Source organism: Vreelandella malpeensis (genome assembly GCF_020622355.1).
In the GTDB taxonomy this organism is placed as follows: Bacteria; Pseudomonadota; Gammaproteobacteria; order Pseudomonadales; family Halomonadaceae; genus Vreelandella; species Vreelandella malpeensis.
The window spans coordinates 112,965-170,635 of record NZ_WHVL01000001.1 but is presented as its reverse complement, the minus strand read 5'-3'; the positions used below and the strand labels follow the sequence as shown (position 1 = coordinate 170,635).

At 64.6% G+C, this 57,671-nt stretch carries 46 protein-coding genes (2 of these 46 cut by a window edge); 26 read left to right on the top strand and 20 right to left on the bottom strand.

What is annotated here, in order from left to right; all coding sequences use genetic code 11:
- Positions 1-459, bottom strand: the start of a protein-coding gene (gene gltA, locus GEV37_RS00760) for a citrate synthase (protein ID WP_227388262.1). 831 nt of this gene lie to the left of the window's left edge; the window shows 459 of its 1,290 coding nt (coding positions 1-459); it begins with the start codon at positions 457-459; its stop codon lies off the left edge, out of view.
- Positions 460-947: 488 nt separating this feature from the next.
- Here gltA and sdhC point away from each other — a divergent pair, with 488 nt between their 5' ends.
- The 10 genes from sdhC to GEV37_RS00710 all read left to right on the top strand — a co-directional run bounded on the left by sdhC (position 948) and on the right by GEV37_RS00710 (position 13,585).
- The gene (gene sdhC / locus GEV37_RS00755) at positions 948-1,325 is read left to right on the top strand and encodes a succinate dehydrogenase, cytochrome b556 subunit (RefSeq protein WP_227388261.1); all 378 of its coding nucleotides are present in this window, start codon (positions 948-950) and stop codon (positions 1,323-1,325) included.
- Positions 1,319-1,666 carry a succinate dehydrogenase, hydrophobic membrane anchor protein gene (sdhD, locus tag GEV37_RS00750; RefSeq protein WP_227388260.1) on the top strand — a complete coding sequence of 116 codons (348 nt, stop codon included), beginning with the start codon at positions 1,319-1,321 and terminating at the stop codon, positions 1,664-1,666. The genes sdhC and sdhD overlap by 7 nt, the downstream gene beginning before the upstream one ends.
- Before the next feature lie 3 nt (positions 1,667-1,669).
- On the top strand, positions 1,670-3,442 hold the full coding sequence (gene sdhA, locus GEV37_RS00745) for a succinate dehydrogenase flavoprotein subunit (RefSeq protein ID WP_227388259.1): 1,773 nt from the start codon (positions 1,670-1,672) through the stop codon (positions 3,440-3,442).
- Positions 3,443-3,492: 50 nt separating this feature from the next.
- On the top strand, positions 3,493-4,203 hold the full coding sequence (locus GEV37_RS00740; protein ID WP_227388258.1) for a succinate dehydrogenase iron-sulfur subunit: 711 nt from the start codon (positions 3,493-3,495) through the stop codon (positions 4,201-4,203).
- A 327-nt stretch (positions 4,204-4,530) separates the two neighbouring features.
- A complete protein-coding gene (locus tag GEV37_RS00735; protein ID WP_227388257.1) occupies positions 4,531-7,365 on the top strand; it encodes a 2-oxoglutarate dehydrogenase E1 component in 2,835 nt (944 codons plus the stop codon).
- Positions 7,366-7,403: 38 nt separating this feature from the next.
- Positions 7,404-8,963, top strand: a complete 1,560-nt coding sequence (gene odhB, locus GEV37_RS00730) for a 2-oxoglutarate dehydrogenase complex dihydrolipoyllysine-residue succinyltransferase (protein ID WP_227388256.1) — start codon at positions 7,404-7,406, stop codon at positions 8,961-8,963.
- A gap of 122 nt (positions 8,964-9,085) precedes the next feature.
- On the top strand, positions 9,086-10,525 hold the full coding sequence (gene lpdA, locus GEV37_RS00725) for a dihydrolipoyl dehydrogenase (RefSeq protein WP_227388255.1): 1,440 nt from the start codon (positions 9,086-9,088) through the stop codon (positions 10,523-10,525).
- 142 nt (positions 10,526-10,667) lie between these two features.
- A complete protein-coding gene (gene sucC / locus GEV37_RS00720; RefSeq protein WP_227388254.1) occupies positions 10,668-11,834 on the top strand; it encodes an ADP-forming succinate--CoA ligase subunit beta in 1,167 nt (388 codons plus the stop codon).
- A complete protein-coding gene (gene sucD, locus GEV37_RS00715; protein ID WP_227388253.1) occupies positions 11,834-12,706 on the top strand; it encodes a succinate--CoA ligase subunit alpha in 873 nt (290 codons plus the stop codon). The genes sucC and sucD overlap by 1 nt, the downstream gene beginning before the upstream one ends.
- A 132-nt stretch (positions 12,707-12,838) precedes the next feature.
- The gene (locus GEV37_RS00710) at positions 12,839-13,585 is read left to right on the top strand and encodes an ABC transporter substrate-binding protein (protein ID WP_227388252.1); all 747 of its coding nucleotides are present in this window, start codon (positions 12,839-12,841) and stop codon (positions 13,583-13,585) included.
- Here the strand turns inward: GEV37_RS00710 and GEV37_RS00705 are convergent.
- From GEV37_RS00705 to GEV37_RS00695, 3 genes are all read right to left on the bottom strand, one after another.
- Positions 13,523-14,551 (bottom strand): glucosaminyl phosphatidylglycerol flippase, encoded by a 1,029-nt coding sequence (locus GEV37_RS00705; protein ID WP_227388251.1) that lies wholly within the window; start codon positions 14,549-14,551, stop codon positions 13,523-13,525. The two genes, GEV37_RS00710 and GEV37_RS00705, sit on opposite strands and share 63 nt — an antisense overlap.
- On the bottom strand, positions 14,523-15,644 hold the full coding sequence (locus tag GEV37_RS00700) for an N-acetylglucosaminyl phosphatidylglycerol synthase (protein ID WP_227388250.1): 1,122 nt from the start codon (positions 15,642-15,644) through the stop codon (positions 14,523-14,525). The genes GEV37_RS00705 and GEV37_RS00700 overlap by 29 nt, the downstream gene beginning before the upstream one ends.
- A gap of 129 nt (positions 15,645-15,773) precedes the next feature.
- Entirely contained in the window at positions 15,774-17,711 is a 1,938-nt protein-coding gene (locus tag GEV37_RS00695) for an exoribonuclease II (RefSeq protein ID WP_227389187.1), read from the bottom strand.
- Positions 17,712-17,891: 180 nt separating this feature from the next.
- On the opposite strand from GEV37_RS00695, the gene GEV37_RS00690 reads away from it, so the two are divergent.
- Positions 17,892-18,689, top strand: a complete 798-nt coding sequence (locus GEV37_RS00690; RefSeq protein ID WP_227388249.1) for an HAD family hydrolase — start codon at positions 17,892-17,894, stop codon at positions 18,687-18,689.
- 29 nt (positions 18,690-18,718) lie between these two features.
- Here GEV37_RS00690 and GEV37_RS00685 read toward each other — a convergent pair whose 3' ends face one another.
- Genes GEV37_RS00685 through GEV37_RS00675 form a run of 3 tightly spaced genes read right to left on the bottom strand, consistent with a single transcriptional unit; the run spans position 18,719 to position 22,060 of the window.
- Positions 18,719-19,750: a YcjF family protein gene (locus GEV37_RS00685; RefSeq protein ID WP_227388248.1), complete on the bottom strand. Its 1,032-nt coding sequence runs from the start codon at positions 19,748-19,750 to the stop codon at positions 18,719-18,721.
- Positions 19,747-21,135 carry a YcjX family GTP-binding protein gene (locus GEV37_RS00680; protein ID WP_227388247.1) on the bottom strand — a complete coding sequence of 463 codons (1,389 nt, stop codon included), beginning with the start codon at positions 21,133-21,135 and terminating at the stop codon, positions 19,747-19,749. The genes GEV37_RS00685 and GEV37_RS00680 overlap by 4 nt, the downstream gene beginning before the upstream one ends.
- A gap of 55 nt (positions 21,136-21,190) precedes the next feature.
- Positions 21,191-22,060: a D-hexose-6-phosphate mutarotase gene (locus GEV37_RS00675; protein WP_227388246.1), complete on the bottom strand. Its 870-nt coding sequence runs from the start codon at positions 22,058-22,060 to the stop codon at positions 21,191-21,193.
- A 151-nt stretch (positions 22,061-22,211) separates the two neighbouring features.
- Here GEV37_RS00675 and GEV37_RS00670 point away from each other — a divergent pair, with 151 nt between their 5' ends.
- From GEV37_RS00670 to GEV37_RS00655, 4 genes are all read left to right on the top strand, one after another.
- Positions 22,212-22,454 (top strand): GlsB/YeaQ/YmgE family stress response membrane protein, encoded by a 243-nt coding sequence (locus GEV37_RS00670; protein ID WP_227388245.1) that lies wholly within the window; start codon positions 22,212-22,214, stop codon positions 22,452-22,454.
- A gap of 188 nt (positions 22,455-22,642) precedes the next feature.
- Positions 22,643-25,099, top strand: a complete 2,457-nt coding sequence (locus tag GEV37_RS00665; RefSeq protein WP_227388244.1) for a DUF1266 domain-containing protein — start codon at positions 22,643-22,645, stop codon at positions 25,097-25,099.
- Positions 25,100-25,188: 89 nt separating this feature from the next.
- A complete protein-coding gene (locus tag GEV37_RS00660; RefSeq protein WP_227388243.1) occupies positions 25,189-25,815 on the top strand; it encodes a C40 family peptidase in 627 nt (208 codons plus the stop codon).
- 70 nt (positions 25,816-25,885) lie between these two features.
- A complete protein-coding gene (locus GEV37_RS00655) occupies positions 25,886-27,070 on the top strand; it encodes an MFS transporter (RefSeq protein ID WP_227388242.1) in 1,185 nt (394 codons plus the stop codon).
- 57 nt (positions 27,071-27,127) lie between these two features.
- On the opposite strand, the gene GEV37_RS00650 is transcribed toward GEV37_RS00655, so the two are convergent.
- On the bottom strand, positions 27,128-27,610 hold the full coding sequence (locus tag GEV37_RS00650) for an FKBP-type peptidyl-prolyl cis-trans isomerase (RefSeq protein ID WP_227388241.1): 483 nt from the start codon (positions 27,608-27,610) through the stop codon (positions 27,128-27,130).
- 186 nt (positions 27,611-27,796) lie between these two features.
- Between GEV37_RS00650 and GEV37_RS00645 the strand changes: the two genes are divergently transcribed.
- Positions 27,797-28,075: a hypothetical protein gene (locus tag GEV37_RS00645; RefSeq protein WP_227388240.1), complete on the top strand. Its 279-nt coding sequence runs from the start codon at positions 27,797-27,799 to the stop codon at positions 28,073-28,075.
- An 80-nt stretch (positions 28,076-28,155) separates the two neighbouring features.
- Here GEV37_RS00645 and GEV37_RS00640 read toward each other — a convergent pair whose 3' ends face one another.
- The 8 genes from GEV37_RS00640 to GEV37_RS00605 all read right to left on the bottom strand — a co-directional run bounded on the left by GEV37_RS00640 (position 28,156) and on the right by GEV37_RS00605 (position 36,350).
- Entirely contained in the window at positions 28,156-28,623 is a 468-nt protein-coding gene (locus GEV37_RS00640; RefSeq protein WP_227388239.1) for an outer membrane lipoprotein, read from the bottom strand.
- Positions 28,624-28,921: 298 nt separating this feature from the next.
- The gene (locus tag GEV37_RS00635; protein ID WP_227388238.1) at positions 28,922-30,517 is read right to left on the bottom strand and encodes an isocitrate lyase; all 1,596 of its coding nucleotides are present in this window, start codon (positions 30,515-30,517) and stop codon (positions 28,922-28,924) included.
- A gap of 269 nt (positions 30,518-30,786) precedes the next feature.
- Complete coding sequence (locus tag GEV37_RS00630; protein ID WP_227388237.1) at positions 30,787-31,962, bottom strand: cupin domain-containing protein; 1,176 nt, start codon at positions 31,960-31,962, stop codon at positions 30,787-30,789.
- 39 nt (positions 31,963-32,001) lie between these two features.
- Positions 32,002-33,387 (bottom strand): adenylosuccinate lyase, encoded by a 1,386-nt coding sequence (gene purB, locus GEV37_RS00625; protein ID WP_227388236.1) that lies wholly within the window; start codon positions 33,385-33,387, stop codon positions 32,002-32,004.
- Positions 33,388-33,437: 50 nt separating this feature from the next.
- Positions 33,438-34,076 carry a high frequency lysogenization protein HflD gene (hflD, locus tag GEV37_RS00620; RefSeq protein WP_227388235.1) on the bottom strand — a complete coding sequence of 213 codons (639 nt, stop codon included), beginning with the start codon at positions 34,074-34,076 and terminating at the stop codon, positions 33,438-33,440.
- Entirely contained in the window at positions 34,073-35,215 is a 1,143-nt protein-coding gene (gene mnmA, locus GEV37_RS00615; RefSeq protein WP_227388234.1) for a tRNA 2-thiouridine(34) synthase MnmA, read from the bottom strand. Before mnmA ends, hflD begins: the two co-directional genes overlap by 4 nt.
- 101 nt (positions 35,216-35,316) lie before the next feature.
- Complete coding sequence (locus GEV37_RS00610; protein ID WP_227388233.1) at positions 35,317-35,754, bottom strand: NUDIX hydrolase; 438 nt, start codon at positions 35,752-35,754, stop codon at positions 35,317-35,319.
- Entirely contained in the window at positions 35,751-36,350 is a 600-nt protein-coding gene (locus GEV37_RS00605; RefSeq protein WP_227388232.1) for a pseudouridine synthase, read from the bottom strand. The genes GEV37_RS00610 and GEV37_RS00605 overlap by 4 nt, the downstream gene beginning before the upstream one ends.
- A gap of 228 nt (positions 36,351-36,578) precedes the next feature.
- Between GEV37_RS00605 and GEV37_RS00600 the strand changes: the two genes are divergently transcribed.
- The 3 genes from GEV37_RS00600 to clpA all read left to right on the top strand — a co-directional run bounded on the left by GEV37_RS00600 (position 36,579) and on the right by clpA (position 41,836).
- Positions 36,579-38,813 (top strand): NADP-dependent isocitrate dehydrogenase, encoded by a 2,235-nt coding sequence (locus GEV37_RS00600; protein ID WP_227388231.1) that lies wholly within the window; start codon positions 36,579-36,581, stop codon positions 38,811-38,813.
- Between the two features lie 188 nt (positions 38,814-39,001).
- A complete protein-coding gene (clpS, locus tag GEV37_RS00595) occupies positions 39,002-39,370 on the top strand; it encodes an ATP-dependent Clp protease adapter ClpS (protein ID WP_386110860.1) in 369 nt (122 codons plus the stop codon).
- Between the two features lie 189 nt (positions 39,371-39,559).
- Entirely contained in the window at positions 39,560-41,836 is a 2,277-nt protein-coding gene (gene clpA, locus GEV37_RS00590; RefSeq protein ID WP_227388230.1) for an ATP-dependent Clp protease ATP-binding subunit ClpA, read from the top strand.
- 110 nt (positions 41,837-41,946) lie between these two features.
- Here the strand turns inward: clpA and infA are convergent, their stop codons facing one another.
- From infA to aat, 3 genes are all read right to left on the bottom strand, one after another.
- Positions 41,947-42,165, bottom strand: coding sequence for a translation initiation factor IF-1 (infA, locus tag GEV37_RS00585; RefSeq protein WP_007111068.1), 219 nt, complete (start codon positions 42,163-42,165; stop codon positions 41,947-41,949).
- Between the two features lie 138 nt (positions 42,166-42,303).
- On the bottom strand, positions 42,304-43,038 hold the full coding sequence (locus tag GEV37_RS00580; RefSeq protein WP_227388229.1) for an arginyltransferase: 735 nt from the start codon (positions 43,036-43,038) through the stop codon (positions 42,304-42,306).
- Between the two features lie 22 nt (positions 43,039-43,060).
- Positions 43,061-43,807 carry a leucyl/phenylalanyl-tRNA--protein transferase gene (aat, locus tag GEV37_RS00575; protein WP_227388228.1) on the bottom strand — a complete coding sequence of 249 codons (747 nt, stop codon included), beginning with the start codon at positions 43,805-43,807 and terminating at the stop codon, positions 43,061-43,063.
- Positions 43,808-43,970: 163 nt separating this feature from the next.
- Here aat and GEV37_RS00570 point away from each other — a divergent pair, with 163 nt between their 5' ends.
- The gene (locus GEV37_RS00570; protein ID WP_227388227.1) at positions 43,971-47,141 is read left to right on the top strand and encodes a DNA translocase FtsK; all 3,171 of its coding nucleotides are present in this window, start codon (positions 43,971-43,973) and stop codon (positions 47,139-47,141) included.
- A 158-nt stretch (positions 47,142-47,299) separates the two neighbouring features.
- On the top strand, positions 47,300-47,953 hold the full coding sequence (gene lolA / locus GEV37_RS00565) for an outer membrane lipoprotein periplasmic chaperone LolA (protein ID WP_227388226.1): 654 nt from the start codon (positions 47,300-47,302) through the stop codon (positions 47,951-47,953).
- A gap of 40 nt (positions 47,954-47,993) precedes the next feature.
- On the opposite strand, the gene GEV37_RS00560 is transcribed toward lolA, so the two are convergent.
- Positions 47,994-49,325 (bottom strand): replication-associated recombination protein A, encoded by a 1,332-nt coding sequence (locus tag GEV37_RS00560; RefSeq protein WP_227388225.1) that lies wholly within the window; start codon positions 49,323-49,325, stop codon positions 47,994-47,996.
- Positions 49,326-49,580: 255 nt separating this feature from the next.
- On the opposite strand from GEV37_RS00560, the gene GEV37_RS00555 reads away from it, so the two are divergent.
- The 5 genes from GEV37_RS00555 to GEV37_RS00535 form a co-directional block, all read left to right on the top strand.
- Positions 49,581-50,126: a hemerythrin domain-containing protein gene (locus tag GEV37_RS00555; protein WP_227388224.1), complete on the top strand. Its 546-nt coding sequence runs from the start codon at positions 49,581-49,583 to the stop codon at positions 50,124-50,126.
- Positions 50,127-50,220: 94 nt separating this feature from the next.
- Entirely contained in the window at positions 50,221-51,006 is a 786-nt protein-coding gene (gene murI / locus GEV37_RS00550) for a glutamate racemase (protein ID WP_227388223.1), read from the top strand.
- A 55-nt stretch (positions 51,007-51,061) separates the two neighbouring features.
- Entirely contained in the window at positions 51,062-52,171 is a 1,110-nt protein-coding gene (trmA, locus tag GEV37_RS00545) for a tRNA (uridine(54)-C5)-methyltransferase TrmA (RefSeq protein ID WP_227388222.1), read from the top strand.
- A 146-nt stretch (positions 52,172-52,317) separates the two neighbouring features.
- On the top strand, positions 52,318-57,138 hold the full coding sequence (locus tag GEV37_RS00540) for an NAD-glutamate dehydrogenase (RefSeq protein ID WP_227388221.1): 4,821 nt from the start codon (positions 52,318-52,320) through the stop codon (positions 57,136-57,138).
- Positions 57,139-57,275: 137 nt separating this feature from the next.
- Positions 57,276-57,671: the start of a quinone-dependent dihydroorotate dehydrogenase gene (locus GEV37_RS00535; RefSeq protein WP_227388220.1), read on the top strand. 618 nt of this gene lie beyond the right edge of the window; only the first 396 of its 1,014 coding nucleotides appear in the window; its start codon is at positions 57,276-57,278; its stop codon lies beyond the right edge, outside the window.

The following is a 57,671-nucleotide window of genomic DNA, read 5'->3' as shown; positions in this document are numbered from 1 at the left end:
GATGTCCATGTGGTCATGGTAGAAGGCCGCAAGGCCGCCCACTACGCCGCACAGGATCGACATCGGGTGCGCGTCGCGGCGGAAGCCCTTGAAGAAGTTGTTGATCTGGTCGTGAACCATGGTGTGGTTGCGAATGCGCGTCTCGAAGTCCGCGTATTGCTCGTCGGAAGGCAGTTCGCCGAACAGCAGGGTATAGCAGAGCTCGACGAAGTTGGACTCCTTGGCCAACTGATCGATGGGGTAACCACGGTGAAGCAGCATGCCCTGGCCGCCATCGATGTAGGTGATGGCGGACTGGCAGGAAGAGGTGGCCATGAAGCCGGGGTCGTAGGTGAACAGGCCCTCTGCACCGAGGCCTCGTACATCGATAACGTCTGGGCCTAATGTGCCGGAATACATGGGTAGTTCGATCGGCTTGTCCAGACCGTCTACCGTCAATGTCGCTTTCCTGTCAGCCATGAAGGCCTCCTTTCGAATTCGGTTTGGGACGTAAAGTCGTTGTTTCGCATACCGCGCCGGCGAAAAGGCTCGCCTACTATAGAAGCGTGCGACTTTTTGTCAATTAGCCTTAATGTCAACTATATTTGTACAAATTTATTCTGGGTTGGTATTTTTGTCTAATTTTTAGATGAGCCGAACGGGTGCCTTGAAGACGTACTAGACTGTAGCTGTTAACAGGCTTACTAAACCGGTCGGCTCGTTGACACTATAAACATGCTGCAACGCAAAATCGACTCCGCCTATCGGGCATTTTCATTGTCTTAGTGGAGTTAGGCTTGCGTTTGGTTTGTAAGCGGAAGCGAAGGTTCTTATAATCCCCGGCGCGCGACCGGCAGATAGGTGGTCGTGTCCGACTTGGCAACGGCCGAGCCCCTTCCAGCAACCACCGCCCGCTCGGGGTAAGCCTGAACCTTTGCAGAGTGGGCCAAGAGAGTGTGTATAACGCCGTGAATAGCAAACGACCCGTAAACCTAGACCTTTCGACCATTCATTTTCCCCTGCCGGCGCTGACGTCGATCACGCACCGCATCACCGGTGTCATCCTGTTCGTCGGCCTGATCTTCGCCTTCTGGGCACTGGGGAAATCCCTCTCCTCACCGGCCGGTTTCGATGCCGTGCGCGATGCGCTGGCGAACAACCTGCTCGCCAAGTTCGTCGCTTGGGGCCTTCTGTCCGCGCTGGCTTTCCACTTCGTGGCCGGCATCAAGCACCTGCTGATGGATGCCGATATTGGTGTAACGCTGGAAGGTAGCGTGCAAAAGGCGCAGATCACCGTGGTGGTGAGCGCGGTTCTGATCATTCTGGCAGGAGTCTGGGTATGGTAACCAACATCACAAGTTTCGGTCGCAGCGGCCTGTCCGACTGGTTGATGCAGCGCGTCTCGGCCGTGATCCTGGCGCTCTACACGCTGTTCATCGTGGGCTACCTGCTGTTCAATCCCGGGCTCGACTACTATACCTGGAGCGGGCTCTTCAGCCAGATCTGGATGCGCATTTTCTCGCTTCTGGCGTTCATCTCGCTGGCGGCGCACGCCTGGATCGGCCTGTGGACCGTCACCACCGACTACCTCAAGTCCACCCGTCTGCGTGTCGCGGCCCAGGCGCTCATCATTCTGGCCATCTTTGTCTACCTGGTCTGGGGCATCCAAATTCTGTGGGGAGCTTAATCCATGTCTAACCTTCGTAGCCTGACGTTTGACGCCATCATTATCGGTGGCGGTGGCTCTGGCCTGCGTGCCGCTCTGGAACTCGCCAAGTCCGGCAAGAAGACCGCGGTACTGTCCAAGGTGTTCCCGACACGCTCTCACACCGTTTCCGCTCAGGGTGGCATCACCTGCGCGATTGCCTCCGCCGACCCGAACGACGATTGGCGCTGGCACATGTACGACACCGTCAAGGGCGGCGACTACATCGCCGACCAGGACGCCGCCGAGTACATGTGTTCCGAAGGCCCGAAAGCGGTATTCGAACTCGAGCACATGGGGTTGCCGTTCTCGCGTTTCGACAACGGCCGCATCTACCAGCGCCCCTTCGGCGGCCAGTCCAAGAACTTCGGTGAAGGTGGTCAGGCCGCGCGTACCTGCGCCGCCGCCGACCGTACCGGCCATGCGCTCCTGCACACTCTTTACCAGAACAACCTCAAGAACAACACCACGTTCTTGAACGAGTGGTACGCGGTAGACCTGGTCAAGAACGCCGAAGGCGACGTGGTCGGCTGTATCGCCATGTGCATCGAGACTGGCGAAGTGGTTCACGTCAAGTCCAAGGCGACGGTGCTGGCCACCGGCGGTGCGGGTCGTATTTACGCCTCGACCACCAACGCCCTGATCAACACCGGCGACGGCATCGGCATGGCGCTGCGCGCCGGCTTCCCGATGCAGGACATGGAGATGTGGCAGTTCCACCCGACCGGTATCTACGGTGCCGGCACGCTGGTCACCGAAGGTTGCCGCGGCGAGGGTGGCTACCTGGTCAACAAGGATGGCGAGCGCTTCATGGAGCGTTACGCTCCGAATGCGAAGGATCTGGCCGGCCGCGACGTGGTCGCGCGCTCCATGGTCATGGAGATCCTCGAAGGCCGCGGCTGCGGCGACAAGGGCGACCACGTCTTCCTGAAACTCGACCACCTGGGCGAGGAAGTACTGGGCAAGCGTCTGCCGGGTATCGTCGAGCTCTCCAAGACCTTCGCCCACGTCGACCCGGCCAAGGACCCGATTCCGGTCGTGCCGACCTGCCACTACATGATGGGCGGTATCCCGACCAACGTTCACGGCCAGGCCATCATGCAGAACGAGGCCGGTGAAGATCAGATCATCAACGGTCTGTTCGCCTGCGGCGAAGCGGCCTGCGTTTCGGTTCACGGCGCCAACCGCCTGGGTGGCAACTCGCTTCTCGATCTCGTGGTCTTCGGCCGCGCGGCGGGCATGTTCATCGAAGGCGCGCTCAACGAAGGTATCGAGTACCTGGACGCCTCCGAGTCCGATATCGAGGCCGCGATGAAGCGCATCACCCGCTGGAACGAGTCCGAGGGTGGCGAAAGCATCCCCGCGCTCAAGGCGGAGCTTCAGGACATCATGCAGAACTCCTTCGGCGTATTCCGCGAAGAGGAGAACATGCAGGAGGGTGTGAAGAATCTGGCGGCCCTGCGCGAGCGTATCGCCAACGCCCACCTGCCGGACAAGTCCAACGCGTTCAACACCGCGCGTGTCGAAGCGCTCGAGCTCGACAACCTGATGGAAGTGGCGGAAGCAACGGCGATTGCTGCCCTCGAGCGTAAAGAGAGCCGTGGTGCGCACTCGCGCTACGACTACCCCGACCGTGATGACGTCAACTGGTTGAAGCACTCGCTCTACTTCCCGCTCACCAAGGAGCTGAAGCAGCGCGACGTCAACTTCAAGCCGAAAACCGTTGATACGTTCGAGCCGAAGGTTCGTACCTACTAATCTTCGCCGGGGCCGGTAAGCGTCGGCCCCTGCACCGAGAGGGAGTCACAATGTCCAATCTTCAGGTATCCATATACCGCTACAACCCGGAAACCGACTCCGCGCCGTACATGCAGGAGTTTCAGGTCGATACCAAAGGTCGCGATCTGATGGTGCTGGACGTTCTGCACCTGATGAAGGAGCAGGACAGCGGTCTGGCGTTTCGTCGCAGCTGCCGTGAAGGCGTGTGCGGCTCCGACGGCATGAACATGAACGGCAGGAACGGCCTGGCGTGCATCACGCCGCTGTCTGACGTGGTCAAGGGCGGCAAGCTGACTCTGCGCCCGCTGCCGGGTCTTCCGGTCATCCGTGACCTGGTCGTCGACATGGCGATCTTCTACAAGCAGTACGAGCGCATCGAGCCGTACCTGCAAAACGATACGCCGGCGCCGGCCATCGAACGTTTGCAGTCGCCGGAAGACCGCGACAAGCTCGACGGTCTGTACGAGTGCATCCTGTGCGCGTGCTGTTCTACCTCTTGCCCGTCGTTCTGGTGGAACCCGGACAAGTTCGTGGGCCCGGCGGGTCTGCTTCAGTCCTACCGCTTCCTGGCGGACTCACGCGACAACGCTACCCGCGAGCGTCTGACCGACCTCGAGGATCCGTTCTCCGTGTTCCGCTGCCGCGGCATCATGAACTGCGTGGCGGTGTGTCCGAAGGGCCTTAACCCGACCCGCGCGATCGGCAAGATTCGCGAGATGCTGCTCGCCGACGCCACCTGATTCATGAAAGGGTGAGAAAAAAGCAAGCGAAGTGCAGGTTGTCGTACAAAGCTACTTAAATCCCGACGCTTCGCTTGTTATCATAGGGTTTGTCATGTGGTGCGACGTCGCGTCGCAGTATCGACCAGCCACGTTTAAAAGCCGGTGCCCATGTACCGGCTTTTGAGCATGAACTGACAGCGAAGCGCTAGATACGAGCCATATGAAGGTTCCCGGCCCCGGCCGGTGCCGCCGGCTAACGTTTCGCCCCGCCGGCAGGGCACAAGCGATGTCGCCGCACCGTGCAGCGATACCGATACCACCCCATCAGTGTAGGGTGACCGAGAGATGCAACAAGGCATAATGGAATTGATGTGGCGTTCCTCTCACGTGAGTGGCGGCAATGTCCACTACGTGGAAGCGCTTTACGAGCAGTACCTCGACGATCCCGATTCTGTCTCCGACGAATGGCGCCGATATTTCGACGAGCTGCCACGTTCCGACGGCAGTGCCTCCCAGGATGTCCCCTTAAGCCCCGTTCGTGATCAGTTCTACCAGCTAGGACGCGAAAGCCGTCCCGGTCAGGTCGCCGCTGCTTCTGATAGCGGTGAGAACAAGAAGCAGGTCAAGGTTCTGCAGCTGATCAACGCCTATCGCTTCCGGGGACATCAGAAGGCGGACATCGACCCGCTCGGGCTGCGCAATCCCACCCCGGTGCCGGATCTTGATCTGTCCTTTCACCAGCTTTCCAAAGCGGATCTCGATACCGAATTCCAGACCGGCTCCTTCTTTCTGGGCATCGACAAGGCGCCGCTGCGTGACATCGTCGACGCGCTCGAGCAGACCTACTGCCGTTCGATCGGCTGCGAGATCATGCACATCGTCGACACCGAAGAGAAGCGCTGGCTGCAGCGCCGCTTCGAATCGGTAAGAAGTGCGCCCAAGTTCAGCGACGACGTGCGCAAGCACGTGCTGGAGCGTCTGACCGCGGCGGAAGGCCTCGAGAACTATCTGGCGTCCAAGTACCCCGGCACCAAGCGTTTCGGCCTCGAAGGCGGCGAGAGCTTCGTGCCGATGATGGACGAGCTGATCCAGCGCGCCGGCGGCTACGGCACCAAGGAAGTCGTGATCGGCATGGCCCACCGGGGTCGTCTGAACCTGCTGGTCAACATCCTCGGCAAGAACCCGGCGGAGCTGATCGACGAGTTCGACGGCAAGAAGGTCATCGAGCGCGGCTCCGGCGACGTCAAGTATCACCAGGGCTTCAGCTCGAACGTCATGTCACCGGGTGGCGAAGTGCACCTGGCCATGTCCTTCAACCCCTCGCATCTCGAGATCGTGGCACCGGTGGTCGAAGGCTCGGTACGCGCCCGCCAGGATCGTCGCCAGGACGTCGACGGCAGCAAGGTGCTGCCGATCAACGTGCATGGCGATGCGGCCTTTGCAGGCCAGGGCGTGGTCATGGAGACGTTCCAGATGTCCCAGACCCGTGCCTACAAGACCGGCGGCACGGTTCACATCGTGATCAACAACCAGGTGGGTTTCACTACCTCGAACCCGCTGGATGCGCGCTCCACCGAGTACTGTACCGACATCGCCAAGATGGTCCAGGCACCGATCTTCCACGTCAACGGTGACGATCCGGACGCGGTGATCCATGCCACTCAGGTGGCGCTCGACTATCGCCAGCAGTTCAAGAAGGACGTGGTCATCGATCTGGTCTGCTACCGTCGTCGCGGCCACAATGAGGCGGACGAGCCCTCCGGCACCCAGCCGCTGATGTACGCCAAGATCAAGGACCATGCCTCGTCGCGCACCGTCTACGCCAAGCGCCTGGTCGAGCAGGGCGTGCTCTCCGAAGACGACGCCAAGGCGATGATCGAGACCTACCGCGATGATCTCGTGGCGGGCAATCACGTTGCCAATGCGCTGGTTCAGGAACCCAACAAGTCGCTGTTCGTCGACTGGGCACCGTACCTGGGCCACGAGTGGTCCGGCGATGCCGACACCACCGTCGACATGAAGCGCCTGCAGCAGCTCGCCGCCCGGATGTGTGACATCCCGGACGGGGTCGACGTGCAGCGCCAGGTCGCCAAGATCTACGAGGACCGGCGCAAGATGCAGGCCGGGGGCATGGGCCTGAACTGGGGCTTCGCTGAAACCCTGGCCTACGCCACGCTGCTCGATCAGGGCCACCCGGTCCGCATCACCGGCCAGGATGTGGGCCGCGGCACCTTCTCGCACCGTCACGCCGTCATCCACAACCAGAAGGATGGCAGCACCTACGTGCCGCTGCAGAACATGGCCGACGGCCAGCCGTGCTTCACCATCCACGACTCCTTCCTCTCGGAAGAAGCCGTGTTGGCCTTCGAGTACGGCTACTCGACCACTGCACCCAATGACCTGGTCATCTGGGAAGCGCAGTTCGGCGACTTCTTCAACGGTGCCCAGGTGGTGGTGGATCAGTTCATCTCCTCCGGCGAGACCAAGTGGGGTCGGCTGTGCGGCCTGACCATGCTGCTGCCCCACGGCTACGAAGGCCAGGGGCCCGAGCACTCCTCGGCGCGCCTCGAGCGTTTCCTGCAGATGTGCGCCGAGCACAACATGCAGGTGTGCGTGCCCACCACGCCCGCGCAGATCTTCCATCTGCTGCGTCGCCAGGTGATCCGCCCGCTGAGAAAGCCGCTGATCGTGATGTCGCCCAAGTCGCTTCTGCGCCACAAGGACGCCACCTCGAGCCTCGAGGATCTGGCGGAGGGCAAGTTCCACATGGTGCTGCCGGACCAGGCGGATCTGCCGGCGGAACAGGTCACCCGGGTCATCATGTGCGCCGGCAAGGTCTACTACGATCTGGCCAACTGGCGCGTGGAAAACGAGCGTACCGATACGGTCATCGTTCGCCTTGAGCAGCTTTACCCCTTCCCGAAGGAAGAGCTTCTGGAAGTGCTTCAGGCGTATGCCAACGTGGAAGACATCGTATGGTGCCAGGAAGAGCCGCAGAACCAGGGTGCCTGGTACTCCAGCCAGCACCACATGCGGATCGTGGCCGATATGCTCAAGGACGGCCTGGGCCGTGACTTGAAATTCGCCGGACGTCCGGCCTCTGCGGCTCCCGCGGCAGGTTACATGTCCGTCCACACCGAACAGCAGCGCCAGCTGGTGGAAGACGCTTTCAATCTATAAGCGCCCACCGGGTTTAAAGAACCTATAAGGGAAATGACATGGCTACTGAGATCAAAGCGCCGACCTTTCCGGAATCCGTTGCCGAAGGCACGGTAGCCGCGTGGCACAAGAAGCCGGGTGACAGCGTCGAGCGTGACGAGCTGATCGTCGAGATCGAGACCGACAAGGTGGTGCTCGAGGTCCTCGCTCCAGAAGCGGGCACGCTTTCCGACGTGATGGCCGAAGAGGGCGATACCGTCGAATCCGAACAGGTACTGGGCAAGCTCGGCGCCGCTGGCGATGCCAAGTCCGGCGATGGCGAGAAGGCCGAGAAGCGCGAAAAGGAAGAGGGTGCCGCCAAGGCGTCTGCCTCTGAAGGCGGCAAGGCGTCCGGTGGCAAGCAGCACGACGTGAAGGCGCCGAGCTTCCCCGAGTCGATCCAGGAAGGCACCGTGGCCACCTGGCACAAGAAAGTGGGCGAAGCGGTCAAGCGTGACGAAGTGCTGGCCGACATCGAGACCGACAAGGTCGTGCTCGAAGTCGTCGCCCCCGCCGACGGAGCACTGGCCGAGATCAAGGCCGAAGAGGGCAGCCAGGTCGAGTCCGAAGCGGTTCTGGCCGTGTTCACCGAAGGTGCCGGCGGCGACAGCGGCGCGGGCGAAAGCCAGAGCGCGAGCGCCTCTGAAGGCAGCGACGATGACGGCGCCGACGAGAAAGTGGGTGACAAGATCGTCGCCCCGGCGGCGCGCAAGATGATCGCTGAGCACGATCTGGACGTGTCCAGGATCGAAGGCACCGGCAAGGGCGGTCGCGTCCTGAAAGAGGACGTGCAGAAGGCCGTGAAGGATGGCAGCGCCAAGAAAGCCGCCAAATCCTCGGCGCCGGCCAAGAAAGCTGCCGCGCCGGTGGCCGAAGGGGATCGCGCCGAGAAGCGCGTGCCGATGACGCGCCTGCGCAAGACCATCGCCAAGCGTCTGGTCGAAGCCCAGCAGACCGCCGCCATGCTCACCACCTACAACGAGGTGGACATGGGCGCGGTAATGAACCTGCGCGCGCAGTACAAGGAGACCTTCCAGAAGGCCCACGACACCAAGCTCGGCTTCATGGGCTTCTTCGTCAAGGCGGCGTCTGAAGCGCTCAAGCGCTTCCCGGACGTCAACGCCTCCATCGACGGTGACGAGATCGTCTACCACGGCTTCCAGGACATCGGCGTTGCCGTGTCCACCGACCGCGGCCTGGTCGTGCCGGTACTGCGTGACACCGACGCCATGAAGATCGCCGACGTCGAGAAGGGCATCGTCGATTTCGGCAGGCGTGCCCGTGACGGCAAGCTCGGCATCGACGAGATGCAGGGCGGCACCTTCACCATCACCAACGGCGGTATCTTCGGCTCGCTGCTCTCCACGCCGATCATCAACCCGCCGCAAACGGCCATCCTGGGCATGCACAAGATCCAGGAGCGCCCGATGGCGGTCAACGGCAAGGTCGAGATCCGCCCGATGATGTACCTGGCGCTCTCCTATGACCACCGCATGATCGATGGCAAGGACGCGGTCCAGTTCCTGGTCACCATCAAGAACCTGCTGGAAGACCCGGCACGCCTGCTGCTGGACGTGTAACGCCATGTGCGCCGGGCGAGCCCCGGCGCACTCACATGCTCTCCCAGACGTTTCATGTTATCGCCCAAGGCCTCTTGCTCTGTTTCAATCACCGCAAGGGTCACTCAGCGAAAGGAGCCAACATGGCTGACAAGTTTGATGTAATCGTTATCGGCGCCGGCCCCGGCGGCTACGTCGCCGCCATCCGCGCAGCCCAGCTCGGCAAGAAAGTGGCCTGCGTCGAGAAGTGGATCGGCAAGGAAGGCAACGTGGTTCACGGCGGCACCTGCCTGAACGTGGGCTGCATCCCTTCCAAGGCGCTGCTCGAAGCCTCGCACAAGTACATCGAAGCCAAGCACGATTTCGATGACCTGGGCATCCAGGCCGGCGACGTCTCCATGGACGTCACCAAGATGATGGCCCGCAAGGACAAGATCGTCAAAAACCTGACCGGCGGCATCTCTGGCCTGTTCAAGGCCAACGGCGTCACCGCCATCGAAGGTACCGGCAAGGTCGTGGCCAACAACCAGGTGGAAGTGACCGATCTCGACGGCAACGCCACCACCTATGACGCGGACAACATCGTCATCGCCGCCGGCTCCGTGCCGGTCGAGATTCCGCCGACGCCGCTGACCGACGACCTGATCGTCGACTCCACCGGCGCGCTCGAATTCAAGGATGCGCCGAAGCGTCTGGGCGTGATCGGCGCCGGCGTCATCGGTCTCGAGCTCGGCAGCGTCTGGAACCGCCTGGGCTCGGAAGTCACGGTCCTCGAGGCGATGGACAGCTTCCTGCCGATGGTCGATACCACCGTCGCCAAGGAGACCCAGAAACTGCTCAAGAAGCAGGGCCTGGATATCCGCCTGGGCGCCCGTGTGACTGGCTCCGAGGTCAAGGACAACGAAGTCGTCGTCAAGTACACCGACGGTGACGGCGAGCAGGAGATCACCTTCGACAAGCTGATCGTCTGCGTCGGCCGTCGTCCCTACACCAAGGGCGTGATCAGTGACGGCGTGAGCATCGAGCTCGACGAGCGCGGCTTCATCTTCGTCGACGACCAGTGCCGCACCAACGTGCCCGGCATCTACGCCATCGGCGACTGCGTGCGCGGTCAGATGCTGGCGCACAAGGCCTCGGAAGAGGGCATCATGGTCGCGGACATCATCGCCGGCCACAAGGCCGAGATGAACTACGACGCCATTCCGTGTGTCATTTACACCGCGCCGGAAGTGGCCTGGGTCGGCATGACCGAGCAGGACGCCAAGGCGAAGGGCATCGAAGTCAAGACCGGTACCTTTCCGTTCGCGGCGAGCGGCCGCGCGATGGCCAACAACGCCACCGAAGGCAGCGCCAAAATCATCGCCGATGCCGAAACCGATCGTATCCTCGGCGTTCACATCGTCGGCCAGCACGCCGGCGAGCTGATCGCTCAGGGCGTGATCGCCATGGAATTCGGCTCCAGCGCCGAAGACCTGGCCCTGACCTGCTACGCGCACCCGACCATGTCCGAGGCGGTCCACGAAGCGGCGCTCGCCGTGGAAGGCCACGCCATCCACATGGCCAACCGCAAGAAGCGCAAGTAATTCAAGCAACAACCAGGCGCCACCTCGCGGTGGCGCACCACTTTCGGCGCGGCCCACATGATGGCCGCGCCGATCGCACGGGGACGCCGAGTGCCACGCACTCAGTGTCGTTCGAGTCACATGCAACCAATGGCATGAATCGATGAACCTTCACGAGTATCAAGGCAAGCAGCTGTTTGCCGATTATGGTCTGCCGGTGTCCAAGGGCTTTGCCGTGGACACACCGGAAGAAGCGGTAGAAGCGTGCAAGAAGATCGGCGGCGACATGTGGGTAGTCAAAGCCCAGGTGCACGCGGGCGGCCGCGGTAAAGCGGGCGGCGTGAAGCTGATCAAGGACCCGGCAGAAGCGAAAGCCTTCGCCGAGCAGTGGCTGGGCAAGAACCTGGTCACCTACCAGACCGACGAGAAAGGCCAGCCGGTCGCCAAGATCCTGGTCGAGAACTGCACCGATATCGCCGAAGAGCTGTATCTGGGCGCCGTGGTTGATCGTACCACCCGTCGCGTGGTCTTCATGGCCTCCACCGAAGGCGGTGTCGAGATCGAAACCGTCGCCGAAGAGACGCCTGAGAAGATCCTCAAGGCCGAGATCGACCCGCTGGTCGGCGCACAGCCCTACCAAGCGCGTGAGCTTGCCTTCCAGCTGGGCCTGAAGGGCGACCAGATCAAGCAGTTCACCAAGATCTTCCTGGGTCTTTCCAAGCTGTTCCACGACAAGGATCTGGCGCTTCTGGAAATCAACCCGCTGGTCATCACCAACGAAGGCAACCTGCACTGCCTCGACGCCAAGCTGGGTCTCGACAGCAACGCGCTGTACCGTCACCCGGACCTGCAGGCGATGCGCGATCCGAGCCAGGAAGATCAGCGTGAAGCCGACGCCGCCAAGTGGGAACTCAACTACGTGGCGCTCGACGGCAACATCGGTTGCATGGTCAACGGCGCAGGTCTGGCCATGGGCACCATGGACATCGTTAACCTGTCCGGCGGCAAGCCGGCCAACTTCCTCGACGTAGGCGGCGGTGCGACCAAGGAGCGCGTGGCAGAAGCGTTCAAGATCATCCTGTCCGACGACAACGTCAAGGCCGTGCTGGTCAACATCTTCGGCGGCATCGTGCGCTGCGACATGATCGCCGAAGGTATCATCGGTGCCGTCGAGCAGGTCGGTGTCAACGTGCCGGTCGTTGTCCGTCTGGAAGGTAACAACGCCGAGCTGGGCGCCGAGAAACTGGCCTCCAGCGGTCTGAACATCATCGCTGCCACCAGCCTGAGCGACGCCGCTCAGCAGGTCGTCAAAGCAGCGGAGGGCAAGTAATGAGCATCCTGATCGACAAGAACACCAAGGTCATCTGCCAAGGGTTCACCGGTGGCCAGGGCACGTTCCACTCCGAACAGGCGATTGCCTACGGTACGCAAATGGTCGGCGGTGTCACGCCGGGCAAGGGCGGCCAGACGCATCTGGGCCTGCCGGTCTTCAACACCGTGGCTGAAGCGGTCAAGGAAACCGGCGCCGAAGCCAGCGTGATCTACGTTCCGGCTGCTTTCTGCAAGGACTCGATCCTCGAAGCCGCCAACGCCGGCATCAAGCTGATCGTGTGCATCACCGAAGGCATCGCGACGCTGGACATGCTCGACGCGAAAGTGAAGTGCGACGAGCTGGGCGTGCGCCTGATCGGCCCGAACTGCCCCGGCGTGATCACCCCGGGCGAGTGCAAGATCGGCATCATGCCGGGTCATATCCACCAGCCGGGCCGCGTCGGTATCGTGTCCCGTTCCGGTACCCTGACCTACGAAGCCGTCAAGCAGACCACCGACCACGGCTTCGGCCAGTCCACCTGCGTCGGCATCGGCGGCGACCCGATCCCGGGCTCCAACTTCATCGACATCCTCGAGATGTTCGAGAAGGATCCGAAGACCGAAGCGATCGTCATGATCGGCGAGATCGGTGGCACCGCCGAGGAAGAAGCCGCGGCCTACATCAAGGAGCACGTCTCCAAGCCGGTGGTGTCCTACATCGCGGGCGTCACCGCGCCTCCCGGCAAGCGCATGGGCCACGCCGGTGCGATCATCTCCGGTGGTAAAGGCACCGCAGACGAGAAGTTCGCCGCCCTCGAGAGCGCCGGCGTCAAGACCGTGCGTTCACTGGCGGAGATCGGCGACGCGCTGAAAGAAGCGACCGGCTGGTAAGTCACAACTTGTCCCAGCCTGCGTAAAAAAACGCTTTAGAGCGTTATGCCAGTCAGCTCGCGCTGACTGGCTTTTTTGTGTCTATTCGTTTTAGCCAACAGGATCAACGCTCAAGACCACCGAGGATCATACATGAGCCAATACGATGACGTACGCGCGGCACTGGCACCCACCGGCGTACTGCGGGTGACGATCAATGTCGGTAACCCGACGCTGGCGAATTTGCCGGCCGGCGCCACGCGTCCAAAAGGTGTCTCTGTCGATATCGCCACCATGCTGGCCGAGCGCCTGGGGCTCGAGCTCGAGCTGGTCGTGTTCGACGCGGCGGGCAAGGCCGTGACCGCCGTGACGGCGAACGAGGCCGACATGGGCTTTTTCGCCCAGGACCCGACGCGCGGCGAGGGTATCGCGTTCACGGCGCCTTACATGTTGATAGAAGGCGGGTATCTGGTTCGCGATGACTCGCCGATCCAGACCCTCGATGAGGTCGACCGGCCCGAGCATCGTATCGCGGTGGGCAAGGGCAGCGCTTATGATCTGTTCTTGAGCCGTACCATCGAGCGGGCGACGCTTCAGCGCTCGCCGACATCGCCGACGGTAGTGGCCTATTTCATGGAGCACGAGCTCGAGGTCGCCGCCGGCGTCAAGCAGCAGCTCGAAGCCGGGCTCGAGGAATTTCCCGGCCTGCGGATGCTGCCGGGGCACTTCATGACCATCAAGCAGGCGATGGGCGTGCCGCAGGACCGCCCGGCGGCGGCGAGGGCGTTTCTCGACGACTTTATCGTGGAGCTCAAGCAGGCGGGGACGCTCGAGACGCTATTCGACGCCCACGGGATCGAAGGCGTGACGATTGCGCCACTGCGTGAAGACGAGCCATAGCAAGACCGGGGCGCCGGCCAGCAGGTAAAGGTGATAACTCACCAGCCGCCAGATGAGTACTGCCGCGACCACGCGCTCTTGGGTCATGAGCGGCAGTAGCAGCGTACCGACGCCGAGTTCGGCCGCGCCCGCGCCGCCGGGCAGAATGCTCAGCTGGCTCGCTGCCAGCGCCAGCATCTGGACCAGAAAGCTCCAGAACCAATCGATTTGTCCACCCACGCCGAGCACCGCCAGGTAGAGAAGGCTGTAGCGCAAGAGCCAGTGAAGCGCCGTGAGCGCCAAGATGGCGCCGAGCATCGGTCGAGGCAGGCGCAGCGTGACGCCAAGCGCATGACGGCAGCGCAACAGCCGCCGCGCCAGCCAGCGCCGCCGGGCCGGGGCGCGCCTTGTCAGGCCGGGTAAGCGCAAGAGCCTGGGCAGGCAGGCGATGGCGAGCGCCGCCACGGTCAGGGCGAGCCCCAATCCCACCAGGGCCGCCTGGATCACGCCCTGGTAAGGCCAGCCGGGGTCGCCGGCCAGCGAGACGCCGACGGCCACGGCGAGCATGACGAGAAAGAACAGCGAATCGCACCCCTGGTCGATCAGAAACAGTGCCGCTCCCTTGGCGGGCGGTACGCCGCGTCGGTTGAGCAGCGCCAGCAGCGCCACCGGGCCGCCGCTGCCGCCGGGGGTGGCGCACAGCGCGAACTTGGCGGCGAGTTCGATGCCCAGGGCGCTCGTCTGGCTGAGGCGAACGCGCTTGCCCAGCATCAGGCGAAGGCGCAGCGCGTTGATGTTCCAGCAAAGCGCCGCCGTGACGAGCATCAGCGCCAGAAGCGTGAAAGGAAACGCCTCGAGGTAGGCAAGCGCCTGTTCACCGCCGGCCAGGGAGGTCAGTGCCAATGGCAGGACCAGTGCCGCGAGCAGAAGGACCAGCTGATAGCGGCGAAGGCGAAACCTAGCGCAAACGGGTTCGGGAGAGGACATCGTGGCGCTCGGTGGCGGTCAAGGTGCAGTAGTGATCGAGCAGCTCGCCGATCACTGTGGGCCAGCCGAACCGTCGCTCGACGAAGTGGCGAGCGAAGCGGCCGCTGGCGGCGATGTCGTTGGCAAACAGCGCCCGGCAGGCCTCGCTCATCGCGTCCGGGTCCTGGGGCGGGCAGAGGATGCCGCCGCCCAGCGGCACGTTCTCGATCAGCGCGCCGGCGCGGGCACCGATCACCGGCAGGCCGCTGGCCATTGCCTCCTGCGCGATCAGCCCGAAGGTCTCGCGGGTGCCGGCGTGAAGTAGGGCATCGCTGCTGGCCAGTGCCGTGGCCACTTCGTGCACGCCGCAGCAGCGGCTCACCGAGGTCACGTTGGCCGGCACCCGGGTCGGCATGCCCGGGCCCATCAACAGCAGGTGGTAGTCGCTGCCCAGTCGCTGCAGGGTGGCGAGCAGCACATCGATGTTCTTCTCGCGAGAGAAACGCCCGACGAAGATCAGCAGGCGCTTCTCCTTGCCGATCCCCAGGCGCGCGCGAAGCTGGGCATCTTGGTGGCGAGGGTGAAAGCGTTCGAGATCCACACCCAGAGGTTGCTCCCGCACGTTGGCCACGCCCCACTCCATCAGGCGCTCGGCCATGGTCTGGCAGGGAGCGAGCACGCTGTCGAAGCGCCGGTACAAATCGACCACGTAGCGAATCAGTCGGTCGCGCACGAGCTCACCGAAACGATCGCCCATCAGGTGCGGCAGGTCGGAGTGGTAGAAGCCTACCACCGGCACCCCCAGGCGCTGGCCCGCCTCGAGAGCGGCCCAGGCGGTGACGTAGGGATCGCCTGCCTCGATGAGATCCGGGGAGAGTTCGATCAGTGCCTCGCGCCAGGCTCTGCGGCGCAGCGGGAAACGGTAGCCCTGGCCCAGCGGCAGGTGCGGGGCGGCCAGGGTATGCAGATCGCCCAGGCTATCGCGCTCGGCGCCGGGCACCAGCAGGCTGGTACGCACGCCGGCCGCGTTCAAGACGCGGTGCTTGGCCTGCAGATAGGTGCGTACGCCGCCGCTGGACGGCGCATGGAACATGGTGATATCGGCCGTATGCAAGGTCATCTCCGTGCCACGCAAGTGTCATCGGATCACCATAGAGCAGAAATACGACAGTTCGACGACAGCGCGGCCAGAACGAAAACGCCACGGCAAAAGCCGTGGCGTGAGGTGCGAGCGAAGGAGGCGTTACGCCGGTCGCGCGACCAGCGAGCGGGTCTCCTCGCGCGCCTCGGTGAGGGCCACGCGCAGCGCGTCGCCGAGCTTGTAGCGCTCCTCACCCTCGATCTGGATACGACCTTCCTTGTCGTCGATCACCACCTTGTCGCGATCGGCGTGCATCAAGGGGGCAGGAACGAAGGCGGTGGCGCCGTTGGCGAGCAGGCGCACGCGCATGCCGCCCCGGTTGATCGCCATGATCTCGGCCTCGAACACTTCCTGGTTCTCTGCCGCCGGGGTCAGGTAGCGCACGTAGAGCCAGTCCTTCACGTCGCGTTCGGCCATGCGGTTGAGGCGGCGACGCTCGGTGAGCTGCTCGGTGAGCGCCTGGCTGGCTTCCGCCGGGGCCTGCTCGCTTTTCAACACGCGCTTGATCAGGCGATGGTTGACCATGTCGCCGTATTTTCTGATCGGCGAGGTCCAGGTGGCGTAGGCGGCAAGCCCCAGGCCGAAGTGCGGTCCCGGCTGGGCGGACATGCTGGTGAACCCCTGGAAGCGGCGCAGGCGGGCGTCGAGCCAGGCGTCGTCACGGGTTTCGAGGGCGCGCTTGAGCTCCTTGTAGTGCTCGAGCTCGGTGAGTGCCTCGAGGCCCACCTCGATCTCCTGGCCGGCGAGGAACTCCTGGGCGGCTTCGGCCTTTTCCGGCTCGAAGGCGCGGTGCACGTTGAAGATGCCGTGGCCGATATGGGCGGCGAGGAAGTCCGCGCAGCAGGCGTTGGCGGCGATCATCGACTCCTCGATCATGCGGTTGGCGATGCGACGCTCTTCGGTATTGATCGCCAGCACGTTGCCCGCTTCGTCCAGCTCGAACACGTAGTCCGGGCGGTCCTTGAACACCAGCGCGTGGGCGTTGCGCCAGGCGGTGCGCGCCTCGGTCAGCTCCCGCAGGGCGGTAAGCTGCTCGCCGATCTCGGCGGCCGGGGCCCAGTCGCCCTGGCCGTCGATCCAGTCCGAGACGTTGTCGTAGACCAGCCGCGCGTGAGAGGTGACGTTGGCGGCGAAGAAGCGGTACTCGCCGAGGCTACCGTCGGCGTGAATCACCAGCCGGCACGCCAGCGCCGGGCGCAGCTCGCCTTCGTGCAGCGAGCAGAGATCGTCCGCCAGCTGCTCGGGCAGCATGGTGACGTTCTGACCCGGCAGGTAGACGGTGAAGGCGCGCACTCGCGCTTCGAGATCCGCCGCGTGGGTCTCGTCGACGTAGGCGGTCGGGTCGGCGATCGCTACCGCGAGCTCCCAGCCGCCGTCGTCGCGCTTGGTGACGCGCAGGGCGTCGTCCATGTCGCGGGTCTTCTCGCCGTCGATGGTGAAGAAAGGTTCCGCCGTCAGGTCTTCGCGCTCCAGGCCCTCCTCGCGCAGCGGCCAGTCGCTGCCAGCTTCGGGGCTCGCCTGCTCGAGGGCGTGGCGGGCCAGCGTCACGCGCCACGGCACTGCCGGGTCGTCGGCCTTGGCCACCAGCTCGTCGATCTGGGTGAAGAAGCCGCGGTCGTCCGCTTTCAGCGGGTGGCGCACCAGGCGCGCCACGACCCAGTCGCCGTCACCGATGCTCGATTCATCCAGGCTGCGCTTGATGCGCGCCTTGATGACGTTGCGAATCGAGGGGTGGTCCGGCACCACGGCGAGACGATCCTCGCGCTTTTGCACGCGAGCGACGAATCGATCCAGGCCGGGCTCGATCAGCTTTTCCGGGTCGACGGACTTCTTGTCACCGTTTTCGTGGATGACCGCCTCGACGCGGTCGCCGTGAATCACCTTCTTCATCGCGGGGGGCGGCACGAAGTAGGAGTCGCCGCCGTCGGTCTCGAGAAAGCCGAAACCCTTCTCGGTGGCCTTGATCACGCCCTCGGCGCGGGGTGTGGTATCACGAATCTGTTGCTTGAGCTGGGCAAGCACGGAGTTATTTTGCAGCATGAGCTCGATCAGTTGGCGAGAGTAGGCTGCCACTATACGGATTCCCGGCCACCGCGCCAATTGCCCCGCCGGCCACATCGGGACCTGCGCCGCCAGGTCAACGACTTACCTGCGCCTGGCGTTATCGGTTAAGCTCGACGCCCCACGTTTACCGCAACGAACGCAACCTAGGAGCGCCCGATGACCCCCCGGCTGATTGTTTCCGACCTGGATGGAACGCTTTTGGGACGCGATCACACCCTGCACGACAGCACCGTCGAGGTGCTGCGCGCGCTGGTGGAGCAGGGCCATCACCTGGCGCTGGCCTCGGGCCGCCACTACCTCGACATGCGCGTGTTTCGCGACCAGCTCGACGTGCCGATGCACCTGATCAGCAGCAACGGCGCCTATACCCACGATCCGAGCGATACGCTGCTCGATGCTCACCACGTCGACCCCGGCAAGGCCCGCGCGCTGATCGAGCTTTCACGCCCGGCCAACGTGCGCCTGAGCCTCTACCTAGACGATGCCTGGTACATCGACTCGGAATCCCCCAGCCATCTGGGCATGCACGCCGCCACCGGGTTCGTCTACCAGGTGGTGCCGCCGCGCGAGATGCCCTCCCAGGGCATCGGCAAGGTGCTCTACGGCGGAAGCCCCGCGGAGCTTGCAAAGATCGAGGCACGGGTGCGCGAGATCGGCGGTCGCGATCTGCACGTGACCTACTCGACGCCGGATTCGCTCGAGATCATGGCTGGCGGCGTCAACAAGGGCGTGGCGCTGGCGGCGCTTCTGGAGCGCATCGATGTGAAGGCCGAGGAGTGCCTCGCCTTCGGCGACAACTTGAACGACGTCGAAATGCTGAGCCTGGCCGGCGAGGCGCACTACATGCACAACGCCCACCCGGAAATGGCCGAGCGCCTGGGGCGCGGGCGCCGGATCGGCCACCACGGCGAGGCCGGGGTGGCGACGCTTCTGCGCGAGCGCTTCGGGCTCTGAGCGGCCTTTGCGTGTGCGCCTCAAGGCGCTCAGGGGCGGGCGCGGTCGGCCCGCACGGGTTCCTTGTCGAGGCGCTTGAGCTGACGCCACAGGTCCTGGCGCAGGTCGGCGAGCTTCGGCTGCTCTTCTGGCGTGAAGGCCAGCGGCCGGCACAGGCGCTGGGCGCGTAGCCCCAGCCGGGCGCTGAGAAGGCCGGTGGCGAGCCCCTGGCCCGCCCGGGCGGAGAGGCGCGCGGTCAAATCCAGCGAAAGCATGTCGACGCTGACATCGGTGGCGAGTTCGCTGGCGCCGGCAAAGGCCATGTTGTGCAAGACGTTGCGAAACAGGCGCAGGCGGCTGGCGTAGCCGAGCTCCAGCCCGTAGAGCCGGCAGAGGCGATCGACCATGGCGAGGCTTCGCCAGGCGACCAGCGCCATGTCGACCAGCGTCAACGGGCTGATCGCCACCATCAGGGCCGTCTCGCCGGACATGCGTGTCACCAGGCGCTTGGCCTTGCGATCGCGCGGGGCGAGCAGGTGGTAGCACAACAGCGTCTGGACCTCGGCGCCGCTGTGGTGCGGCTGACAGGCACGCGTGAACGCCTGCCAGTGCGGATCGTCATCCGTGAGCTTGAGCTGGACCTTCAGCTTTTGAGCCAGTGACGTGGCTTGCTCGAAGGAGCAGTGGGGGAGAGTGGCGAGCTCCTCGCGCAGCCGGTCGTGGCGCTTGAGCCGCTTGAGTCGGCCAAGCTCTTTGACCAGCGACGCGCCGCCGAGCGTGATCAGCCCGAGGCCAAAGGCCTGCCAGGCCACACTCAGCCAGGCCGAGCCTGCAATGGCGTCCGGAATCCCGGTGGCGAACTCGGCCGCCCCCAGGCCGCCTGCACCGATCAGCGCGAACATCAATCCCCAGCGGCGCTTGCGCGGCGCGCTCAAGTTTTCCTCGGGCAGCGCGCGGGCTTCCGGCTCGGTCAGCGGTAAGTCCTCGTGCAGTGGATCGAAACGCTCGCCTGCGCGCAGCGGCTCATCCGGCGGCGGTGTTTCGTCGAGGCTGAACTGACGGCGGGGGTTGGGCGTGGTCATTGCAGCTTGTCTCCAATCAGCCAGTCGAGGGCGGCGTCCATGCGGATGTGATCGAGCGCGTCGCTCTCGCGGTGCATCGGGCGAAAGCTTGGATAGTCGAAGCCCTGGCGCTGCCAGAAGTCGGTCCCCGGCAGCCGGCTCGGAACGTCCCCCGGGTAGAGCAGCACCTCTTCGCCCTCGAGGGTGGTACCACGCAGCGCCGGCGTGCGCTTGCCGTCCTCTTGAACCTCGCGGGCAGTGGTGGCGCGAATGGCGGCGAGCGAGAACGCCTTCACCGGCACGTTGGCGTAGCGCAGATCCTTCAAGGGCTCGGCCAGCAGGGCCTCCAGCAACGCCACCACGTTGGCGTGCTGGTCCGGGGTAACGTGGTCCGCCTTGGTGGCGGCGATGGCGAGCCGGTCGATCTTCGGTGCGAACAGCCGCGTGAGCAGGCTGCGCTTGCCGTAGTCGAAGCTCTTCATCAACTGGCCAAGCGCGTGTGATAAATCCTCGAAGCGCTCGGGCCCGGCGTTGAGCGCGCCGAGCACGTCGACCAGCACGATCTGGCGATCAAAGCGGCGAAAATGATCGCGGTAGAAGGGACGCACCACCTGCTGCTGGTAGTAGCGAAAGCGTGCCTTGAGCGTGGCGTAGAGGCTCTCCTGTGGCAGCGCTTCCAGGATTTCCCGGGGCTTTGTCAGGTCCGGCAGCGGGAAGAACTGCAGCACCGGCGCGTCCTCGAGCTCGCCGGGCAGCAGGAATCGCCCGGGCTGCAGATCGGAAAAGCCCGCCTGCTTGGCGCGCTTCAATCCCTCGGCGTACATCTTCGCGACGCTTGCGAGCGTGGCCTCGTCGACCTCGGCGTCGGGCTCGAGGCGCTCAACCGCCGTAAGCCACTCGGTAAACAGTGCCCGGCGGTGCGGCCCCGTGTGCTGGCGCTGGGCCTGGCACCAGCTATAGAAGTCGTGCTGCAACAGCGGAAGGTCCAGCAGCCATTCGCCGGGGTAGTCGAACAGATCGAGCGTGAGCTGCGCGGTCTCCGGCGTGAACCAGCCGCGTTGGGCGGGCGTGAAGCGAAGCTCCAGACGCAGCTCGCTGATGCCCCGAGTCGGTTCCGGCCAGCGCGGCGGGGTGTCGGAAAGCGCCGCCATGCCGGGATCATAAGGAAAGCGCGGCACGCCAAGATCCGGCTGGTTGAGTCGCTTGGCGCCCAGCAGACGCCCTTCGCGGGCGGCGGGCAGCAGATCGAGCCGGGCCTCGAGCCCGGCGTGGCGCAGCTGGTTGACCAGCGAGGTAAGAAACGCCGTCTTGCCCGCCTGAGAGAGCCCGGTCACGGCAAGCCGAAGCTGCCGGTCGCGGCCGCGTTCGAGAAGGTTGTTGAGCTCGCGACTCAAAGGCTGGCGCATGGGGCGTTTCCTCGCAGGGCGAAGCGCGGTGTCTTGCGTGGCGAAGGGCTCATGCTCACCCCAGACTCAGCGTGGTGCCGAGCAAGTGCTGGGCGCCGGGCACCAGCCAGACCGGATCGAGGTGGGTGTTGGCCGCCTCGATGCACACGAAGCGGTAGGCTGTTTCCGGCGCGATGTCCTCCGGGCGCGCCTCGCCCGGGTGCCAGACCACCGTCGAGTCGCTGGACTGCTTGGCGACCCGCAGGCGGCGCTCGCCGTCGTCGAGCAGCGCCGCCTCGTTGGTGTGGTAGATGCGATCTACCGCGCCCTGGATGGCCAGGGTGCCCTGCTGCTCGGCCTCGGCGAAGTCCTTGAGCTTGTCCAGGTAGCGCGCGCCGGCCAGTCCCGTGATACGACACTGGTGGGTGTGGGCGACGCTCAGATAGGTATGCAGCGCGCCGCTGATCTTCACCGGCGTCTCGCCGACGTTCTCGCTGATCAGCTCGACGTTCAGGCGCTGAGCGTTGGCCTGGATGACCACCCGCGCGGTGAGCAGGCTGTGCAGGCGCTCGGCGGGGGAGAGGTGGACCTCGATGCCCTCGGCGTGCTCGTCGACGGCGTCGAGTCGCCATGTGGCCTGGCGGGCCAGGCCATGGAAGGGACCGTCGCGCTCGGGGGATTCGTCGGCGTAGCGCTCGCCGGCGAACCAGGGCCAGCACAGCGGAATGCCGCCGCGAATGGTGCCGGGCAGCGCCTGGGGCGTGGCGGTGGTCCAGAGCCAGGGCGCGCCGTCACGCGGCTTGAAGTGCAGCACCTGAGCGCCTTGCAGGCCAATGACCATCTCTCCCCACGCCATATTGAAGATCACCACGTCGCGGTCTTGCCAGGTAGCGTGCGCCTGACCGATGACGCCGGTGACGAGCGTATCCAGGGAGTCGGGAATCATGGCATTTCCTCAAATAGGGCATATAGTAACAAGTGTGCCGAGGCGAACCTTGCCCGGCCGAGAGTCAAGCAACAGTAGCGCTGTGTGCTATGTTAGGACAAGCGCGCAAGGTGGTAAAAACCTGCGCATAAGTAAAAACCAAGGAGGCGTTATGGGCTTTTTAGCATGGCTTATCATCGGTGGCCTGGCTGGCTGGATCGCCGGCAACATTATGCGTGGTGGCGGTTTCGGGATCATCGCCAACATCGGCGTGGGCATCGTGGGGGCCGTGATCGGCGGTTTCCTGTTCAGCCTGCTGGGTCTTTCCGCCGGCGGCTTCATCGGCTCGCTGGTGACCGCGACCGTGGGTGCGGTCGTATTGCTGTGGATCATCAGCAAGGTGCGAAGCGCCTGACGCCATGATCCGACGCGGCGCTTTCTCGCGCCGCGCTGAGCGAATCAAGAAACACCGCCGCAGGCCAGCGCCTGCGGCGGTGTTTTTGGTTCGAATGGTCTGTCCGGCTATCGGCCTTGCCGGGAGTTTCCGTTACACTAGGGCGCTTTGTTTCGGCGCGTTGCCGAGTGTCGTTTTCGAGGTGTCTTTTGGCCGATGCATTAACTGCCTGGTGGGCCCAACAGCTCTTGCTGTGCGATTGGCCGTTCACACCGCATCCTTTGGCGATGGAAGGGGCGAAAGCCGAGCAGCGCCTGCAGGCGCTGGGAATCGCTCACCGTGGCGAGCTGGTCGAGGCGTACGTGCAGGGGCTGGGCGCGGCCCAGGGCCAGGCGCAGCACCTTCTTGGCGCGCTCGAGTGGAGCGCGCTGGGCGGCGCCGCCGGCTGGATCACCCCGCAGCAGGCCCGTACCTGGGCGGAGCACGTCATGCACCGCATTGCCGCCGAGCACCGCGACCTGCGCGGCTGGCTGCAGGCGCTGCGCCAGAGCCTTGGCGAGCACATCGATGGCGACGAGCACTTCATGGAGGCGTGCCAGGCCCTGACGCGCCTGGAAAGCGATCCCGAGGGCGTCGACTGGGCTCGGTTTGAAGAGGCGCTTGCCAAGGCCCCGGCGCCTGCGCCGTTATGGTCGGAGTCCGCCGCTGCGCGTCCCTGGCGACTGGGGGCGCTGTTTCACCCGATGATGTTCCATCCCTGTGAGCCCGGCGACTGGCCCGCGGCGCGCCAATGGCTTTCCCGCACCTGGCAGGTCGAGGACCGCGAGCAGCTCGTCGGCGTGATCCTGTGGCTCAGCGCCCAGGGCGATCGGCAGCGCTGGGACATCGAGGCGCGCGAGCTTCTCGGCATGGACACCGCGCAGCGCCTGGAGTGGCAGCGCGGAGGCGGCGACGACTTCGCCTACGCTTCGGTGCTCAACCAGTTCGTCAGTCAGCAGGAACCGCTCGAGTGGGCCAGCTGGGACTGGCTGCGCATGGTCGAGCTGGCCTGGGCCGGCGTCTGCGCGGGCCTTCTCGACCAAGGCGATGCGGACGCCGTTGCCGCGCACGCCGCAGACCTGGTCACCCAGCGCTACGGCGACTGGCCAGCGCTGTTGACGGCCTACCAGCGCGGCCAGAGCCTGTTCGACGGTGTCGACCGGCGCGCCATGACCCCCGATGCCCACCACGTGCTGCTGCTCGAGGCCGACTGCAGCCCCTGGCAGTGCCCGCTCGGCGAGATTCTGGATGCGCCCACCCGCGAAGCCTCTCGGACGCAGATCAAGGCGTGGCGCAGCACCAGCCACCACTGGCTGCTGGCGCTGGCCTGCGTACGCGAGCCCGATGCCCTGCTGCGCCAGCAAGATCCGGCCGCCTTTCTCGGCGAGAAGCGCCGCGCCGACGCCGCGCTCTACCTGCAGGATGCGCTGGCGCTGCACGCCGACGAGGGCGCGGGAGCGCTTGCCCGCTACTGGCTGCCGGCCCAGGCACACCACCTGAACCAGCTCGCCGCCGATGCCATGCACGGTGTCATGCCGCCGTCGAGCACTGTGTTCGGCAAGCTGACCCGCGACGAGATTCGCCAGCGCCAGAGCATCAAGGGGGTGAGCCGTCACGCCGCTACCGTCCACATGGCGGAGAAGTTCGCCTTCTATCTCTACATGGCCTTCGACAGCCGGCTGTTCGAGCGGGGCGCGCTCGTCGCCTACGCCGATGCGCTCAAGAGCTGCCTGTGCCGCTTCTACACCTCGCCCAAGCGCTTGCTGGAAGCGTGGTTCGCCTGGGAGAGCTGCCTGCCGGAGCCCGAGCACGACTCGCTGATCAACGAGATCGCCTGGCACCTCGAGGACCCGGGCAGCCTGTTCTACTGGCTGGACTGGCACCCCGGCAGCTGGAGCGAGCCCGGCGAGCGGCCGAGCATCAGCCACTTCACCGCCATGGCACTGGTCGGCCCGCTCAACAGCGCCGTGTGGAGCGAACCCCAGCTCGAGAGTGAGCGCGAGCGCGCCACCATCCTCGAATGGGTGGAGAGTCACTACCACCTGGCGAGTGCGGCGGACCTGCAGGATTTTCTGAACTTCATGTTCGAGGCTGGGGACCGCCAGGAGTATCAGATCAATTACGCGCCCTACACCCTCAACCCTGAGCGGCTGGAGAGCGAGATCGCCATCCTGGAGTCCGGCGAGTGCGCAGAAGAAGAGCTCAACCACCTGCTGCGCCTGCGCCGGGTGCGCGCCAACGAGGATGGCTGCAACGATCTCGACATGGCGGCCTGGGACATCGCTCAGCTGGTCGATCTCGCCATCGCTGCTCGCCAACTGGGCTGGCTCGACCGCGAGGCGTTCACCGCGACGCTCGACCGCGCCTATCGGCTCGCTGACGAGCACTACGCCGGCTGGCAAGAGTACGCGGCGGGCATGTATGCCGGCTTCTCGTTCTTCATGGGCGACACCCCGGAGCGCGAGGAGTTTCTGACGAGCTTTCGCCAGGCCCTGGTGGCCTGGGTATGCGGCGCGCCGATACTGGCCGGCCCCTGGGCGAGTCTCGACTTTCCCGGCACCAAGCCGCGCCATTTCGCGCCCCTGCACATCGATACGCTGCCGGGCGATCAACGCATCCTGCATTGATGCTCGCCAAAGACGATGGACTTGGCTTATAGTCCGTGACTAGAAAAAAAAGTGCTTGGCTTTGGATCATTTCATAAGGGGTTGTTTACATGGTTTCGTTGCCACACCCTGCTGTGACGGCTCTCCGTGTCGTGGGCGTTTGCGTGGTTGTTTCTCTAATGGCGGGATGTGCGGGATCCTCGCGCCAGGGTGTCGAGCCCACCGAGGATTACTTCGCCATGTCGTTACCGGGACTCGAGAAGGGCTTCAATCCACAGATGTCGCCCATCGACAATACCCTGACCCAGCTTCGAAGCTTCCAGACCCCTCCACCAACGGTGATCAGGCAGGCGCTGCTGGCCCAGCATCAACAGTGGTCGGGGACGCCCTACCGAATAGGCGGCACTACCCATCGCGGGGTCGACTGTTCGGGATTCGTCAGAAACATCTACCGCGATACGTTCAATATGGAGCTTCCTCGCTCCACCGCCGATCAGGTCCACGAGGGACGCTTGATCGACCGCCAAGAGCTCCAGGCGGGCGATCTGGTCTTCTTCCAGCCCCCCGGCCCTTACAACCACGTAGGGATCTACATGGGCGACGGCTACTTCCTGCACGCCTCCTCTTCGCGGGGCGTGATCATTTCGACGATGAATAGCGGCTACTGGCAGCGCCACTACTGGCAGGCGCGCCGAGCGTTGGATGCCACTCACCTGGCGCAGCTGGGTGATTTCTAGTCGCTAGACACTACCTTCATCGCGCGGCGCCGAACGCAAGTGTCGGACGCCGCCCACCAACGGATGCACCATGATCGAGGCTAAAACCCGCGCCTGGTGGCGTGCCACCGCCGCGCTCTGCCTGGGTTCGTTTCTCGTCTTCATCAATCTTTACGTACCGCAACCGTTGCTGCCGGAACTCAAGCAGGCCTACGGCGTTTCCACCCTCGGCGCGAGCCTTCTCATGTCGTTCGCCACGCTGTCGCTGGCCTTCGCGCTTCTGGTGTTCGGCCCACTTTCCGATGCCATCGGGCGCGGGGCGATCATGCGCGTCACGCTGGTCGTGGCTGGGGCGCTTTCGCTGTGCCTGGCCTTCGCGCCGAACTTCGAGACGCTGTTGATCCTGCGCTTGATACAAGGCTTCGCACTCGGCGGACTTCCGGCGGTGGCCATCGCCTGGATGGGCGACGAGTTCGACAAGCCCGCACTGCTCGGCGCGGTGGGACTGTATATCGGCGCCAACTCGCTGGGCGGCATCAGCGGGCGCGTGGTGGGCGGCTGGGCGGCTTCCATCGGCGGGCCCGAGGCCGCCTTTCTGAGCGTCGGTGTCATGACGCTGGTCGGCTGTGTGCTTTTCTGGCGACTGCTGCCCGAGGGGCGTGCCTTCGTCGCCAAGCGCTTCGAGCTGCGCCAGGCAGTGCGCGACCTCGTGGCGCACCTGCGCACGCCGGCGTTGCTCGGGGCTTACTGCATCGGCGGCATCAACTTTCTGGTCTTTATCAACCAGTACAGCTACATCACCTTTCGCCTGGCCGCCGAGCCCTATGCGCTCGCCGCCAGCGCCCTGGGGCTGATCTTTCTGACCTATCTGGGCGGCACCTTCGGCTCCACCGTTTCCGGGCGACTGGCGCGGCGCTTCTCGCCGGCGAGCTGCATGTGTGCCGGCATCGTGATCTTGACGCTGGGCACCGCGGTGACGCTATCAAACGCGCTCGCTCTGGTGATCCTTGGGTTGACCATCAACGCCTTCGGCTTCTTTCTGTGCCACTCGCTCGCTTCGAGCTGGGTAGGGCGCTACGCTCAAGGCGCGCGCGGCAGCGCCTCTGCGCTTTATCTTGTGTTCTACTACCTGGGGGCGAGCATTGGCGGCTTCTGGCTCGAGCCGTTCTGGCGCGTCGCGCAGTGGCCGGGCGTGGCGCTGGGGTCGTGGCTGCTGCTCGGCGTCACGCTGGTTCTTGCCCTGAGGCTTCGCCGTTTCGAGCGGCGCCATGGCTGAATGGCAGGCATGAAAAAGGCGGCCCGCGGGCCGCCTTTTTCATGTTGCGTGCGTCGCTTAGTGCTGAACGCCGCCTTCGCCGTGCACGTGGCCGTGCTCGACTTCTTCCTGGCTCGCTTCACGCACGGTGGCGATTTCCACGTCGAAGTTCAGGTGCTGGCCGGCCAGCGGATGGTTGCCGTCGACCACCACGGTGTCGCCTTCGACCTGCTTGACGGTGACCATCAGCGGCCCGCCCTGGGTCTGCGCCTGAAACTGCATGCCCGGCTCGATGCTCTCGACGCCCTGGAAGGCGTCGCGCGGCACTTCCTGCATCAGCTGCTCCTGGACTTCGCCGTAGCCTTCTTCAGGGGCGACCTTGACGTTGAGCTTGTCGCCTTGGCTGCGACCTTCGAGCTCCTTCTCGAGGCCCGGAATGATGTTGCCCGCGCCGTGCAGGTAGGTGAGCGGCTCGCGGCCTTCGGAGCTATCCAGCACTTCACCTGCGTCGTTGGTCAGAGTGTAGTGGAACGCGACAACCGAGTTTTGCGCAATTTGCATTGAAGAACCTTTCGGTGAGTGCATGTACCTCAATGGTAACGCGTGTGGCCTGGCTTGTCAGGGGGCGGCGCCGGTTTTTCCCCGCTCGGCGCAGCGTGTGGTATTGCGCATGGCCAAGGTGAGCGATACCCTAGCTCGATCCCTTTTCCACTCTCGTTTTCGAGACAATGCTCATTCGGAGTTCTCATGACGATCTTGTTTATCTGGCTCATTGCGTTCGTGCTGATCGCCTATTTCGCCAACCAGCGCTGGCACGACGGCGTCAGCCGGGGGCTCGACAAGTGCCTGCCCGGCGTGATGAGGAGCCACGGTGAAAACCGCTACCTGTGGGTGGGCGCGCTTGCCGTGCTCGGCGCCACTGCCCTGGTCAACCCGGTCGAGATCCTGCTGGTCGCCCTCCTGATCGGCCTGATAGTGCTGGTGGTGATGAAACTCGCCGACTGGGCGAGCGGTCTCTCCCACTGAGTCATTTTCGCCTAGCACGCTGCCCGAAACGCAAACGCCCGGCCAATTGGCCGGGCGTTTGCGTTGGTGCAGTACGGTGCTCAGTAGGGAGCGACGCTCAGGTTGCCACCGCTGCCGATAAGGCGTACCCGCTGGCCGGCCTGGTACTGGCGATCGGCCCGCTGGACGACAACCACGTCGGTGCCATCGTCGCGGCGCACTTCCATTTCCAGGGCGCTGACGCGGTTGGCACGATCCTCGATCGAGCTGCCAGCGACCGAGCCGCCGAGCGCGCCGGCGACGGTAGCGAGCTGACGTCCGGTACCGCCACCCACCTGGCTGCCTAGCAGGCCACCGATCACGGCGCCGCCGCCGGTACCCAGCAGGCCTCCCGCACGGCTGTCGGCCTGGATCTGCACCGGGCGTACCGCCACGATGGTGCCATAGCTCACGCTCTGGCCAGTCTGGGCCTGATTACCGCGATACACGTCGCCCGAGTAGGTCGAGGTGTTGGCACAGCCGGCCAGGGTCAAAAGGCTCAGGGCGGCAATGGGCAAAAGTCGTTTCATGAAAACCTCCAGTTCGATCGGCGCAGGCAGCTGCGTATGCCGTATGGGTCGAGTAGTTATCAAACAGTGTTCATTAATATAAACCACGCTTCAGGCCTTTGACCAGCGTCGGTTCGAAAAGATCATTTTTATAGACGGATCATTGGGTAATGAGAAACAAATGTGCACCCAATGTGCACTCAAGGGGCAGCGTGTTGGAAGGCGGCACCTTGCTACAAACTGTAGTTAACGCGGCGGGGTCGGGCAAGAGGCGTGGCGCGCCGGGCGAGCCCGGCGCGTATTGAACGGGCAACCTTGCTCAGAACTGATTCATGGTGTTGTCCTTGCCGCCAGCCTTGAGCGCGGCCTCGCCGTGGAAGAACTCCTTGTGGTCGTCACCGATGTTGGAGCCAGCCATGTCCTGGTGCTTGACTGTGGCGATGCCCTGACGGATCTCCTGGCGCTGGACGCCGGCAACGTAGGCGAGCATGCCCTCGTCGCCAAAATAGCCCTTGGCCAGGTTGTCCGTCGACAGCGCCGCCGTGTGGTAGGTGGGCAGGGTGATCAGGTGGTGGAAGACGTAGGCATCGCGAGAGGCGTGGCGCTGGAAGTCGCGTGTCCACTCGTCGGCGAGCCGGCCAAGCTCGGTGGCATCGAACTCGGCGTCCATCAGACGCGCGCGGTCGTAGCGGGAGACGTCCTTGCCCTCTTTCTGCCAGGCATCGAACACCTGCTGGCGGAAATTGAGCGTCCAGTTGAACGACGGCGAGTTGTTGTAGACCAGCTTGGCGTCCGGCACCACCTCGCGGATACGCTCGACCATGGCGGCGATCTGGGCGACGTGGGGCTTCTCGGTCTCGATCCACAGAAGATCGGCGCCGTTTTGCAGGCTGGTGATGCAGTCCAGCACCACGCGATCCTCGCCGCTGCCGGGCTTGAACTGGTAGAGCCCCGAGGCGAGGCGCTTGGGTCTCATCAGCTTGCCATCTTGCTTGATCACCACGTCGCCGTTGGCGATCTCGTTGGCGCTCTGGATCTCCTCGCCATCCAGAAAGCCGTTGTACTGGTCGCCCAGATCCCCCGGCCGATGGGTGACGGCGATCTTCTGGGTCAGGCCGGCACCGAGGGAATCGGTGCGCGCCACTATCACGCCGTCGTCGACGCCGAGCTCGAGAAAGGCGTAGCGCACGGCGTTGATCTTGGCGAGGAAGTCCTCGTGGGGCACGGTCACCTTGCCATCCTGGTGGCCGCACTGCTTTTCGTCGGAGACCTGGTTCTCGAGCTGGATGCAGCAGGCGCCGGCGAGGATGAACTGCTTGGCTAGCAGGTAGGTCGCCTCGGCGTTGCCGAAGCCCGCGTCGATGTCGGCGATGATCGGCACCACGTGGGTCTCGAAGCCGTCGATCTCCCGGGTCAGCGCCGCCACTTGGTCGCGATCTCCCGCCGCCTGGGCATCGTCGAGCTTGCGAAACAGGTGGTTGAGTTCCCAGGCGTCGGCCTGCTTGAGGAAGGTGTAGAGCTCCTCGATCAGGTGGGCGACGGCGGTCTTCTCGTGCATCGACTGGTCCGGCAGCGGGCCGAGCTCCGAGCGCAGCGCGGCGACCATCCAGCCGGACAGGTACAGGTAGCGCCGCTTCGTGGAGCCGAAGTGCTTCTTGACGGCGATCATCTTCTGCTGACCGATGAAGCCGTGCCAGCAGCCCAGCGACTGGGTGTAGCGGCTGCGGTCCTGATCGAATGCCGCCATGTCGGCGCGCATGATGGAAGCGGTATAGCGGGCGATGTCGAGTCCCGTGTGAAAACGGTTCTGGGCGCGCATGCGCGCGGCGTACTCCGGCTTGATAGCGTCCCACTTGCCGCCCTGGGCCTCGCGCAGTTGAGTCAGCGCCTTGATGTCGTCGAGCAGTCCTGTCATGTCGATTCTCCGGTCGTGATCGCATTCGTCGAACGCCTGGGGCGTCGGTAGTCGCCCACGCGGCGGGCGTGCTTTCACTATCGGTAAGGTGGTGCAGTGCAGCAATTGACACTTCGGGTCAGGCGTGGTTGTAGCTTGACGACACGGCATTCATCCAACGGCGCGACTGGGTAGTCGTTTTTCGCCAGGACGAACCGGTTTCGCCAGGACGAACACAGGCACAAAAAAGGCGCCGCCCGAGGGCGGCGCCTGCTGAAGACTCGCGAGCGCTATTCGTCCTCGTCTTCCAGAAAGCCGAGGCTTCCGGCGTTGACCAGGTGCGTCAGCATCGCCGCCGCCCCGTCGAGTTCGAGCACGTCCGCGTATATCGGCGCGCTGTCGGCGATGCGCCGGGCGAGCGTCGGGTCGCAGGGCAGCCCATCCCCGTCCACGAACAACGTGGTCGCGCCTTGTTCGGTGCGCCAGGCCACCCGCGAGCCCGGCGTGTGGAACAGCGGCTCGCCGGCGTGTAGTTGCGCGACAAGGTCCTCTTCGCTCATCGGCTCTTCGAGCGGGATGACCTGGTCCATATACTTTGGTTGGGTCATCACCCGGCCGAACCACTGGGCGAGCTCCTTGGGCTGATCCAGCGTCGAGAGGATGAAGTGGCGCATCCGCTCGAGGGCGGCGTCATCGAGCTCGCCGATCGCCTCGGCCGGCGCCATGCCGGCGTCGCCGTAGCGCGTGGAGCCCGGCAACTGCTCGCCCAGGTAATCGGCGAAGGAGGTAATTGCCTCGTCCGCCGAAGGCGCACGAAAGCCGATCGAGTAGGTCATGCAGTCGTCGGTCTGGCTCACGCCGTGGTGCGCCCAGCCCGGCGGTAGATAGAGCATGTCGCCGGGAGCCAGGGTCCAGTCGGAGTCCGGCTCGATCTCGAAGGTCGCGAGAATTTTCAGGTCGATGCCCTGCAGGATCGGCGCGTCGTCCGCCTGCTTGCCGCCGAGCTGCCAGCGGCGATGCCCGCGCCCCTGGAGCAGGAAGACGTCGTACTGGTCGACGTGAGGACCCACGCTTCCGCCGGGCGGGGCGTAGCTCACCATGATGTCGTCGAGCCGCCAGTTGGGCAGGAAGCTGAACGACTTCATCAGCGCGGCGACGTCGGGGACATAGTGATCCACCGCCTGTACCAGCAGGCTCCAGTGACCTTGGGGCAGACGCTCGAAGGTAGCGTCGTCGAAGGGCCCGTGGGAGACCTGCCACGGGCCATTGGGGCCATTCTCCTCGACCAGCCGCGCCTCGACACCGGGCTCGCAGGCAAGCCCGGCCAGCTCGTCCGGGTCCAGGGGGCTGACAAAGTCCGGGATCGCGCCACGGATCAGCAGTGGCTTCTGCTGCCAGTAGCTTTTCAGAAACTCCTCGGGCGTCAGATCGCCCAGCAGGGTCAGCGGCTCGTTGCGGTGGCTCATGGCGATATCCTCGGTGAACGGGTGGTCGAGCGGTGCGCCTTACAGCGCATCCAGGCGCTCGGGCAGCGCTTCGGCCTGGGCGCGGGCATTGCCGATGTAGCTTGCCGGCGACAGCGCCTTGAGTTCCTGCTTGACAGCGTCGGGCAGTTCGAGCGTGTCGATGAAGGCGGCGAAGCCTGCCTGATCAATACGCTTGCCGCGGGTCAGCTCCTTGAGCTTCTCGTAGGGCTTCTCGATCGCGTAGCGGCGCATGACGGTCTGGATCGGCTCGGCGAGCACTTCCCAGCTGTTGTCGAGGTCTTCTTCGAGCCGCGCCGGGTTGGCCTCGAGCTTGCCGATGCCTTTCAGGCTCGCATGGTAGCCGATCAGCGCGTAGGCCAGGCCCACGCCGAGATTTCTGAGTACCGTGGAGTCGGTCAGGTCGCGCTGCCAGCGCGAGATCGGAAGCTTCTGGGCCAGGTGACTCAGCACCGCGTTGGCAAGACCCAGGTTGCCTTCGGAGTTTTCGAAGTCGATCGGGTTGACCTTGTGCGGCATGGTGGAGGAACCGATTTCGCCCTCAACGGTGCGCTGCTTGAAGTAACCCAGCGAAATGTAGCCCCAGACGTCGCGGTCGAAGTCGATCAGGATGGTGTTGAAGCGCGCGAGCGCATCGAACAGTTCGGCAATGTAGTCGTGGGGCTCGATCTGGGTGGTATAGGGGTTGAAGCGCAGGCCCAGCTCCTCGACGAAGGTACGCGCGTTGGCCTCCCAGTCGATTTCCGGGTAGGTCGCCAGGTGCGCGTTGTAGTTGCCCACCGCGCCGTTGATCTTGCCCAGCACCTGGACGCTCTCGATCTGCTTGAGCTGGCGCTTCAGGCGGTACGCCACGTTGGCCATCTCCTTGCCGAGCGTGGTCGGGCTTGCGGTCTGGCCGTGGGTACGCGAGAGCATCGGCTGGCCGGCGTGGGCCACGGCGAGCTTGGCGATCTCGTCTGCCACTTGGTGCAGCGTCGGCAGCATGGCGTTGAGGCCGTCGATCAGCATCACCCCGTAGGAGAGGTTGTTGATGTCCTCGCTGGTGCAGGCGAAATGGATGAACTCGGTGACCGCGTGCAGCTCTGCCTGGCCTTCGATCTTCTCCTTGAGGAAGTACTCCACCGCCTTGACATCGTGGTTGGTGGTGCGCTCGATCTCCTTGATGCGCTCGGCGTCGTCGACCGAGAACTCGCTGATCAGCGTTTCCAGGAAGGCGTTGGCCTCACCGGAGAGCGGGCTGACTTCCGCGATACCGTCGTGGGCCGCCAGGCGCTGCAGCCAGCGTACCTCGACGATGACGCGGGCGCGGATGAGGCCGAATTCGCTGAAGTGCTCGCGCAGCACGGCGGCCTTGGCGGCGTAGCGGCCGTCGACGGGGGAGAGGGCGGTCAGAGCGGAGAGTTGCATGGCAAGATTTCCAAAAATGATCGAGAAGGGTCGATGGGTCGGTTGCGGGTCTAGCCCAGATCGTCGAGGGCGCGGCGAAGCGCCTTGCGCTGGAACACCAGCTTCCAGCGCCGCCCGCCCTGCTGGTGCCACAGCAAAGCGAAGCGGATGCCGCTCATCAGGCACGCCCGCACCCGCTCGGGCATCATGCGGGTCTGCAGGAGCGACGGGTCGCCCTGGACCACGATGCGGGTCTTGAAGGTGGAGAGAGTTTCCTGGTAGGTCTCGCCGAGGCTCGCGATGACGTTTTCGTGCACGGGCCCGAAGTGCTCCGCCTGGTGCTGCACGTGAGCGAGCTTCTCGCCGAGTGCGTCCATCATGGCGGTGTCGCTGCGCAGCTTGTTCATCAGCATCAGAAGCGAGAAGCCGTAGCGCAGCACCACAGGATTGGCCTGCTTGCGCCCGCACAGCGCTTCCAGGGTGTCGAGGCCGCGGCGCAGGTTGTTGGGATGGCCGCCGTAGATCGCCTCGAAGCTCGCCGGGTTGGTGTCGATCGTGGCGTTGATCAACGTCTCCCAGGCGCGTGGGTCGACCTGACCGGTGCGCGCCAGCTCGTCGACCAGGCTCGCCGCCTGAAAGACCCCGGCCAGCGCCAGCGCCTGGCGCGCAGCCGGGGCGTCCGGGGCGCGATGGATCGGCGTGGTCGTCATGCCGCCGCCTCGGCAGCGTTCCAGGCGGCGCGGATCACCCCGCCGCCCAGGCACACATCACCGTCGTAGAGCACCAGCGACTGGCCCGGCGTGACCGCCCACTGCGGGTCGTCGAAGCGAACCTCCACGCCGCCATCAGCAAGCGTGGTCACGTAGCACGGGCAGTCGCTCTGGCGATAGCGGGTCTTAGCCGTGAAGCGGCCCTCGGCGACCGGCGCCTCGCCCGCCACCCAGTCCATCGCCTCGGTCGCCAGCGTGTCGGTATAGAGGTGCGCGTCATTCTTGCCCTGGACGACGATCAGCACGTTGCGCTCGAGGTCCTTGCCGGCCACATACCAGGGCTCCTCGGAGTAGTTGGCCAGGCCGCCGATCCCTAAGCCCTGGCGCTGGCCCAGGGTGTAGTACATCAAGCCGCCGTGCTCGCCGATGACGTCGCCCTCGAGGGTCTCGATCCGGCCCGGCTGGGCGGGCAGGTATTGTTGCAGGAAGTCCTTGAAGCGGCGCTCGCCGATGAAGCAGATGCCGGTGGAATCCTTCTTCTTCGCCGTGACCAGGTCATGCTCCTCGGCGAGGGCACGCACCGCAGGCTTTTCGAGTTCGCCCACGGGGAAGAGCGTCTTGGCGATTGCCGCCTCCGGCACCGCGTGCAGGAAGTAGCTCTGGTCCTTGTTGGCATCCAGGCCTTTCAACAGTCGCGGGCGGCCATCGCGCTCGCCGCGGCGCACGTAGTGGCCGGTGGCGATCAGCTCGGCGCCGAGCATTCTGGCGTAGTCGAGGAACACCTTGAACTTGATTTCCCGGTTGCACAGGATGTCCGGGTTCGGGGTGCGTCCGGCCTTGTACTCCTCGAGGAAGTGCTCGAAGACGTTGTCCCAGTACTCGGCGGCGAAGTTGGCGGTATGCAGCTTGATGCCGAGCTTCTCGCACACGGCCTGAGCGTCGGCCAGATCCTCCTTGGCGGTGCAGTACTCGGTGCCGTCGTCCTCGTCCCAGTTCTTCATGAACAGCCCCTCGACCTCGAAACCCTGCTGCAGAAGCAGCAGGGCCGAGACGGAGGAGTCGACACCGCCGGACATGCCGACGATGACCTTGCCGCTGGCAGGTGCCTCGGCGGCCGGTGTGCTGTGAGTGGATGTCATCGCCATCCTCTTAAAATGAGTGACTATCTAACAAGTGACTATCAACAAGTACTATCGATTGGCGGCGATTATACACGATGCGGCCCCGGCGCTTCGAGTGTTCACTCCCGCACCACCGCCAGCGGGTAGTGGCGCCCGGCCAGGGCATCCTCGATGCGGGTGACGACCAGGGAGCTTCGCAAGCGGCCCTCGGCTTGGAGCGCGCGAATCTCTTCAAGGCTCAGCCAGTGGGTGGCGTGGATGTCCGGGTCCAGAGGCGTGGCCAGAAAGGTGTCCGCCGTGGCCAGAAAGCCGTGGCTGTGAAAGGTCTTGCCCGGGGTGTGGAACACGTAGAGCCCCAGGTAGCGTGTCAGGCGTACCTGCCAGGCGGTCTCCTCGCGCGTTTCGCGCAGCGCGCCAGCAAGGGGGCCCTCGCCGGGCTCGACATGCCCAGCCGGCTGGTTGAAGAGGGTTCGCGCGCCGCCGCGATCCTCCTCGACCATCAGGTAGCGGCCGCCCTGCTCGATCACGCAGGCGACGGTGACGTGGAGAGCGCTCATGACGGGAAGCGCCGGCGCGGCTTGGCGCCCGGTCGCTTGGCCGGGGGTTTCGGGGCGTGCAGGATCTGGCGGCGCCACTGGCCCGGGGCCAGGTCGTCCAGGCGCCAGGCGCCGATGGCGGCGCGCACCAGGCGCAGGGTGGGAAAGCCGACGTGGGCGGTCATGCGGCGTACCTGGCGGTTGCGGCCCTCGGTGATGGTCAGCTCCAGCCAGCTGGTCACCGGATGGCGCTTCGATTCGATGGGCGGAGTGCGTTCTGCGAGGTCTGGCGTCTGGATGCGCCGCGCCTTGGCGGGAAGCGTAAGGCCATCCTTGAGCGTGACGCCCGCGCGCAGGGCCGCCAGGGCGGTGGCGTCGATCTCGCCTTCGACCTGGGCCCAGTAGGTCTTGGGCTGCTTGTGGCGCGGGTGGGCGATGCGGTGGATTAGCGCGCCGTCGTCACTCAAGAGCAGCAGGCCTTCCGAATCGTAGTCGAGCCGGCCGGCGGCGTAGACCCCAGGCACGTCGATGACGTCGGCGAGGGTGGCACGGCCCTCGCGGTCGGTGAACTGGGACAGCATCCGGTAGGGCTTGTGCAGGAGATAGAGCGTGCTCATCGGGCTCTCGTATGGCCGGGTGAATTTGTCGACAATCGCATAAAGGAGTAAAGTGCTGGGTCTGACAGAAACCGATAACAAGCGTCGGCGTCGGTCGCGCCGATAGCGACGGCCACCACCGGCGTGGCAGCGAACGTCGACCCTGGCGCGGCACCGCGCTTCATGCCAGGCCCATTGATGGCCGCCGAAAATTTTAGTCATAGCGACAGAAAACGAGGTTAACGCAAAATGTCCGAAACGCCGAAGATCATTTACACGCTCACCGACGAAGCGCCTGCGCTTGCGACCTACTCGCTGCTCCCCATCATCGATGCGTTCACCGACTCCGCCGGCGTCGAGGTCGAGACACGCGACATTTCGCTTGCCGCGCGCGTGCTGGCGCAGTTCCCGGACCGCTTGAGCAGCGAGCAGCGGGTGAGCGACGATCTCGCCGAACTTGGCCAGCTTGCCACCACCCTGGAAGCCAACATCATCAAGCTGCCCAACATCAGCGCCTCCGGTCCACAGCTCAAGGCCACCATCAAGGAGCTGCAAGGCCAGGGCTACGACCTGCCGGACTATCCGGACGAGCCGAAAAACGACGAAGAAAAGGCGATCAAGGCGGCCTACGACAAGGCCAAGGGCAGCGCGGTGAACCCGGTGCTGCGCGAAGGCAACTCGGACCGCCGTGCGCCGAAGTCGGTCAAGAACTACGCCCGCAAGTACCCGCACCGCATGGGCGAGTGGAGCCAGGACTCCAACTCCCATGTGGCCCACATGTCCGAGGGTGACTTCTACGGCAGCGAGCAGTCCGCGATCATCGAATCCGCCGGCAAGCTCAAGATCGAGCTCAAGCAAAAGGACGGCACCACCTCCGTGCTGAAGGAGGGCCTGGCGGTCCAGCAGGGCGAAGTCGTCGATGCCGCCGCCATGAGCAGCGCCAAGCTGCGCGCCTTCATCGGTCGCGAGATCGAGGACGCCAAGCAGCGCGGCGTACTCTTCTCGCTGCACCTGAAGGCCACCATGATGAAGGTCTCCGACCCGATCATGTTCGGCATCGTGGTCGAGGAGTTCTACAAGGACGTGCTCGACAAGCACTCGGGCGCTCTGGCGGATGCCGGCTTCAACCCGGCCTCGGGCCTGGGCGATCTCTACAGCTCGATCGAGACGCTCTCCGCCGAGCAGCGTGACGCCATCAAGGCCGACATCGACGCGCTGTATAAAGAGCGCCCGTCGATGGCGATGGTCAACTCCCACAAGGGCATCACCAACCTGCACGTGCCGTCGGACGTGATCATCGACGCCTCCATGCCGGCGATGATCCGCGACTCCGGCAAGATGTGGAACGCAAACGACGAGCTTCAGGACGCCAAGGCGGTGATCCCGGATCGCTGCTACGCCACGATCTACCAGAGCGTGATCGAGGACTGCAAGCAGCACGGCGCCTTCGATCCGACCACCATGGGCTCGGTGCCCAACGTCGGCCTGATGGCCCAAAAAGCCGAAGAGTACGGCTCCCACGACAAGACCTTCCACATCTCCACAGACGGCACCGTGGTGGTGAGCGATGAAAGCGGCAAGACGCTGTTCAGTCACGATGTGGCCGCCGGCGATATCTGGCGCATGTGCCAGACCAAGGATGCGCCGATCAAGGATTGGGTCAAGCTCGCCGTCAACCGCGCCCGCGAAAGCGCCACCCCGGCGATCTTCTGGCTCGACGCCAACCGCGCCCATGATGCCAAGCTGATCGATAAGGTCGAAACCTACCTTGCTGATCACGACACCCAAGGACTCGACATTCGCATCCTGGCACCGGTCGATGCGATGCAGGTGTCGCTCGAGCGCATCCGCCGCGGCGAGGACACCATCTCGGTCACCGGCAACGTGCTGCGTGACTACCTGACCGACCTGTTCCCGATCATGGAGCTGGGTACCAGCGCCAAGATGCTCTCGATCGTGCCGCTGATGAACGGCGGTGGCCTGTTCGAGACCGGCGCCGGCGGCTCCGCGCCCAAGCACGTGCAGCAGTTCCTCGAAGAGAACCACCTGCGCTGGGATTCGCTCGGTGAGTTCCTGGCTCTGGCGGCATCGCTCGAGCACCTGGGCAGCACCTTCGGCAACCAGCGTGCCAGCGTGCTGGCCCGCGCCCTGGACGAGGCCAACGGCAAGTTCCTCGACAGCAACAAGTCGCCGTCACGCAAGGTGGGCGAGCTCGACAACCGCGGCAGCCACTTTTACCTGGCGATGTACTGGGCCGAGGCGCTGGCCGCCCAAGACCAGGACGCCGAGCTCAAGACGCTGTTCACTCGCCTGGCGAACACCCTGAAGGAGAAGGAGTCCGTCATCATCGAGGAGCTCAACGGTGCCCAGGGCAAGGCTGTGGACATTCAGGGCTACTTCCACCCCGATGCCAAGCTCGCAAGTCAGGCCATGCGCCCGAGCAAGACCCTCAACGAGGCGCTCGCCATGGTGGCCAAGGGCTGAATCCTGCCCGCCTGAAACGGCCGCATCGACCCTCGTCCGCCTGGCGGGCGGGGGTTTTTTGTCTTTCTCAGTATGATAATTTTGCGTTTTCCATGAACCCTTGCTGAACGCGCGCGTCTTATCACAGACATGTTTGTCACAGACATGCTTGCACGCGCCGCCGGTCAGCGCAGAGACGATAAAGCTCTATGTCCAACTTCGAAAGCCCGAGCGTACGTCGCCCGGTATTGAACATGGCTCGCCCTGATTTGCCCGAGTACGACGACGACCTTGACGTCCAGACGGCAGAACCCGAGCTTGCCAGGCCACCGCTCTACAAGGTGGTGCTGCACAACGACGACTACACCCCGATGGAGTTCGTCATCGAGGTGCTGCAAGGCTTTTTCAACATGAACAACGAAAAGGCCGTCGAGATCATGCTGGCCGTGCATACCCAGGGAAAGGGCACCTGTGGCATCTTCACCCGCGATATCGCCGAAACGAAGAGCCATCAGGTAAACGAGTATGCCCGCGAATGCGAGCATCCTTTGATGAGCGATATCGAAGCCGCCGATTAGCCTTTCGACCCGGCGCTGCCGGTGAATTTCGAGCGGTTGCCGCTTGACATGACGCGTTGAAAAAAAGTAGTGGCGGGCCTTGCAAGCGGGGCATTTGTACCCGATGTTGAAGATACCGGTCGGTCGAACTGATCCGACGCAAGTCCTAGGTGGCGAACCACCCTAGGTAGTAGCGAAAAGGGGACTGCCATGCTGAGCAAAGAACTTGAACTGACCCTGAACACGGCCTTTACCGTGGCTCGCTCGAAGCGCCACGAGTTCATGACCGTGGAGCACCTGCTCCTGGCACTGCTGGACAACGCCTCGGCCATCGACGTGTTGAAGGCGTGCGGCGCCAACCTCGACAAGCTGCGCTCCGATTTGCAGGATTTCATCAATTCCACCACCCCTCTGATTCCCGAAGGGCAGAGCGAGCGCGAGACGCAGCCCACCCTCGGTTTCCAGCGCGTGCTCCAGCGCGCGGTGTTTCACGTACAGTCATCCGGCAAGAGCGAAGTCAACGGCGCCAATGTACTGGTTGCTATCTTCTCCGAGCAGGAGAGCCAGGCCGTCTATTTCCTGAAACAGCAGAACGTGGCCCGGGTCGATGCGGTCAACTATATCGCCCACGGCATTTCCAAGGTGTCCGGCCATGGTTCGACCAATTCTTCCTCCCAGCAGGAAGGCGAGGATGTGGAAGAGACGAGTGCCGAGGGCGGCGCGCATCCGCTGACCGGCTACGCCACCAACCTCAACGAGCAAGCGCGTCTTGGCAAGATCGATCCGCTGATAGGGCGCGATCACGAGCTCGAGCGCGTGGTGCAGATTCTTGCCCGGCGGCGCAAGAACAACCCGCTGCTGGTGGGCGAGGCCGGCGTGGGCAAGACCGCCATTGCCGAGGGCCTGGCCAAGCGTATCGTCGAGGAGGACGTGCCCGAGGTCATCTCCGACGCGGTGGTCTACTCGCTGGACATGGGCGCACTGCTCGCCGGTACCAAGTACCGCGGCGACTTCGAGAAGCGCCTGAAGAGCCTTCTCGGCGAGCTCAAGAAGCAGCCCAACGCGATTCTATTCATTGACGAGATCCACACCGTGATCGGTGCTGGAGCGGCCTCCGGCGGCGTCATGGACGCCTCGAACCTCTTGAAGCCGTTACTCTCCTCCGGTGAGCTGCGTTGCATCGGTTCGACCACGTTCCAGGAGTTTCGTGGCATCTTCGAGAAGGATCGCGCGCTCGCCCGTCGTTTCCAGAAGGTCGATGTGCCAGCGCCCTCGGTCGAGGACACCATCAAGATCCTCAAGGGGCTGCGCTCGCGCTTCGAGGAGCATCACGAACTCAAGTACACCGATGCGGCGCTCGAGAGCGCGGCGCGCCTGGCTGATCGTTACATCAACGACCGCCACCTGCCGGACAAGGCGATCGACGTGATCGACGAGGCCGGTGCTCACCAGCGCATGCTGCCCTCCGAGATGCGCGTTGATACCATCGATGTCGACCAGGTCGAAGCCGTGGTGGCGTCCATCGCACGGATTCCGCCAAAGAGCGTGTCGAGCTCGGATCGCAAGCTGCTTGAAAAGCTCGACCGCGATCTCAAGATGCTGGTGTTCGGTCAGGACGAGGCGATCGACTCGCTCTCTGCCGCCATCAAGCTCTCCCGCGCCGGCCTCAAGGCGCCGGACAAGCCGGTAGGCAGCTTCCTGTTTGCCGGCCCCACCGGGGTGGGCAAGACCGAGGTCGCCAAGCAGCTCGCCCACATCATGGGCATCGATCTGGTGCGCTTCGACATGTCCGAGTACATGGAGCGCCACACGGTGTCACGTCTGATCGGCGCGCCGCCCGGGTACGTGGGGTACGATCAGGGCGGGCTTCTGACCGAGGCGGTCAACAAGCAGCCGCACTGCGTGCTGCTGCTCGACGAGATCGAGAAGGCGCATCCGGAAGTCTTCAACCTGCTCTTGCAGGTCATGGATCACGGCCGCCTGACCGACAACAACGGCCGCGAGGCGGACTTCCGCCACGTGATCCTGATCATGACCTCGAACGCCGGGGCCGAACAGGCGTCGCGCCGCTCGATCGGTTTCCAGAGCCAGGATCATTCGACGGATGCAATGGAAGTGATTCGCCGTACCTTCTCGCCGGAGTTCCGCAACCGGCTTGACGGTATCATCCAGTTCCATTCGCTGCCGATGTCGGTGGTGCGCAATGTCGTCGACAAGTTCCTGATTGAACTCCAGGCTCAGCTCGACGAGAAGCGCGTCCAGCTCGACGTGGACGATACTGCGCGCGACTGGCTGGCGGAGAAGGGCTACGATCCGGATATGGGGGCGCGCCCGATGGCCCGCCTGATCCAGGAGAAGCTGAAGAAGCCGCTGGCCGAAATGATCCTGTTCGGCGAGCTGGCCGAGCACGGCGGTATCGTGCACGTGAGTCTCGAGGAGGGCGAGCTTTCGCTATCCACCGAGTCTGAAATGGCGGATGCGCCGTGAGGCGTTGAGCCAGCATGTGTACAGCGCCCTGTCACTGACGGGGCGTTGTCGTTTTAAGGCGCCGTATAAAGAGTCGCTCGCAGGAAGGAGCCCGCGAGAGGGGAGGGCGATCAGCGCGAACGGTAGACGATGCGTCCCTTGGAGAGATCGTAGGGCGTCAATTCCACCTTGACCTTGTCGCCGGTCAGGATGCGAATGTAGTTCTTGCGCATCTTGCCGGAGATGTGGGCCGTCACGACGTGGCCGTTCTCGAGTTCGACACGAAACATGGTGTTGGGAAGGGTGTCGACGATGACGCCTTCCATTTCAATATGGTCTTCACGTGCCATATAGGCAAATCCTCACTTAGCGAACGTCATTGATTAACCAACTAACAGAGTAGTTAGCCTCCCCTAGTTTACAAGGGGCGACCAAACAGCGCCATATTGTGCCGCAAGCCTGGCGTCAAGGCAAAAAAGCGCGCCGATCTAGCGAATCAAGCGTCGCCAGTGACGTCCGTCCAGCACCTCCAGCGGCGAGAACGCCTGCTTGTAGCGCATCTTCCGACACGCCTCGATCCAGTAGCCCAGGTACAGGTGCGAAAGTCCTCGCTCGCGGCAGAGTTCGACGAGCCTGAGGATGGCAAACGTGCCCAGCGAGCGCCGCTCGAGGGCGTCGTCGACATCGAAGAAGGTATAGATCGCCGAGAGTCCATGCTCCAGCTCGTCGAAGGCGCTGACGCCGACCAGCCGGTCGCCGAGATAGAACTCGAGCAGCTTGGCGTAGGGCTCGTCGAGGGTCAGAAAGGTACGGTACTGCTCCTGGCTCGGCGGGTACATGTCGCCGTCGCTGTGGCGCGCGCGAATGTAGTTCGCGTAGAGGGCGTAGTGCGCCGATTTAAGGCGTGCCGGCACGACTTGCGTGGTAACATCGGCGTTGCGCCGTGCGATCTTGCGCTGGGTGCGCCCGGGGCTGAACTCCGCCACGGGAATGCGCACCGACTGGCACGCCTGGCAGCCGTCGCAGTGCGGTCGATAGAGGTGGCGTCCGCTGCGTCGAAAGCCCAGCAGCGACAGCGCCTCGTAGACACCACTGGCCGGCGCCTCCTTCGGATCCAGGAACAGCGTGGTCGCTTCCTGTTCCTGCAGGTAGCTGCAGCGGTGGGGTACGGTAAGGAAAAAACGTAGATCCCGTACCGGACGGCGGGGGGCGCTGCTGCTCACGATCCACCTCCTTGAATGTAGGCTAGCGGCTATAGGCGTCGGGAATGGCGTCGAGCCAGGGCGATGCAGGCACGTCGGGGACCGTCGCGCCGTGCTTGGTCGGCGCGAACGCTTTTTCCGGCAGCCATTGATCAAGATAGCCGATGAACGTCTCGCGGGCGATGGGGGCAGCCCCCAGGCGCTCCAGGTGGGAGGTATGCATCTGGCAATCGATCAGGCGGCCGCCGTTGTCCGACATGGCGCGGGCCAGGTGCGCCAGCGCGATCTTCGAGGCGTCCGGGGCGCTCGAGAACATCGACTCGCCGAAAAAGACCGGCCCCATGGCAAGGCCGTAGAGCCCACCCACCAGGTGGTCGCCGTGACGAACCTCGATGCTGTGGGCGATGCCGAGTGCGTGCAGCGCCTGGTAGGCGGCGCGCATCTCGGGATTGATCCAGGTGCCCGGTTCGCCTTGGCGCGGCGCGGCGCAGGCGTGAATGATCCGATCGAAGTCTTGATTCAGCGTCACGTGAAAGCCACCATTGCGTAGCCGCTTCGCCAGGCTGCGGCGCAGGCGGAACTCGGCAGGGGCCAGCACCATGCGCGGATTCGGGCTCCACCAGAGAATCGGGTCGTCGTCGCTGTACCAGGGGAAGATACCCTGTCGGTAGGCGTGGACCAGCCAGGTCGGCGACAGCTCGCCGCCGGCGGCCAGCAGCCCGTTGGGCGTATCGAGCGCCATGGCCGTGTTCGGGAAGGCGGGAATGGGCGATGCAAGCCAGGGTAGCATCGAGGCGGCTCCTCTTGTTGGGCGCTGATGGAACGGGGCTTTACGAGCAACATGACAAGAGCACGGCTCTTGACGACAGGCGCTGTGACGGCGCAAGGATGGTCGGTATGATGCAAACTCGCAAGTGGATGAACGACGCCACCAGGTGTAAAGGGAGAATCGCTTGAAAGTGAATAAGACGGTAGACAAGCGAACGCAGCGCGGTTCGCGTCGACCCTCGACGTCGGCCCAATCGACCCGGGTCAAGGCCGCGAAGGACACGGCGCGGCGTTTCGGATTGCGCCTGCAGGGCTCCCTGCGCGAAGGCGTGGTGGTAGTCCTGCTGGCCGTGTGCGTATTTCTGCTGCTGGCCCTGTTCAGCTATCACCCGGCAGACCCCGGCTGGTCCTATCAAGGTCCGGAAACCGACGTGCGTAACTGGATGGGCCCGGTGGGCGCCTGGCTTGCGGACGTGCTCTACTCCCTGCTCGGCGCCAGTGCCCTGTGGTGGCCCGGCATGTTCGGCTTCGCCGCCTGGTGGTTGATGCGCTCGCGCCAGGTACGCTTCGAGCTCGACCCGGTCGCCATCGCGGTGCACGCCGGTGGCCTGGTGCTTCTGATGTTCGGCACCACCACCCTTGGCGCGCTGCACTTCTATCACCCGCAGAGCATTCTTCCCTACGCTTCCGGCGGCATCCTGGGCGAGGGGCTGGTGGCCACGCTCAGGCCGCTGGTCGGCAGCGGTGGGGTGGGGCTGATTGCCGCTGCCCTGATCCTGATCGGCTTTCCGCTGTTCTCCGGCATGTCGTGGCTCAACGTGGCCGACGAGGTGGGCAAGCGGCTTTGCCGCATCGGTGGCTGGTTCGGTGCCCGTCGCGCCCGCGCTCGCCAGAAGCGCGAGGACCGCAAGTCGATCAAGGCTGCGGCCCGCGAGGCGTCGCGCAAGTTCAAGGAGCGTACCCGCGAGGACAACAAAGCTCGCGATATTGAGCAAGAGCAAGAGACGCCGGCACCCGTCGCCGTCGAGCAGAACGCGCCACCCGCCAAGGTGCGCCCGCGCGAACAGGGGCGTCGCGAGCCGAGCATGATGGCCTTCAGCGCGGATGACGACACGGTGACCGACACCTCCATCCCCTGGGAGGCGACCGACAAGGCCTACACGCCGCCGCCCGCGCGGCAGGAAGAAGCCGCGTCCGCCGTCGAGGCGCCCCTGGCCGCACGCCGCGACACGCCGGTACCAGTGGCGCCCGCCAAGGTCGAACGGGTCAAGGCCGAGCCTTCGCTGACGGTCGACCCCGAGGTAGCGTCCGAGGCCCCCGAGCGCGTGGCGCCGAGTGAGCACGCCGAGGCGATCAAGCCCGAAACGCCCGCGCCCGCCGTCGAGCCCGAGACACCTCTCGACCGTGAGCCCGAAGCATCTGCCATCGAGCCGCGCGCCGAGGCCTTCGCGATCTCCGCTCGCGACGAGGCGCCGGTGAGCGCTGCGCGCTTCTATATCGACAATGACGGTATCGACGATGACAGCGACGCCGCAGCCGACGCCCTAAACGCCAGCGAGCCGCCAGAGGCGCCGCGCAAAGAAGCGCCCGCATCGCCCGTGTTCGGCGCACCGCTTGCGACCGACCGCGTCGATGTCGAGCCCCCGCCCCGGCGCGTGCCGGAAGTGGTGCCGGAGCCGGTGTGGGACGAGGACGACGAGCCGGAGCTTGCGCCTGAGCCGCGCGCCGTTCGCCAGGAGCCGACCTTCGCCTCGGAGTCCGTCGAGCCGGAACCGGACAACGGCCCGACGCTCTGGACCGTTGAGCATCTGCAGAGCCAGCGCCCGGCGTTCGAGCCCCTCGAGGAGCCCGAAGGCGAGGTGCCGAGCCTGCAGCTTCTGACCCCGCCGGAGCCGCACCAGCCGAACTACACCGAGGAGCAGCTCGCCGACATGGCCGAACTGCTCGAGGTGCGCCTGCGCGAGTACGGTGTCAAGGCGGAAGTCGTCGACACCTGGCCGGGCCCGGTCATCACCCGCTTCGAGATCAAGCCCGCCGCTGGCGTGAAGGTCTCGAAGATCAGCAACCTCGCCAAGGATCTGGCGCGCTCGCTGATGGTCAAGAGCGTGCGCGTGGTCGAGGTGATTCCCGGCCGTCCCACGGTGGGCATCGAGATTCCCAACCCGCACCGGGCGATGATCCGCCTGCGCGAGGTGATCGATTCCGACCGCTACCAGCAGGAGAGCTCGCCTTTGACCATGGCGCTCGGCCAGGACATCGGCGGCGGCCCGGTGGTCGCGAACCTGGGCAAGATGCCCCACCTGCTGGTGGCCGGCACCACCGGTTCGGGCAAGTCCGTCGGCGTCAACGCCATGCTCATCTCGATGCTGCTCAAGGCCAAGCCCGACGAGCTCAAGCTGATCATGGTCGACCCGAAGATGCTTGAGTTGTCGGTCTACGATGGCATCCCGCACCTTCTGGCCCCGGTAGTCACCGACATGAAGGAAGCCGCCAACAGCCTGCGCTGGTGCGTGGCGGAAATGGAGCGGCGCTACAAGCTGATGGCAGCGATGGGCGTGCGCAACATCGCCGGCTTCAACGCGCGCCTGGACGAAGCCGAGCGCGCCGGCGCCCAGGTGGCGGACCCGCTGTGGGAACCGCAGCCCTGGGAGGTTCACCAGACCCCGCCAGTGCTCGAGAAGCTGCCCTATATCGTGGTGGTGATCGACGAGTTCGCCGACATGTTCATGATCGTCGGCAAGAAAGTCGAGGAGCTGATCGCGCGGTTGGCCCAGAAGGCGCGTGCGGCAGGTATCCACTTGATCCTCGCCACCCAGCGCCCGTCGGTGGACGTGGTGACGGGGCTGATCAAGGCCAACATTCCCTCGCGCATGGCGTTCCAGGTCTCCTCGCGCATCGACTCGCGCACGATTCTCGACCAGGGCGGCGCCGAGAGCCTGCTGGGCCACGGCGACATGCTCTACCTGCCGGCGGGGTCCGGGCCGCCCAATCGCGTCCACGGCGCGTTCGTGGATGACGACGAGGTGCACCGGGTGGTGGATGACTGGAAGCGCCGGGGCGAGCCCGAGTACATCGACGAGATTCTCTCCGGCGGCGTCTCGGCGGATGCACTTGCCGGGCTCGAGGCCGACGGGGTCGATGGCGACGATGCCGAGCAGGATGCGCTCTACGATGAGGCGGTGCAGTTCGTCACCGAAACCCGCAAGGCCTCGATCTCCGCGGTCCAGCGGCGCTTCAAGATCGGCTACAACCGCGCCGCGCGCCTGGTAGAGGCGATGGAGGGCGCCGGGGTAGTGTCGTCGATGGGTGGCAACGGCTCGCGGGAAGTGCTCGCGCCGCCGCCGGTGAACCAGTGAGCGCCAATCGTGCAACAAGCGTGAAAATCGCTCGCTGGGTGAAACCCCGGCGGGCGCAAGGCGTCTGAGTGTGGACACAAGGACGTAGCAAGGTCCGACCGATAACGCATCAACGCGGGTAACCCCGCCATTTGGCAATTTGCCTAGGGAGTATGGTAATGAGCGACATCGACACTCGACGTTCCTCTTCGTTGGCGCTGGCCGCCAGCGCGCTGGGCCTGAGCTTCGCCTCGCCGCTGGTGCTCGCCAATGACGCCGCCGAGCGCCTGACCGAGCGTCTGGAGCCGCTGGAAACCTATCAGGCGCGCTTCGAACAGCAGATCACCGGCAGCGGCGGCGAGCGCCTGCAGGACGCGCGCGGCGAAATGTGGCTGTCGCGTCCGGGCATGCTGCGCTGGGAAGTCGAAGCGCCGTATTCCCAGATCGTCGTCTCCGACGGTAGCGACGTCTACCTGTACGACCCGGACCTGGAGCAGGTCACCGTACAGGCGATGGATAACCGCGTCTCCCACACGCCGGCGCTATTGCTGTCGGGAAGCGCCCGTGATCTGACCAACAACTACGATGTCTTCCACGAGCAGCAAAGCGGCGAGGACACCTTCACCCTGATTCCCACCTCCACGGACACCCTGTTCGAGGAGCTCTCCATGGTGTTCGAGGGCGAGACCCTGACCGAGCTTTTGATGACTGACAGTACCGGCCAGCGTACCGCCATCACCTTCAACGGAGTCACCCAGAACGGGCGCATCGACCGTGGCCTGTTCGATTTCGAGATTCCCGAAGGCACCGACGTGATCCGCGAAAGCTTCTGATCCCGCAATACGTCACATCGCTTTACCATGATCGGGCGCCTCAGGGCGCCCGATCCGCGTCTGCATCCTTCGCCTCGCGCCAGGCCATGATCTCGCCAAAGCGCTTCTCCTGCCCGAACGGGCTGGGTTCATAAAAGCGCGCGCGGGGCAGCTCTTCGGGCCAGCAGTCGTGGGCGCTGCCCGCCGGGTAGCCGTCCTTCTCGTTGTGGGCGTAGCGGTACCCTTCGCCGTGGCCGAGCTCTTCCATCAGCTTGGTCGGGGCGTTGCGCAGGTAGGTAGGCACTTCGAGCCGCGGCTGGCTCGCCGCGAACTGCTGGGCGGCCTTCCAGGCCTGGTCGATGCGGTTGCTCTTGGGCGCGACCGCCAGATGGATGGCGGCGTGGGCAATCGCCCGCTGGCCCTCGTAGTCGCCCAGGCGCAGGTAGGCGTCCCAGGCGGCGATCACCAGCGGCAGTGCCCGTGGGTCGGCGTTGCCGACGTCTTCCGAGGCGATGGCGCTGAGCCTGCGGACCACGTCGAGCGGGTCCCCCCCACCCTGGATGAAGCGCGCCATGTAGAGAAGCGCCGCGTCCGGGCGCGAGGAGCGCACTGACTTGTGGATCGCCGAGAGAAGATCGAAATAGGCGTCTCCCTGCTTGTCGAAGGCACTGGATTGATGGCCGATGACGTCCGCCAGCGCATGCTTGGCGAGCACCTCGCCGCCGTTTTCCTGCCGAGTAAAGTCGCAGGCGGTTTCCAGAAGCCCGAGCGCTCGGCGCGCGTCGCCGGCAGCGGCGCGGGCCAGCGCCTCGAGCACGCCCTCTTCCACCGTGATGGCGCGACTGCCCAGGCCGCGCTCGACGTCGTCGAGCGCCTGGCGCATTACCTGGATCAACTCCTCTTCGGTGAGCGACTTGAGTACGTAGACCCGCGTGCGTGACAGAAGCGCCGAATTCACCTCGAAGGAGGGGTTCTCGGTGGTCGCGCCGATCAGCGTTAGAAGCCCGGACTCCACATGGGGCAGAAGCGCATCCTGCTGGCTCTTGTTGAGGCGGTGGATCTCGTCGAGAAACAGCAGGGTAGTGGCCCTCGACGCCTGGGCGCGCTCGACCACCGCGCGAATCTCCTTCACCCCGGCCATCACGGCGCTGAGCTGTTCGAAGCGTGCGTTCGAGGCGCGGGCGAGCAGCTCAGCAAGAGTGGTCTTGCCTACTCCCGGCGGGCCCCACAGAATCATCGAGCGCACGGTATGCGCGGCGGCCATCTGGCGCAGCGGCTTGCCTGGCCCTACCAGCGCTTGCTGGCCTACGTAGTCGTCCAAATCGCGCGGGCGCATGCGGTAGGCAAGCGGTGCGCCTTCTGCAAAGCCCGGGGCGCTTTCGAAAAGATCCATGATCACACTTCCATCGTCTGGCGGCGTTTGGCGCCGGCGAGTCTCGCAAAGCGCGTTGCGCACGACTACCTTAAAACATAATCTTAGGGGTGGCCCATTGCGCGAGACGGGCTTGCGAACGCGCCGGCGCGAGCGCATGGTAAAGCATCGATTGTAGTAGAAATTGTAGTAGAAACTGTCTTGCCCGCGCGCGCGTCTAACGCTTTGACAGGGACTCGAGGCGAGCGGCTCGACCCTCTTTAAGGAGATGGAATCATGTTAACTCAACTGCGTCTGGACCATGCCAACATGGCGCGAATGCTCCATGTTCTACAGCTCAAGCAGAAGACGTTGGCCCAGGGTGAACGGCCCAACTTCAAGCTGATGCGCGAAGTGGTCGACTACATTCTCTCCTACATGGACGATTTCGCTACCCCTCTCGAGCGCATCTGCGTCGAGCGCCTCGAGACTCGCGCCCAGGAGGAACTGCCGCTCATGGAGAAGATGGCCGAGGACTACCGCGCGCTCAAGCCGACGCTTGCCAGGCTTTCTGATGACATCGACACGATCTTGATGGACAACGTGCTGCCGATGGACCGCTTCGCCGAGGACCTGAGTGCCTATCTCGAAGCGCATCGCACCTATTTGCGCCATGAGCGCGAAGGGCTCTTTCCCTTGATCGATAAGCACTTCTCCGCCGAGGACATGGAAGAACTTCGCCAGGCCCTGCCCGAGAAGGCCGAACAGGAGCTTGAGCGGCTGCAGCTTGCCTATCCGGAACTCTACGCGGAGCTTCGCGACGCCGACGTCCCCGAGGTCTAGTCCCGCGCCCGGCCGAGCATGTTAAACTGGCGCCTTCGAAACGAACGCGCGAGGGCGCTGTGGCTGACTCCTCCTATGAGCGGGACGGGGCGCGATGAGCGCCCCGGTCCTCATTTTCGATTCCGGCGTGGGCGGGCTTTCGGTGGCCCGCTCGCTGGCGCTGCGCCATCCGGACATCGCCCAGTGCTACGCCTGTGACAACGCCTGGCTGCCCTACGGGGTGCGTGACGACGTCACTTTGTCCGAGCGCATCCTGGCCGTATGCCGCGCCGCGGTGGCCGCGTGCGGCGCGGGCGCGCTGGTGGTCGCCTGCAACACCGCCAGCACCCTGGCGCTGGATCGGCTTCGTGCGACGCTTCCCATCCCGGTGATCGGCACCGTGCCCGCCATCAAACCGGCGGCGCTTGCCAGTCGCACTCGGCATATCGGGCTGCTGGCCACCACTGCCACGGTCAACCGGCCCTACACCCAGAACCTGATCGAGCGCTTCGCCAGCGACTGCCGTGTGAGCCGGATCGCTGCCGACCCGCTGGTGGTCCAGGCCGAGACCTGGCTTGCTGGCGGTGACATCGACCGCGACCGGGTCAGCCGCGCGCTGGCGCCGCTGTGGCAAGCTACCGCCACGTCCCCGGCGCTGGATACCGTCGTACTGGGTTGCACGCATTTCCCGTTGCTCAAGCCGGTGCTCGAAGCCTTGGCACCGGTGCCGCTTGGCTGGGTCGATTCCGGCGATGCCATCGCCCGCCGGGTGGCCGACGTGGCTGCTCACTGTACCGGGCGCCGGGACGGGCGCTGCTTCACGACCGCCGCGGCCGACCATCTCGTCGCTGGCTTCGCCGAGTTCGGCTTCACGCATCCGCGCCGTCTGGCGCTGCCTTGAGCCCAGGGCTCGGTCCGTTCCATTCCTTCGACTCGTCCATTCACAAGGAGCCGCTTTGGCCATTCCCGCTGTCGACCCCCAACGCTACGCTGAACAGCTCGCCGAGAAACGTGCCTACGTCGAGGGGCTGTTCGCCTCCTTCGCGCCGCCGGCGCTGGAAGTCTTTTCCTCGCCGCCGAGCCACTACCGTCAGCGCTGCGAGTTTCGCCTCTGGCACGAAGGCGACGACCTGTTCTACGCCATGTTCGAGGTCAACCCAGACGACCCCAAGGACAAGAAAGTCGTGCGCCTGGACCAGTACCCGGTGGCGAGCGAGCGCATCAACGACCTGATGCCCAAGCTTCGCGAGGCGCTGCTGGCAAGCGACACGCTGAGGCGGCGCCTTTTCCAGGTGGAGTTCCTGACCACGCTCTCCGGCGAGGCGCTGGTCACGTTGATCTACCACCGCCCGCTGGACGCGGACTGGGAAGCGCAGGCCCGTGCGCTCGAGACCGAGCTCGGCATCATGATCATCGGCCGCTCGCGCAAGCAGCGCCTGGTGCTGACCCGAGATCACGTCTGGGAACGACTCACTGTCGATGGCCGCACCCTCGACTACCAGCAGGTGGAAAACAGCTTCACCCAGCCCAATGCCCACATCTGCCAGGAGATGCTGGGCTGGGCACGCAACGTGACCCAAGGGAGCCAGGCGCGGGATCTGGTCGAGCTCTACTGCGGCAACGGCAACTTCACCCTGGCGCTGGCCGAGAACTTTCGCCGCGTGCTCGCCACCGAGATCTCGCGCACGTCGGTGGCCAGTGCCAACGTCAATATCACCGCCAACGAGGTGGGCAACGTCAGCGTGATGCGCATGTCGGCAGAGGAGTTTTCACTGGCGCTCAAGGGCGAGAAGAGCGGGCGGCGCGTGGCCGAGATGGACCTTTCGAGCTACGACTTCTCGACGGTGCTGGTGGACCCGCCGCGCGCCGGGCTCGACGAGGAAAGCTGCCGGCAGGTCAGCGAATACGAGCAGATCGTCTATATTTCATGCAACCCGGCAACGCTTGCCGACAACCTGACCCAGCTTTCGCAGACCCACGACATTGAGCGCTTCGCCTTGTTTGACCAATTTCCCTTTACCCACCACTGTGAGTGCGGGGTGCTCTTGACGCGGCGCGAGCGTTAATGCCGAAGCGGCATACTCCATGAGAAAGCTGGCAGGTGAATAGAGCGGCGCTGGGCAATCGCGTAAGCTACGCCATGATGGCCTAAGGGCCCATGATCGTTCGTTTTTTTTGGCCTCTGATGGGGCTTGGGCAATCGAGGTGATGGATGCACTACGTTGCGAGTGAAGAGAGTCGGCAGGATCTTTTGAAACAGCTGCAGGAGCGCCTGGAGTCGAGGCTCGGCACCGAGCGGGCGGCGCGTGTCGAAGCCTTCGCCCGCCACTTTTACGCCACCGTACCGGTCGAGGACCTGGTCGATCGCCGGCTCGACGATCTCTACGGCGCCACGCTCTCGATCTGGCAGTTCCTGCAGCATCACGATCCGGACAGCCCCAAGGTACGCATCTTCAACCCGGACTTCGAGGAGCACGGCTGGCAGTCCAACCACACCTTCGTGGCGGTGCTCCACGAAGACATGCCGTTTCTGGTCGACTCGGTGCGCATCGAGCTCAACCGGCGCGGCTTGACCGTTCACGCGATCCAGAACGCGGTGTTTGCCGTCGCCCGGGACGCCCGCGACCAGCTCGAGACGCTGACCTCGCCGCGCGCCGAAAACGCCCCGGAGGCGCGCGAGTCGCTGATCGTGATCGAGGTCGACCGCCACACCGACCGCGAGTCACTCGCTAGCATGGAGGAGAAGCTCAACAACGTGCTGCGCGACGTACGCACCGCCGTGCACGACTTTGAGCCCATGTGCGCCCAGATCACCGCCGCCATCCAGGAGCTCGAGAAGAACTGCCCGCCGCAGATCGACCCGGACGACCACGAGGAGGCGATCGCCTTTCTCGAATGGCTTCTTAAGGACAACTTCACTTTCCTCGGCTACGACGAGTACCGCCTGGAGGAGGGCGAGCTCAAGCGCGACCCGCAGAGCGTGCTCGGCGTGTTCCGCTTGAACCAGTCGCGCTATCGCGAGCGCATCCGCGCAGAGGAGGGCCAGGACGAGAACGGCCTGGTGCTGGTGCCGCAGCTTTTGTCGTTTGCCAAGAGCGCGCACCACAGCCGCGTTCACCGGCCCACCTACCCGGACTACATCACCGTTGACCGCTACGACGACGATGGCAACGTGATCGGCGAGCGGCGCTTCTTCGGTTTGTTTACCTCGACGGTCTACAACGAATCGCCGCGCAACATTCCGCTTCTGCGCCGCAAGCTGAAGGCGGTGATGGACATCGCCGGCTTCAACCCGCAGGGCCACAACGGCAAGCAGCTTCTGCAGGTGCTCGAGGTGTTCCCGCGCGACGACCTGTTCCAGATCGGCACTGAGCCGCTGGCCGAGACGGCGCTGGGCATCCTCAACATTCGCGAGCGTCGCCAGGTGCGCCTGTTCATTCGCACCGACGTCAGCGGCAAGTTCTACTCTTGCCTGGTGTTCGTGCCGCGGGACGTGTTCTCGACGGACCTTCGCCAGCGCATCCAGGCAATGCTCTGCGACGAGCTCGACGCGCGCTTCGGTGACTTCAACACCTATCTCTCGGAGTCGGTGCTGGCGCGCATCCAGCTGATCCTGCGCTTCAAGGGCGACGCCCCGAGCGACTATGACCTGAAGCATCTGGAGAAGAAGGTTGCGCGGCTCTCGCGCAGCTGGCGCGACGAGCTTCAGGAGGCCATGCACGAAGGCTTCGGCGAGGAGCGCGCCAACGCGTTGATGGAGCAGTTCCAGCACGCCTTCTCGGCAAGCTACCGCGAGGACTTCAACGCCCGTACGGCGGTGTTCGACATCCAGCACCTGCTGGCGTTGCAGGGCGAGCAGGAGCTGTCGCTGTCGCTCTACCGGCCGATCGAAGAGCAGAACGGGGGCATGAACCTCAAGCTTTACCACCGCAACGCCCAGATCCCCCTGTCCGACGTGCTGCCGATGATGGAGAACTTGGGCCTGCGCGTGCTCGGCGAGCGTCCCTACGATATCAGCGGCCCCGATGAGCGCTACTGGATCCACGACTTCGAACTCGAGCATGGCCGGGCCGGCGTCGATATGAGCCAGATGCGCGATACCTTCAGCGAGGCATTCAAGCGCATCTGGGCGGGGGAAGCGGACAACGACACCTTCAACCGGCTGGTGCTGGGCGCCGGGCTCGACTGGCGCGAAGTGGCGATGCTGCGCGGCTACGCACGCTACCTGAAGCAGATTCGCTTCGGCATGTCCCAGGACTACATCGCCGCTACCCTCGCCAATTACCCGAAGATCACCCACGCCCTAGTGGAGCTTTTCACCACGCGCTTCGACCCGAGCCTGGAAAACCACGATACTCGCGACTGCGAACAGCGCCTGCAGGAGCAGCTCGAGAGCGTGGCGAGCCTGACCGATGACCAGCTCTTGCGGCGCATGATGGAGCTGATCAAGGCGACGCTGCGCACCAACTACTACCAGCGTACCCCGGAAGGCGGCTTCAAGGACTACATCGCCTACAAGCTCGAACCTTCCAAGGTGACCGGCATTCCCAAGCCGCGCCCGGCCTTCGAGATCTTCATGTGTTCGCCACGCGTGGAAGGCGTGCACCTGCGCGGCGGCAAGGTGGCCCGCGGCGGGCTGCGCTGGTCCGACCGTCAGGAGGACTACCGCACCGAGATCCTGGGGCTGGTCAAGGCGCAGCAGGTCAAGAACGCGGTGATCGTGCCGGTGGGCGCCAAGGGCGGGTTCGTGTGCAAGCGCATGCCGGAGAACGCCGACCGCGAGACCCAGCAGAAAGAGGGCATCGCTTGCTACCAGACCTTCATCCGCGCGCTGCTCGACGTCACCGACAACCTGGTGGGCGGCGAGGTCGTGCCGCCCAAGAACGTGGTGCGCCACGACGATGACGACACCTATCTGGTGGTCGCGGCGGACAAGGGCACGGCGTCGTTCTCCGATATCGCCAACGAGATCTCGCTGGAGTACGGCCACTGGCTGGGCGACGCCTTCGCCTCCGGCGGGGCCAACGGCTACGACCACAAGAAGATGGCGATCACCGCTCGCGGGGCCTGGGAGTCCGTCAAGCGCCACTTCAAGAACCTGGACCTGGACACCCAGCAGGACCCGTTCACCGTGGTCGGCATCGGCGACATGGCTGGCGACGTGTTCGGCAACGGCATGCTGCTCTCGGACAAGATCAAGCTGGTCGGCGCCTTCAACCACCTGCACGTCTTCGTCGATCCGCACCCGGACCCCGAGGCCTCTTTCGCCGAGCGCAAGCGTCTGTTCGAGATGCCGCGCTCGAGCTGGGAAGACTACAGCCAGGAGCTGATCTCCAAGGGCGGCGGTGTGTTCAGCCGCAGCGCAAAGTCGATCACGATCTCCGAGGAGATGGCCGAGGTGTTCGGCATCAAGGCCGATAGGCTCTCGCCCAGCGAGCTGATCAACGCCATGCTCAAGGCCAAGGTCGACCTGATCTGGAACGGCGGCATCGGCACTTACGTCAAGGGCTCCGACGAGACTGACAGCGATGTGGGCGACAAGGCCAACGACAGCCTGCGCATCAACGGGCGCGAGCTCAACTGCCGCGTGGTGGGCGAGGGCGGCAACCTCGGCCTGACCCAGCGTGGGCGCATGGAAGCCGCCGCCAAGGGCGTACGTGTCTACACCGACTTCATCGACAACGCCGGCGGGGTCAACTGCTCCGATCATGAGGTCAACATCAAGATCCTGATCGACGAGGTGGTCACGCGCGGCGACATGACCGAAAAGCAGCGCAACGAGCTGCTGGCGGACATGACCGACGAAGTGGCGGATCTGGTGATTCGCGACAACTACCGTCAGACCCAGGCGATCGATCTCTCGGAGATGCTGTCGCGTCAGGGGGCGGGGCCCTACCGGCGCTTCATCAGCGAGCTGGAGAACGCCGGCCAGATCGACCGCGAACTCGAGTTCCTGCCCTCCGACGAGAGCCTCAAGGAGCGCGCCGGCAATAGCGAAGGCATGCGCCTGCCGGAGCTCTCGGTGCTGATCTCCTACGCCAAGAGCACGCTGAAGGGCGACCTGATCAAGTCCGACGTGCCGGACGACCCCTACATCCATCGTCACCTGGAGAACCTCTTCCCCTCGGTGCTGGTCGAGCGCTACCCGACCGAGATGTACGAGCACCGCCTGAAGCGCGAGATCGTCGCCACCCAAGTGGCCAACGACCTGGTGGATCGCATGGGTATTGTCTTCGTGCGCCGGCTGATGGACTCGACCGGCGCGGGCCGGGCGGACATCGCCCGGGCCTACGTGGTCGCCCGCGATGCGTTCAACCTCAAGGAGCTGTGGGGCCAGATCGAGGCGCTGGACAATCAGGTACCCAATCGCGTGCAGTACGCCATGATGCTCGACCTGATGCGCATGGTGCGTCGCGCCACGCGTTGGTTCGTGCGCCTGCACTTGGGGCTCTCCACCCAGGACACCATCGAGTACTTCGCCCCGCGCCTGGCGCAGCTCCAGGAGGGCATTGGCGATTTGCTGAGCGGTGAGGAGCTCGCGGCGTGGCGGCGGCGTCGCGATGACTTGATCGAGGAGGGCGTGCCCGAGGCGCTGGCCTCGACCGTAGCGGCTTCCAGCAGCCTCTACGCCGGGCTTGGCATTATCCATGCTGCGCGTGCCACCAACGAGAAGCCTCAGCGTGTGGCGGAAGTGTTCTATGAGATCGGCAATCGCCTGGAGCTTCCCTGGATGACCCATCAGGTCACCCAGCTCGAGGTGCGCGATGCCTGGCAGGCCCAGGCGCGCGAAACCTTCCGCGACGACATCGACCGTCAGCAGCTGGCGCTGACCGTGAGCGTCTTGAAGCTCGACGCCGGCAGCCGCGATACCCAGGAGCTGGTCGAGCAGTGGCTCGAGCAGCACGCCGACCTGCACCGTCGCTGGCGCCGCCTGATCGACGAGGTGCGCGGCGGCAGCGAAGGCGGCTTCGCGCTGTTCGCCGTGGCGGTGCGCGAGCTCGTCGACCTCGCCGAGAGCGGCAGCGAAAGCTAGGCGTTCTCGCCGTCATGATCGCGCCCTGCGGGGCGCGATTTTTTTTGCCGGTCACTTGGCCCCGGCCAGCCTGCGGGAGGCGCCGCGTTGCGGTATACTCGGCGCCCACCCCAACCGCCGCCCGCTGGAGCTTCTCGATGTATCAGTTCGCCCGTTCGCTGCTGTTTCGCCTGGACCCGGAAACCTCTCACGGCCTGACGCTTCGCGCGCTGGACAGCCTGCACCGCGCGGGCGGGGTGGAAAGGCTATTTGGTCCGGCGGTGAGCGACCCGGTCACGCTGATGGGGCTGCGTTTTCCCAACAAGGTGGGCCTGGCCGCCGGGCTCGACAAAAGTGCCGATCACCTGGACGCCCTCGGCGCGCTCGGCTTCGGCTTCGTCGAGGTCGGCACGGTCACGCCCAAGGCTCAGCCTGGCAACGACAAGCCGCGCCTTTTCAGGCTTCTGAAACACGGCGCGATCATCAACCGCTTCGGCTTCAACAATCAGGGCGTGGCGCACCTGGTGGCGCGCGTGCGCGCCCGCCACTACGCT

What these genes read in the sequence shown, in the direction of transcription:
- sdhD (WP_227388260.1), top strand. Translation starts at nt 1,319, where the DNA reads ATGGTAACCAACATCACAAGTTTCGGTCGCAGCGGCCTGTCCGACTGG.
- sdhA (WP_227388259.1), top strand. Translation starts at nt 1,670, where the DNA reads ATGTCTAACCTTCGTAGCCTGACGTTTGACGCCATCATTATCGGTGGC.
- GEV37_RS00740 (WP_227388258.1), top strand. Translation starts at nt 3,493, where the DNA reads ATGTCCAATCTTCAGGTATCCATATACCGCTACAACCCGGAAACCGAC.
- GEV37_RS00735 (WP_227388257.1), top strand. Translation starts at nt 4,531, where the DNA reads ATGCAACAAGGCATAATGGAATTGATGTGGCGTTCCTCTCACGTGAGT.
- odhB (WP_227388256.1), top strand. Translation starts at nt 7,404, where the DNA reads ATGGCTACTGAGATCAAAGCGCCGACCTTTCCGGAATCCGTTGCCGAA.
- lpdA (WP_227388255.1), top strand. Translation starts at nt 9,086, where the DNA reads ATGGCTGACAAGTTTGATGTAATCGTTATCGGCGCCGGCCCCGGCGGC.
- sucC (WP_227388254.1), top strand. Translation starts at nt 10,668, where the DNA reads ATGAACCTTCACGAGTATCAAGGCAAGCAGCTGTTTGCCGATTATGGT.
- sucD (WP_227388253.1), top strand. Translation starts at nt 11,834, where the DNA reads ATGAGCATCCTGATCGACAAGAACACCAAGGTCATCTGCCAAGGGTTC.
- GEV37_RS00710 (WP_227388252.1), top strand. Translation starts at nt 12,839, where the DNA reads ATGAGCCAATACGATGACGTACGCGCGGCACTGGCACCCACCGGCGTA.
- GEV37_RS00705 (WP_227388251.1), bottom strand. Translation starts at nt 14,551, where the DNA reads ATGTCCTCTCCCGAACCCGTTTGCGCTAGGTTTCGCCTTCGCCGCTAT.
- GEV37_RS00695 (WP_227389187.1), bottom strand. Translation starts at nt 17,711, where the DNA reads ATGCTGCAAAATAACTCCGTGCTTGCCCAGCTCAAGCAACAGATTCGT.
- GEV37_RS00690 (WP_227388249.1), top strand. Translation starts at nt 17,892, where the DNA reads ATGACCCCCCGGCTGATTGTTTCCGACCTGGATGGAACGCTTTTGGGA.
- GEV37_RS00685 (WP_227388248.1), bottom strand. Translation starts at nt 19,750, where the DNA reads ATGACCACGCCCAACCCCCGCCGTCAGTTCAGCCTCGACGAAACACCG.
- GEV37_RS00680 (WP_227388247.1), bottom strand. Translation starts at nt 21,135, where the DNA reads ATGCGCCAGCCTTTGAGTCGCGAGCTCAACAACCTTCTCGAACGCGGC.
- GEV37_RS00675 (WP_227388246.1), bottom strand. Translation starts at nt 22,060, where the DNA reads ATGATTCCCGACTCCCTGGATACGCTCGTCACCGGCGTCATCGGTCAG.
- GEV37_RS00670 (WP_227388245.1), top strand. Translation starts at nt 22,212, where the DNA reads ATGGGCTTTTTAGCATGGCTTATCATCGGTGGCCTGGCTGGCTGGATC.
- GEV37_RS00660 (WP_227388243.1), top strand. Translation starts at nt 25,189, where the DNA reads ATGGTTTCGTTGCCACACCCTGCTGTGACGGCTCTCCGTGTCGTGGGC.
- GEV37_RS00655 (WP_227388242.1), top strand. Translation starts at nt 25,886, where the DNA reads ATGATCGAGGCTAAAACCCGCGCCTGGTGGCGTGCCACCGCCGCGCTC.
- GEV37_RS00650 (WP_227388241.1), bottom strand. Translation starts at nt 27,610, where the DNA reads ATGCAAATTGCGCAAAACTCGGTTGTCGCGTTCCACTACACTCTGACC.
- GEV37_RS00645 (WP_227388240.1), top strand. Translation starts at nt 27,797, where the DNA reads ATGACGATCTTGTTTATCTGGCTCATTGCGTTCGTGCTGATCGCCTAT.
- GEV37_RS00640 (WP_227388239.1), bottom strand. Translation starts at nt 28,623, where the DNA reads ATGAAACGACTTTTGCCCATTGCCGCCCTGAGCCTTTTGACCCTGGCC.
- GEV37_RS00635 (WP_227388238.1), bottom strand. Translation starts at nt 30,517, where the DNA reads ATGACAGGACTGCTCGACGACATCAAGGCGCTGACTCAACTGCGCGAG.
- GEV37_RS00630 (WP_227388237.1), bottom strand. Translation starts at nt 31,962, where the DNA reads ATGAGCCACCGCAACGAGCCGCTGACCCTGCTGGGCGATCTGACGCCC.
- purB (WP_227388236.1), bottom strand. Translation starts at nt 33,387, where the DNA reads ATGCAACTCTCCGCTCTGACCGCCCTCTCCCCCGTCGACGGCCGCTAC.
- hflD (WP_227388235.1), bottom strand. Translation starts at nt 34,076, where the DNA reads ATGACGACCACGCCGATCCATCGCGCCCCGGACGCCCCGGCTGCGCGC.
- mnmA (WP_227388234.1), bottom strand. Translation starts at nt 35,215, where the DNA reads ATGACATCCACTCACAGCACACCGGCCGCCGAGGCACCTGCCAGCGGC.
- GEV37_RS00610 (WP_227388233.1), bottom strand. Translation starts at nt 35,754, where the DNA reads ATGAGCGCTCTCCACGTCACCGTCGCCTGCGTGATCGAGCAGGGCGGC.
- GEV37_RS00605 (WP_227388232.1), bottom strand. Translation starts at nt 36,350, where the DNA reads ATGAGCACGCTCTATCTCCTGCACAAGCCCTACCGGATGCTGTCCCAG.
- GEV37_RS00600 (WP_227388231.1), top strand. Translation starts at nt 36,579, where the DNA reads ATGTCCGAAACGCCGAAGATCATTTACACGCTCACCGACGAAGCGCCT.
- clpS (WP_386110860.1), top strand. Translation starts at nt 39,002, where the DNA reads ATGTCCAACTTCGAAAGCCCGAGCGTACGTCGCCCGGTATTGAACATG.
- clpA (WP_227388230.1), top strand. Translation starts at nt 39,560, where the DNA reads ATGCTGAGCAAAGAACTTGAACTGACCCTGAACACGGCCTTTACCGTG.
- infA (WP_007111068.1), bottom strand. Translation starts at nt 42,165, where the DNA reads ATGGCACGTGAAGACCATATTGAAATGGAAGGCGTCATCGTCGACACC.
- aat (WP_227388228.1), bottom strand. Translation starts at nt 43,807, where the DNA reads ATGCTACCCTGGCTTGCATCGCCCATTCCCGCCTTCCCGAACACGGCC.
- lolA (WP_227388226.1), top strand. Translation starts at nt 47,300, where the DNA reads ATGAGCGACATCGACACTCGACGTTCCTCTTCGTTGGCGCTGGCCGCC.
- GEV37_RS00560 (WP_227388225.1), bottom strand. Translation starts at nt 49,325, where the DNA reads ATGGATCTTTTCGAAAGCGCCCCGGGCTTTGCAGAAGGCGCACCGCTT.
- GEV37_RS00555 (WP_227388224.1), top strand. Translation starts at nt 49,581, where the DNA reads ATGTTAACTCAACTGCGTCTGGACCATGCCAACATGGCGCGAATGCTC.
- murI (WP_227388223.1), top strand. Translation starts at nt 50,221, where the DNA reads ATGAGCGCCCCGGTCCTCATTTTCGATTCCGGCGTGGGCGGGCTTTCG.
- GEV37_RS00540 (WP_227388221.1), top strand. Translation starts at nt 52,318, where the DNA reads ATGCACTACGTTGCGAGTGAAGAGAGTCGGCAGGATCTTTTGAAACAG.